Raw genomic sequence first — 57671 nt, 5'->3', positions numbered from 1 at the left:
CTGAGATCTTGCTGATGGACGAAGCGTTCTCGGCTCTTGATCCGCTGATCCGACGAGAAATGCAAGACGAATTACTGGACTTGCAAGCCAATGTTCAAAAAACGATTATTTTCATTACCCATGATTTGAATGAAGCTTTACGGATCGGGGACAGAATCGCGTTAATGAAAGACGGCGAAATCATGCAGATCGGAACAGGTGAAGAAATATTGACCAATCCAGCAAATGATTACGTACGTGAATTTGTGGAAGAAGTCGATCGTTCCAAAGTGCTTACTGCTCAAAACATCATGGTACCTGCATTGACGACGAATATCGAATCTGATGGACCAAATGTCGCATTGACAAGGATGCGTAATGAAGAAGTCAGCATGCTGATGGCTGTTGACCGAAAGAGACACCTGAAAGGAATCATTACTGCAGATCAGGCGTTAGAAGCTAGGAAGCAAAAACGTCCATTGATCGACTTCTTAGATGAAAATGTGACGGTGATCGGAAAAGACATGGTTGTAAGTGATATTTTCAATATTATTTATGATTCACCGACTCCGCTTGCAGTTGTAGAGGATGGAAAATTAAAAGGTGTCGTCATCCGAGGTAGTGTGATTGAAGCATTAGCAGAAACAAGCGAGGTGAGTGAACATGAATAATCTATTAAACTATCAATTACCAGTGGCAAACTGGGTAGAAAATATCACAGAATGGTTTACGACAACTTTTTCTGGCCTATTTTCATTTTTACAAACGATCGGACAGGCAGTGATGACGGGGATTACAAATTTACTGTTAGTGATTCCAGCGCCTTTGTTTATCTTGTTATTGACGATAGCAGCTTTCTTTATCTCTAAGAAACGTCCAGGACTTACGTTGTTCACGTTGATTGGTCTATGGTTTATTTATAACCAAGGTCTATGGAATGACTTGATGAATACTGTCACACTTGTTCTTTTATCTAGTGTGATCTCAATCATCATAGGTGTACCGTTAGGGATCTTGATGGCAAAAAGCAGTAAAGCTCAAAGCATCATCAAGCCGATCCTTGACTTTATGCAGACGATGCCAGGATTCGTTTATTTGATTCCAGCAGTTGCATTTTTCGGTATCGGGATGGTGCCAGGGGTATTTGCCTCAGTCATCTTTGCTTTGCCACCAACCGTTCGCTTTACGAATTTAGGGATTCGACAAGTACCGAAAGAGTTGGTAGAAGCTTCTGATTCATTCGGGAGCACAAGTCGTCAAAAACTATTCAAACTAGAATTGCCTTTAGCTAAAAGTACGATCATGGCAGGGATCAATCAAACAACGATGCTGTCACTTTCAATGGTCGTTATTGCCTCTATGATCGGTGCACCCGGCTTAGGACGAGGAGTATTGTCCGCTTTACAAAGAGCACAAGTCGGGAATGGATTTGTCAACGGGGTTGCATTAGTTATCTTAGCAATCATCATTGACCGTTTTACGCAGCATTTGAATCAGCCAAACAATAAGAAAGTTGCAGGAGCTGCAACACAAAAAAGTAAAAAACGTCAAGGATTGATCATTGGTGCTGTAGTAGTAGTGATCTTAGGTGCGATTGGTATAGGAAGTTTTTCTTCTGCCAAAGAAACAAAACGTATCAACTTGTCTTATGTCGAATGGGATACAGAAGTTGCTTCAACAAATGTAGTCGGTGAAGTATTGAAACAAATGGGCTATGATGTAACGATGACACCGCTAGATAATTCAATCATGTGGAAATCTGTTTCAAATGGCGAGTCAGATGCCATGGTTTCAGCTTGGCTACCTAAAACTCACGGTTCACAGTATGCACAATATAAAGATCAAGTCGAAGACCTAGGTGCCAATTTGACAGGAGCAAAAGTCGGTTTAGCAGTACCAGCCTACATGGATGTAAATTCGATCGATGAGTTAACCGATCAGGCAGGTAAGAAAATTATAGGAATTGAGCCAGGAGCTGGGGTAGTTACGGCTGCTGAAAACACAATCAAAAAATATGACAACTTGAAAGACTGGAAAGTCGAGACATCTTCTTCAGGAGCAATGACCGTTGCACTAGGACAAGCAATCAAAAAACACGAACCAATTGTAGTTACAGGATGGACACCTCATTGGATGTTTGCCAAATATGATCTGAAATACTTGGAAGATCCTGAAAACGGAATGGGAAGCGAAGAGCAGATCCATACGATGGTTCGAAAAGGATTGAAAGAAGACCAGCCAGAAGCTTATAAAGTATTAGACAATTTCCATTGGTCAGAAAAAGATATGGAAAAAGTCATGTTGGAAATCAACAATGGAAAAGATCCACAGCAAGCAGCAAAAGACTGGATCAAAGAGAACCAAGAATTAGTCGAAAGCTGGAAAAAATAAAAAAGGCGGAAACAAAATAAATGGAGCTTCCAAAATTGGATCAAAAATCCAGTTTTGGAAGCTCCATATTCGTCTGTCTCTTTTTTGTCTATAAAAAAAGAGAATGCGCAGTTCATCTTCGAAACGTCCGAAGACGCCGACAAACTACCATTCTCGTGGGTTTGGCACCCAATGGGCCGTGAGGGGCTCGAACCCGCGACCCGCTGATTAAGAGTCAGCTGCTCTACCAACTGAGCTAACGGCCCATACAAAAAGTACTTAATAATAGTAGCACTAAGAATTTTAAAATGCAAGACTACATTTAAAGAAAATCAGAAAAATCTTTACTTCCTTATAGGAAATCATTCATAGATTATTCACATTTGCTCGTTACTATATAAGCATACCAACAAACAAAGTTCTTGCAAGAGAACAAACCCTAACACTTTTTTCATTTTTTACTCCTTTCCCGCCGTCTCCCCGGCGGGTCTCCTGTTCTTAACGATAAAAGACAAGAAGGCTTGGCCTTCTTGTTTTTTTGCTTTTATAAAATTCCATTAATTAAATCATCTAGTTAAAACAACTAGATTGAATGTTTATTATAACTCTGGTATCATGTTAATGAAATGAAAAAGGAGCGGTTACGATGGAAAAAATGCGTCAGCAATTAATGGAGTGGGGAAAAGAACTGGAAACATTCCGTCTGCCTCACTGGGAAGAGCTCCCCGACCTAGAACTTTATATGGATCAAGTCAGAACGTTAGTTGATCGTTATCTTTCACCTGTGATACAAGGAGAAAAGCATCCATTGCTGACCTCCTCTATGGTAAACAACTACGTTAAACTGGGATTGATACCAGCACCAGTTAAAAAAAGATACAACAAAGAACATGTAGCATTTTTACTTGCAATCACTACATTGAAACAAGTATTGACTATTCCTGAAATCAAAGAAGGAATATTGTTCCAAGGAAAAACAGTGGGGATTCGTGAAGCTTATAATCTATTCTGTGATGAACAAGAAGCAGCTGTATGGATGGTCAGCCAATTAGCACAAGGCAAATCCCATCCCAAAAAATTCGACCAAGCGACCCCTGTAGAATATATTGCTGTAAGAGCAGCAACTTTATCGTTTGCAATGAAACTTCTTGCGGAAAAAACGATTGTTCTAGAATCCGAATACTTAAAAGAGGAGAAAACAAATGAAAAATGATAAAATCGCGATTTTAGTAGATTCTGGTACGGACGTGCCAGAAGAATTGATAAAAAAATATGAGATGTACATGATTCCTTTGAAAATTATTTATAAAGATCAGGTATATACAGATAAAATAGATATTACACCTGAAGAAATCTATCAACGCTTGCCAGAGAAAATTCCAGGTACATCTTTGCCTGACGGCGAGTCGATCGCAGAAATCTTTGAGCAAATCAAAAAAGATGGTTATGAAAAAGTACTTGCGGTAACGATTTCCAGCGGATTGAGCGGGACGTATAACGTAGTTCGTTTGATTGCAGAACAGCAAGAAGAATTGGAAGCGTATGTACTAGATACGAAAAATATCGGTATTGGTGCGGGTTTTTCTGCAATACAAGCAGCGAAATGGTTAGAAGACGGTGTCGAGTGGAATCAGCTGATCAGTAATTTGAATGAATTAGTCGAAAGAACAAAAGTTTTCTTTAATGTTGCGACATTGGAATATCTCCAAAAAGGTGGACGGATTGGTTTGGTTGCTTCTATTTTAGGAACCGCTTTAAAGCTTAACCCAATCATCTCCTGTAATGATGAAGGAATCTATTACACAGTAGGAAAAGCTAGAGGACGTAAAAAAAGTTTGGATAAGACGGTTGCTTACGTCAAAGAAAAAATCGGCAATGCCAAGGTTTTTAACTTAGCCGTTGCCCACGGTGATGCGAAAGAAGAAGCGATTGAAATGGAAGCGAGGCTCAAAAGAGAGTTCCCGCAAGCAAACCAAATCTACTTTGGTCAAATTTCTCCGGCATTAGTAGTCCATACTGGTCCGGGATTATTAGGTGTCGGCGTACAAGTTTTAGAAGGATAAATCAAAAAAGGAAAACAGTGAGGTGAAAATCAGTGTTTTCCTTTTTTTATTGAAGTTAGAACAAAAAAAGAAAGTATTTTGCACGCCCATGTTAATTTTCTCTTTTGTTTTATAGGCAAAGATGAAACAAAACCAGAAATACGGTATAATGAAAAGGTGTGACAATAATATATAAGAGGTGGCTCTTTATGAAAAAAGTTTTAGTTGTCGATGATGAGAAGCCGATTTCGGATATCGTCAAATTCAATTTAGCCAAAGAAGGCTATGATGTTTATACTGCATATGATGGGGAAGAAGCCTTGGAAAAAGTTGCTGAGGTAGAACCTGATTTGATTTTACTTGATTTGATGCTACCTAAAATGGACGGCTTAGAAGTGGCTCGTGAGGTACGCAAAACTTATGATATGCCGATCATTATGGTAACAGCCAAAGATTCTGAAATTGATAAAGTCCTAGGCTTAGAGTTAGGCGCCGATGATTACGTGACCAAGCCATTTTCCAACCGAGAATTAGTTGCACGTGTCAAAGCAAATCTTCGTCGTGGTGCCACGGCTGCGAAGGAACCAGAAGAGGCAGCACCTGCTGAATTGACGATTGGTGATTTGACGATCCATCCAGAAGCTTACATGGTGACGAAACGAGGAGAAACAATCGAGTTAACACATCGCGAATTCGAACTACTCTTTTACTTGGCGAAGCACCTTGGACAAGTGATGACAAGAGAACATTTATTACAAACGGTTTGGGGTTATGATTATTTTGGAGATGTACGAACAGTGGATGTAACTGTACGTCGTTTACGTGAAAAGATCGAAGATAATCCAAGCCATCCAAATTATTTAGTGACACGTCGTGGTGTCGGTTACTATTTGCGTAACCCAGAACAGGAGTAATTGGATGAAAAGAAAAGTCCGCTTTTTTCGATCAGTCAATTTTAAGATCGCTATTACCTTTATTCTGATTTTATTGATCTCGATCGAAATTATTGGTGCCTACTTTATACGTGGTTTAGAACGTTCCACGATCAATACATTTATTAAAGATATGAATCAAACGGTGGAATCATTAGCAACAACAATCAGTCCGGAATTGAATCGAAAAGATAATGCAGATGATGAAGAGGTAAATGCGAATATCAAGAGATTTATTGAAAACAGTGCGACTAGCGATATCATCGAAATACGGGTCGTTGACGAAAAAGGGATCATCCGAGGAACAACCGATGTCAATGAACAAAGCGCTGTGGGAAAGAAAAATGATTATGTCGATATCAATGATTTCACAACTAAACGGTATGTTGCTTTAGATAACGACGATAAACGGGTGAATATCAATGTTCAACCGATCCTGTCCCCGACCGGCGATGCCGTTATCGGGGCTCTTTACGTCAAAAGTAATATCGAACAAAAATATTCGGAAATCAATAATACAGCAGTCATTTTCTTTACTGCCTCACTGATTGCTGCGTTTATTTCAATGATCGTCTCCGTTTTAGTGGCTCGTTCGATTACTCAGCCAATCGGTGAAATGAGAGAACAAGCCATTCGAATCGCTAGAGGAGACTACAGCCGGAAAGTCAAAGTGCATGGACAAGATGAACTAGGGCAGTTGGCTGATACCTTCAATCAGTTAGCTGAACGTATCGAAGAAGCTCAAGATACAATGGAGGCTGAACGCAATCGGTTGGATAGTGTGCTGTCTCATATGACAGACGGCGTCATCGCGACAGATCGCAGGGGGAAAGTCATTACAATTAATGATATGGCTGTTTCCTTGCTAGATGTCAAAAATGAGGAAGCAATTGGACAATCGATTTTGACACTTTTGGATATCGAAGAAGAATATACCTTGCGTAAATTATTAGAAGATCCAAACGAAATGGTACTTGACCGTTCAACCAGTACATTGGAGAGCGATCAGATGATCTTACGAGTAGACTTTTCCATGATCCGTCGTGAATCAGGTTTTATCAGCGGATTAGTAGCTGTCTTGCATGATGTGACAGAACAAGAAAAAACAGAACGGGAACGCCGTGAATTCGTTTCTAATGTTTCCCATGAGCTTCGTACACCACTGACAAGCATGCGCAGTTATATCGAAGCATTGAGCGAAGGTGCATGGAAAGATGAAGAAGTAGCGCCAAATTTTTTGAAAGTAACATTGGATGAAACAGATCGGATGATTCGAATGATCAATGATCTCCTGAATCTATCTCGCATGGATACAGGAAATACCCAGCTTCAATTAGAGTATGTCAATTTTAACGAGTTAGTGAATTTTGTTCTTGACCGTTTTGATATGATGGTGGGAAACCAAGAAAAAAATTATAAGATCCGTCGTGAATTCACGCAAAGAGATCTTTGGGTCGAAGTAGATACAGATAAAATCATCCAAGTAGTCGATAATATCATGAATAACGCGATCAAGTATTCACCAGATGGGGGAACAATCACTTGTCGCTTATTAGAAACGCATAATAACGTGATTTTAAGTATTACCGACCAAGGATTGGGGATTCCTAAAAAAGATCTGAACCGTGTGTTCGAACGATTTTATCGAGTAGATAAAGCACGTGCAAGAGCACAAGGTGGGACAGGACTTGGATTAGCTATTTCTAGAGAAGTAATCAAGGCGCACCGAGGCGCTATTTGGGCAGAGAGCAAGGAAGGAAAAGGATCGACTTTTTATATCTCGCTGCCATACGAACCTTATGAGGAGGAATGGTGGGAATGAGAATTTCTGAAAAAGTCGTTCGCGTAGGACTTATTTTGATGGTTGCATTAAGTTTATATTTCTCTTATGCCATCTGGCTGAGTCCGGCAGGGAAAAGTTCAATCAGCGTCGATGAGACAAACACTCAAATGATCGAGTCTCAAAGCAATCGGAAAACTTCTGAAGTTTTTCTTCCGCTTCATGTCACATGGCACCATTCGGGAATGATTCAAGAAACCAACAGTGAAAATCTCGTGTACCGATTGCAATTGATCATCGATAAAGCAAGATTCGGGAAGCTTTCTGAAGTCGTTTCGGGAGATGAATCACAATTCGAACAAGTGAAAAATCTGTCATCTGGTTTCGAGTTGGCCTATAATGCGCCTTTTTTGCTAAGAGAATATAAGGAAGCATTTGATTTAGATGTAGACGTCTCGAATTTGGCAAAAGAAAGCGAAAATATGTATTTTACTAGAATACAATTCGATCAAGGAAACAAAAAAATCCGATTTTTGAATTATTCGAACCACCTTGTATATGAAGCGAATATTTCATTGAATTGGGAGGATATCAACAAAGAATTAACAGCAAACGACACGAAATGGACAGAAATGTCAACAGAACCGTCGACGATCGACACCCAATATGCTACGAAACATTCAATCAAGTTGAAAAAGTATAGCTATATCCTTTCGCAGCAACCCTATACACTTTTTAGAAATGCTTTTTTCCAGAAACCAGATAGCGTGAAGAATAATGATGAAAGCAATGAATTGATTTTTTACGGTGGGAATGAAACGATGTCTATCCATTCGGAAACGCAAGTAGTTGATTTTCGAGGAGAGCTGCCAGAGAAAAAAGAAAATGCTAGTGTATTTTCTGAAAGTTTTCCCTATATTAGCAAATTAGGCAGTTCTTTAGGGAATCTCAGATATTTTGACCGCAGTGACAATACCATCGATTACCGGATCTTCGTGGAAGGCTTCCCGGTTTTTGGGACGGATAGCAGAGGACAAATTGGTGTGGAAGTTGGCGGTGAAACGAACGGTTCGGTGCAAGTGAATATCCAAACCAGTTTGAATACGATTCAAGTACCGATACCTTCAGATGAAGAAGTAGAACTTGCAAGTACGAATGAAATCATCCAGCAGCTGGAAGCTAAGGGAGCAGATAGCAACAAGATTGGTTCAGTAATCGTTGGCTATACATGGCAAAATGTTAAAGAAACGAATCGCGTCGTTGATCTCTTACCTGAATGGTATGTGAAATATAAAGATAACTGGTATTCAGCTAACGACCTTCTGGAAAAATTACCTGGATTGGAGGCGAATTAATTGGATTTTAAAAAAATCGAATGGATATTTTTCGTCGCTTTTTTAGGGTTGAATGTGTTTTTATTCAGCAGTTATCATGATGCGGTATACCAAGAAAACAATGTTATTCGTTCTGATCAGACTGAATCAATCCAAAAACGTCTGGCTAGTGACGATATCACTTATACGGGGAAGATTTCTTCTGAGAGCAAGCAAGGCTATTATCTTAGCGCGGAACAGACCAATCTTAGCACTTCATTAGCAAATTATCGCAAGGCTGGTAAAAGCGGATTGTTGGAAAGTGGCGTGTTTTTAGACGGCGATGTTTTGACAAAATCCTTATCCAGCTCAGAAGCTGAAAAGAACGTGATTGATCCAGATAAGATCAGCAGTTCTTTGGAAGATTTTTTAGCTAACAAAGACAATATTTTGTTCGGTAATGAGTATGTGTATACGAAAAACTTTTCTCATTTAGAAGAAGAACCACTAGAAATCCAAGCAAGCCAAGAGTATGAAGGTATTCCGTTCAATGATGATACAGCAAAAATCGTTCTTTCTTTAGAAAAAAACGATAACGATTATAGTATCACGAAATACATGCAGACGCATTTATCTGATATCGAACAGCTGCGTGAAAAGACGGAACTCTATACAGAAGAGGAAGCAATCAATACATTGTACATCAATAACAAAATACCAAGAGGATCAAAAATCTTATGGCGTCAACTAGCTTATTCCTGTATTCTAAAAGTCCGGGAAAAAAATGTGTATGTTCCTGTTTGGCATGTAGCGATTGAAACAAGTGATAAAGTGGTTCAAATCGAGAGCGTCAACGCTTTCAGCAATACGATCGTGACAAACAACACTGTACCAAAAGTGGAAGATCAATAAAAAAGCGAGTATAATGAAAAAAGTTTACAAAGTAAGAAGGGAAGTAGGAGTCAAATGGCTGAAGAAAAACCAGCTTTTAAAATCAGTATCCTAGCAAGTGGAAGTTCGGGTAATTCACTTTATATCGAAAGTGAAAAAAAACGGCTTTTGGTCGATGCAGGACTTAGCGGTAAAAAAATCACTTCCTTGATGGCTCAAATTGATCGGACACCGGACCAATTAGATGGAATACTTGTGACGCATGAACATCGAGACCATATACATGGTGTAGGTGTCTTAGCTCGTAAGTATCATTTGGATGTTTTTGCCAATCAGCAGACTTGGGAAGCGATGGAGCCACTGATTGGGAATGTACCAGTGGAACAAAAACATCTATTTGAGATGGGAAAAGTAAGAACATTCGGCGATATCGATATTGAGAGTTTCGGCGTCTCCCATGACGCAGCAGCTCCGCAATTTTATCGTTTCCATAAAGAAAACCATTCATTCGTCATGTTGACGGATACCGGATACTGCAGTGATTACATGCGAGGTGTCATTGAAAATGCCGATGGTTATTTGATGGAAAGTAACCATGATCTTGAGATGTTACGCATGGGACCTTATCCGTGGAATCTAAAACAGCGTATTTTAGGAGATAGAGGGCATCTTTCCAACGAAGATGGTGCACTTGTCATGACTGATGTGATCGGTAATCGGACCAAACGAATCTATCTTGGTCATCTTAGCAAGGAAAACAATATGAAAGAACTTGCTCATTTAACGATGGAAAATGTTTTGAAAGAAAAAGATTTTGGTGTTGGACATGATTTTGAAATCTATGATACAGATCCAGATGAAGCAACTGAGCTATTTTCGATTTAAACAGTGTAGTCAATAAAAAATAAAAACAGAAGATAAAATCAATCAGTGTTGGTTTTATCTTCTGTTTTTATTTTTTCAGATCATTGACAAAACAATCGTATTATCGGCTGACTACACTGATGTGCTGTTTTTCATGTTGTTTATCCAGTATCTCATCTACTAATGCAATCGCGTAATCTGCCATGCTGATCGTACTGTCGCCAGCAGCGTTTCTTTTTAAATAATCATCACTTAATAAATAAGTGCCTGTACGCTTGCCGTGTGGATCAAATAAAGAAGCTGGACTGATATAAGTCCACTGTAGATTTTTAGATTGTTTCAATTTTAACAATCCTTCGTACATATTGAAAGCTGTTGGATAGAAGGGTGCATTTTTAGGTACTTGGTCAATCATACGAGTCGTCTTTTCTGTATCTAAGAATAACGAAGAGGCACCCCCAACGACAATTAAGCGTGTATCGGTTCCTTCAAGTATCTCAATCAAATGGGACAAAGAAGTTTGATGCATTTCTTCTTTTCCTTTAGGAGCGTTGAAAGCATCAACGACAACATCAAAAGATGCAAGGTCAGTAGCTGTCAACTCAAATAAATCCTTTTGTATAAACGGAACATCTGATGGTAATTTTTCTGGATGACGCACAATTGCCGTCACATCTAAATCTCTGGATAATGCTTCGTCTAAAATAAATGAACCTGCATGACCAGTAGCGCCAATGATTGCGATTTTCATAAAAAAACCTCCTTTTTTATTCCTGTCCATTGTAAGAGGTTACTGGATATTCGTCAAAGCGTCCGTTTTTTGAAAAGCTTAGTGCGCATTCCTTTCATGGTTCGTGATCATTGGGTATAGTTAAATTAAGAAAACTAGTTGATCAAATAGAAGATGAAGGAGATAAGAAATGAAAGAGTGGTTAGATCGTGCCTTTTTACCAATGGTAACATCTGTTGTGAATCTTAGACCCTTAACTGCTTTACGTAATGGAATGACTTATACGATCCCGATAATTATAGTTGGCTCACTGTTTTTCTTATTTGCTCATTTTCCTGTAGATTACATCGCTCGGTGGATAGATAAAACAGGATTTTCTATGTATTTTACACAAGTATACCAGGCTACATTTGACGTGATAGCCTTTTGGATCGTTTTTGCTATTGCGTATGCTTATGCAAAAGAAGAAAACATCGATCGCTTGCCAGTCGGGATGACAGCCTTGTCTGCTTACCTACTACTTATTCAGCCACTTAATGTTCAGGTAGAGATAGATAATATTTGGACAGGCGGTGAAGGGATACTAGGAGCAGTTGCTACTGGGCTCCTCATTGGATGGGGCTATGCACGTTTAGCAAGATTTGCGAAAGGGTGGAGGCAAAATGGGAAGATTCCTGAAAATGTTTGGCAGTCTTTTACTTCATTGATTCCAATACTTGCTATAGTCACTTTTACGCTTATAGGTTCAGCGGTTTTTCAACAGTTGTTCGGGATGACTGTCATTCAAGGAATATGGACGTACGTCCAACTTCCGATCCAATCGTTGATAGACACGTTAGTCGGTGTGCTTTTATTAGGTTTTTTTGTCCCGTTTTTATGGCTATTTGGTCTTCATGGATCTGCGATGGTCAATGGGTTGGTTAGTCCGATCTTACAAGCAAACTCATTAGCAAATGCAGAAATCTTAGCCTCTGGAAAAGAATTGACTGTGGCAAATGGCGGGCATATCGTTACTCAGCAATTTCTTGATCAATTCATGACTGTTACCGGAGCAGGTTTGACGTTAGGGGCTGTATTTTTTATGACGTTTTTTGCGAAATCCAGGAAATACCGAGAATTAGGAAAACTTTCACTTTTACCAGCCTTTTTCAATATCAATGAATCGATTATTTTTTCCACACCGATCGTGATGAACCCGATGATGGCTGCTCCTTTTATTTTCGCGCCGATCCTCTCAGGATTGATTACCTATTCCGCTTTATATTTTGGATTCGTTCCTTTATTTACAGCGGTCCAAGTTCCTTGGACAACACCGCCGATCCTCTCGGGTTTTTTAGTAGGCGGAGTGCCTGCAGCGATTTTACAAGGTATCGTGCTGGCAATTAGTTTTTTCATTTATTTCCCATTTTTGAAAAAAATAGATTCTGCAAACTTCAAAAAGGAAAGACAGACAAAAAATGATGGAACAGCAGAAAAGATTATCGACTAAAAAAACAAAAATACTCCTGTCGCTTTAGATTGGAAAAATCACCAATCTAGGATGACAGGAGTATTTCTAATCATGTTTATACCAGTCCTTTTTGGACAGCTAATTGAACAAGAACAACTAATGTGTTCATTCCTACGTGTGTGATCATCGATGTCCAGATCCGACCAGTCGCTTTGTACTCTAGGCTGAAGAAGAAACCTAAGAAAAAGTAAATTAGCAAATGACCGTCATTATGAGCAAACGCAAACAGCAAAGAGCTGACCACTGCCCCAACCCAAAAATTTGAATACCGACTGATGATCCCTAGTATGCTGCGGCGGAATACGAATTCTTCCATGATTGGTCCGGCAACAGTTGTCGCCAAAATAAAAGCAGGTGCTTCCATGATCATCTGGATGATATTTTGTGTATTCTCAGAAGGGGTTGCTTCGCCAAACAATATAGATTCCAACATTACAGCGATGCTTTGCAGAATCAATGCGACAAAGATTCCAACTAATCCATAAATAACGATCTTTGGAACAGAAGCTTTTTTTACTGCTGATTCGATTGCTAACGGTTCACGTTGCTTAAAATAAAAAATAGCTAGGATAACTGCGCCTAGTATATACATGACTGCAGTTGCTGTGATCAATTCAGACGTAGATTTTACAAGTCCTATCGAAGCTAAGATCAAGGGTGAGATAAAAATTAGACCATAGCAAAAAATGCTGAGGAAACTATATTTTTTTAAAGACATGTAATTCCTCCTTTAAGGGATAACAAGCATGCAAGGCAAGCTTTTATCGGTTGATTTTAATTATATCATAATTTCAATAAACAACTGTCAGAATAAAATTTCTTTTCTTTGATTTAAAAGCTTGCAAAAAAGAGGGAGAATGAGTATTATTAAAAATGTAGGTTAGCACTCGAAGGTTAAGAGTGCTAACGGATTAAAAAAAGAGTTATCGGAGGGATTTATCATGTTAAAACCATTAGGTGATCGCGTCATTATCGAAGTCGCAAAAGAAGAAGAAAAAACTGTCGGAGGAATCGTTTTAGCTTCTGCAGCTAAAGAGAAACCCCAAACTGGGACAGTTGTTGCAGTTGGTGAGGGCCGTTTGTTGGAAAACGGTGAAAAAGTTCCTGCCGCTGTGAAAGCAGGCGACCAAGTTATGTTCGAAAAATACGCCGGTACAGAAGTAAAATACGAAGGAAAAGAATATCTGATCGTCGCAGGAAAAGATATCATGGCGATTGTTGAGTAAATTTTGAAGATAGAAAAAATAATCAAAAATAATCGATGAGGTGAATCAATCATGGCAAAAGAATTGAAATTTGCAGAAGACGCACGCGCAGCTATGTTACGCGGGGTAGATAAATTAGCAGATACAGTGAAAGTAACATTAGGACCTAAAGGCCGAAATGTCGTACTAGAAAAATCTTACGGCTCTCCATTGATCACAAATGATGGTGTGACGATCGCAAAAGAAATCGAGTTAGAAGATCATTTTGAAAACATGGGTGCAAAACTTGTATCAGAAGTAGCATCAAAAACAAATGATATTGCCGGTGACGGAACAACGACAGCAACTGTTTTGACACAAGCAATCGTTCGCGAAGGTTTAAAAAATGTAACTGCAGGTGCTAATCCTCTAGGCATTCGCCGCGGGATCGAATTGGCAACAAAAGCCGCAGTGGAAGAGTTGCATAATATCTCAACTGTTGTTGATTCAAAAGAAGCCATTGCACAAGTAGCAGCTGTTTCTTCAGGTTCTGATAAAGTTGGACATTTGATTGCTGATGCAATGGAAAAAGTTGGAAACGACGGTGTCATCACAATTGAAGAATCAAAAGGAATCGAAACAGAACTAGATGTTGTAGAAGGTATGCAATTTGATCGTGGTTACTTATCACAATATATGGTAACAGATAACGACAAAATGGAAGCTGTTCTAGAAAACCCATATATCTTGATTACAGACAAAAAAATCTCTAACATCCAAGACATTCTGCCATTGTTAGAACAAATCTTGCAACAATCACGTCCATTATTGATCATTGCTGACGATGTAGATGGCGAAGCATTACCAACGCTTGTTTTGAACAAGATCCGCGGAACATTCAATGTAGTAGCTGTAAAAGCTCCTGGCTTCGGTGATCGTCGTAAAGCAATGCTTGAAGATATCGCTATTTTGACAGGTGGTACAGTAATTACTGACGATCTAGGTCTAGAATTAAAAGATGCAACAATCGAAAACTTAGGAAATGCGTCTAAAGTTGTTGTAGATAAAGACAATACAACGATCGTAGAAGGTTCAGGAGAAAAAGAAGCCATCGAAGCGCGTGTGCAATTAATCAAAAACCAAATTGCTGAAACAACTTCTGATTTTGATCGCGAAAAATTACAAGAACGCTTAGCTAAATTAGCAGGCGGTGTAGCTGTTGTTAAAGTCGGTGCAGCTACTGAAACAGAATTAAAAGAATTGAAATTACGTATTGAAGATGCATTGAATGCTACACGTGCCGCAGTAGAAGAAGGAATGGTCTCAGGCGGTGGTACAGCTCTAGTGAATGTTATCAGCAAAGTTTCTGCTGTAGAAGCAGAAGGAGACGTGGCAACAGGTATCAAGATTGTTGTTCGTGCCTTGGAAGAACCAATTCGTCAAATCGCTGAAAACGCTGGTTATGAAGGATCAGTGATTGTTGATAAATTGAAGAACGTAGAACTAGGTACTGGATTCAACGCTGCTACTGGAGAATGGGTAAACATGGTTGAAGCAGGTATCGTAGACCCAACTAAAGTAACACGTTCTGCCTTGCAAAATGCCGCTTCCGTTTCTGCCTTGTTATTAACAACAGAAGCAGTCGTTGCAGATAAACCAGAACCAGCAGCACCAGCAGCTCCTGCAATGGATCCATCAATGATGGGCGGTATGATGTAAGAAAAGCACCTTGCTTATCTAGCGTAGCCCATTATTTGAGGAAGATAGATAAAAAAGTAGAAAAGGAAGCAAAATATTTCCTTTTCTACTTTTTTTGTATATCCATTCATAATAATCGTTATGTAAAGGGTATCATTTGCTTTTGCGAGTAGTTGGAAACTATACTATTTATAAAGGATCATGCATATTTTTTGAATTTGCATAGTTATTTATTTTATCTGCTAAAAACAGATAGCCAGATAGGAATAACTATGCTATATTTATAATATCATTATAATGTATGCGTATTCAAAACGGGGCTTCGGTAACAATAAAAACAGGAGGAGAAAAAATGAATGGATTAATGAGTTGGATGGAGAAGTATATTTTGCCAGTTGCAACGAAAATCGGGTCGGAGAAACACTTGGTTGCATTGAGGGATGCTTTTATTGGTACGATGCCAGCTACGATGGCAGGAGCAATTGCTGTTTTACTGAACGCATTTATGCGGGATTTTCCGAATACGTATCTAGGTGAAGGGAATGCGATCACGACATTTTTTACCCCAGTCATTGGCGTAAATGGATTGATCTGGAATGGTACTTTAGCTATTATGGCAGTGGTCTTTGCCTTATCACTAGGAGCGAATCTAGCGAAAGCCTATGAGGTCGATCCTGTCTCAGGAAGTATTGTTTCTCTGGTTGCTTTTATTATTGGCTTACCCGATGCAGCAACAGCGGTGTTGACATTGCCCGAGAAGCTTTCGCAAGACGCAGCAGATTTGATTACTTCTGCAGGTGGTGTGATTGCTGGAACGCCAGACGGAGGACAAACGTTATCAGTAGGCGCATGGGGCTATTTTAATTTTGGTAAATATATGGGTGGGTCTGGTTTGTTCACTGCTATGATCTTTGGATTTATTTCTGTCATTATTTTTGCGATTCTGATCAAGAAAAAGATCATCATACGGATGCCGGATGCTGTGCCACCTGCTGTAGCAAGAGCTTTTGCGGCGATTATTCCTGCATTAGTTTCTTTATACGTCGTTGGTGTGATTAATTATATCTTTAGACAAACAGCTGGTGAGCCGCTGATTGACTGGATTTCTGAAGCCATACAATCTCCTTTGATGAACTTGTCACAAGGTTATGGAGCGGTCTTTATCATTGTTCTTCTTGTGCATGTTCTTTGGTTTTTTGGTCTTCACGGCACAAATATCATGTCACCTGTTTTGCAGACCTTATATGGTACCGCGATGGTCGAAAACACGAATGCCTTTCAAAATAATGAGCCCATCCCTTTCAAATGGGTGGCAGGTTCTTTTGAAGCTTTTGTCTGGCCGGGAGGAGCTGGAGTCACGCTGGTGTTGATAGTTATGATTTTATTTTTATCTAAACGGGCAGATTATAAAACGGTAGGAAAGTTAGGGATTGCACCAGGAATCTTCAATATCAATGAACCAGTGATGTTTGGTCTTCCTGTTGTGTTGAATCCGCTGTTGATGATTCCGTTCATCTTGGCACCTCTTGCGACTGCAACGATCGCCTATTTTGCCACGATGGCCGGGCTTGTTCGTCCGGTTGTAGTAAATGTGATTTGGGTCATGCCAACGATTATCAGTGGATTTTTAGCTACTGCGGGAGATTGGCGAGCCATCGTTTTAACAATCGTTAATTTAATAGTAGCTGCTTTAATCTGGGCACCATTTATTTTAGCAGCAAACCGCTTAGATCCAAATTTAGGTGAACCAGAGGAATAGAATTTTTCTATTGCAAAACAAACTCCTTGATATGAGACGCGTTTCATACACTATACTCAAAGTATCAAAAGGAGGGCTTGCAATGAATACCTATGTAGAGATAACAGATGGCACAACGAACAAATATTTTTATGCGTTTGTCGAGTTTAAGGGATCCATATTAACGTTGTACAGTTTTCAAGGGCTGAATAAGAATATAGTAAAAGAAATACCGATGAATGAAATCGAAACGTGGACAAAAGATATATATTGGGGTGGACAGCGGATCAGTTTTTCTCATGATGGAAAAATGTATCAGTTTTTTGAATGCGGTCCAGCTGTGGTAGACTATTTACAAGAAAATCTTTTTGTATAGGTGGTGAAGCAGCAGTGGCAAATATTCGAGATATCGCAAAGCTCACAGGTTATTCAGTTTCTACTATTTCACGTGTGATCAATGGACATCCATATGTAGATGAGGAAAAAAGGAAAGAAATACTTGCGGTCATGAAAGAAGTCGATTATATCCCTAATGCAAAAGCCAGACAGTTGAGTTATGGAAAAACGAAAAGTATCGGAGTAATCTTGCCTTATACCAACCATCCGTACTTTGATCAGCTGATCAGTGGGATCATTGAAGAGGCGTTTGACTATGATTACAAAGTGACGCTTTTACCGACGGGTTATCAGAAAGAAAAAGAGCGAAGCTATCTTGAAGAATTTGCAGCTAAAGCGTTTGATGGATTGATCATCACATCTCGTGCCAATACACTAGAAGATTTGCTAGATTATCAAAAATATGGTCCTCTAGTTTTTTGTGAAGAAATCAAGGAAAAACAGGCAAGTTGCGTCTTTATTGATCGAGAACAATCGATTACAGAAGGTCTTTCTTATTTGAAGCAGCAAGGGGTAAAACGATTGGGCATCACATTGGGGCGAAGTGGCAGGCTGAGTTATAATTCAAAGATTACTTTGCAACTATGTCGTCGACTTTTTCCGTTTTTTGATGAGTCACTTGTTTTTTGGGATTGCATAGATGCAGAGAAAGGAAAACAAGCAGGTATCTTTTTTAAAGACCATAGAGTTGATGGGGTCTTTACAAATTCGGATATGGTCGCAGCAGGCATCTTGCAAAGCTATCTGCAAGATAAGGTACCAGTGGTGATTGGACGCGATAATTTGCTGATCAGCGAGCTTCTTGGCTTTCCAACGATTGATCACCATCTGGAAGCTTGCGGAGAAATGGCTTTTCAATTGTTTCTTACAGAAAAAAAGGATAAAGTGAAAATACCTTACACGTTTATTCAGCGCTGAATTTTGGCAAAACACTTGTAAAAAATGAATCAGACACCAAATGTTAGTATAAAAAATCTAACTTTGGTGTCTGATGTTTTGTTGTTCGGTCGTTTTTGTCGGATCATGTAAACTGTTATGCCTTTTTTTGGATGATTTCATTTAATGCTTTTGCTGCACCATGACCACTTCGTTCGTCATAATATGCAGTGAATCGTTCATCGGCTTCGTACATCATCCCTAATCCTTTATGCGCTTCCGGCTGATATTCAGACCAGCTGTAAGATAACCACTTCTTATGAGCTTGAAAGATGCGATCTGCTAAGTTTTCATCTGTAGGAGCTTGTAAATAAAGAGTGAGATCAGCTAAAATCTGCTTTTCAACAGTTTGCATTTCTTCATACGTTTCTTTATCCATATTCATCCATTTTTCGTTGGATGCTGTAACCTTTTCTTCCCCGTATTTTTGTCGAATCTCTTGTCCATAAGTTTCTTCATTTTCTTTCAATTTTTGTTGTTTGAACCCTTCAAATTTTTCTTTATCACTCATTTTTCTTCCTCCTTCGTATCTATCAAGTGTTTGTTGGACAGTTGCCAAGAGGATGTCGATTTGTGCCCGTTTTTCTAGAAGCATCTGCTGATGTTCGATTAAAGCTTTCTGGTGGTCAAAATGCGGATTATCTAAGATTTCTTGAATATCCTCCAACTTGAATGCCAACATTCGATAAAATAAGATATGTTGCAGACGATCGACTTCTTTTTTGCCATAAATCCGATAACCTGAGGAATTGATCCTAGCTGGCTTTAGCAGTCCAATCTCATCATAAAAGCGCAAGGTTCTCGGACTGACTCCTGATATCTCTGACATTTTCTTTATCGTGTATTCCATTATTTTTCCTCCTGACAAATGTAAGCATAATCCTTTACGTAACGAGAAGGTCAAGAAAAAAGTGTATTTTTTTCTCATAAAATTATGTTATACTATTAAGTGATAAAAGGTAAATCCTTTTGTTTTTAAAGGTTTAATTGTAACCGATTCCTTAATGTTGGGAACAACGGGGAATATATGGGATTGAATCTAAATCGACTATATAGAAAAGAGGAATGAGATGAAGCTAATCGAAACACCTGTGAATAGTAATTTAAATATTAAGACATTTTATCCTAAAGTAGTAGAATTCTTTTTTGGGAATACGGCCATTAATTATTACAAATTATTTTCGTTAGATCGGACACAGTTGCTGCTAGTGGACACATATGACAAAAAGCAAGTTGTGATGATCAATACGAAGAAAAAATCACAAGGCAAGAAATCGACTATGCGATTCATCACGTTTTAAAAATGACACGGGAAGATGTCAAAGTCCATATAGGAGTGAAACAGGAGCTGGAACGTGCCGGAATACAATTCAAACGTCCAAATAAAGATATTGTAGTTGTTGAACAAAAAAATACGATGGATTGATGTCCTAACGACTAATCATCTTTATGCTAAATCGCTCCATCTTTATGATGTATACAGTAAAAAAGAGGTTGCGAAAAAGCTGTTCTGCATCAAGTAATAAGAACAGCCAAACAAAAATAGTTCGTCATATTTTTTGTTTGGTTGGGCTTATTACCGCAGATGCAAGCTTTTGAGCACCGTTTAAGGAAGAGGTTGTGAAAACAGCGTTTTGACCTGTGTATTAGAGAAACAAACGGAAAAATAGTTCCTCATATTGTGCCGTTTGTTGAGCTAATACCGAGGGCCAGCTAATGGAACACCGTTTATTCGGGAAAAGGGATTGTGACAGACTTTTGTCGCAGCCCTTTTTTGCAATCCAATTATACGAACAGTTGTGGTTTAATTGACGGCAGCTTTTTTCTTTCAGTTTTTTTTAAAAGCAAGTGAAACTTCTTATTTTCATGAGCTTTTTTCAATTCAAGGTACAACTTGACATAATCTGTCTTTCCTTCCAAAAAATTCACTACATAATAACTTCTATCCGTTTCTTTGGGCATAAGATGTATAGAAGAGACAATCAGAAAATCAATGGGTTGTATTTCTTCATAGGATAATTCCTTCAGTTCGATAAAGGACAAGTCTTTTAAAAAATTCTTGATATCTTGGGTAAAAAAATAATTCGTTTCCATCACTAAAGAAACTTGTAACTTAGTTGAATTTTCATTGTCCTCGCAACATTGCAAAGTCAGCCATGCAAATATTTCAGCTAAATCGTTGCAGCAAATAGAAAGCCATTGATAATTATGTCGCCGCCCCATCTTATTCAAGAAGAAGGTAAAATGCTCTTTTAAATAGTAATAACTTGAAGACTTCTTTTTATGAAAATAATTCATTAGAAAGAAGAGTGTCGGAATACGCTTTGGAAAAAGATAATAACAAAAAAGAATATTAAATAAATGAAGGTGAACAATTTGATTGTGTTGAAAAACACGGTCATCAGGAAAAATCTCAGTTTGCCAATAATTGTCAAGTTCTTTCAATAATGAAGAAAGCAACTGTCCTTTTTTGTCGAATATGTCTAAAGAATCATTAAGAGTAGGATTCTCATATTGAAAGGTCGGTGCATAAAACACCATAAATTGTGCAAAACGAAATTCACTATCTTGATGAGAGGAGGGAATAGAAAAATGTTCACCAAAAAGGTATTTTATTCGATGATCATTACTAAAAACTGCTTCGCTATAGCGAGGGTCATCCTCTACATAGTGACCTTGTGCAATCCGCTGAGTGGTAATCCCAGCAAAAAGACAAACTTCTTTTTTTCCTACGAAACTCCAATTTAAAGATGTATGCTTAGTAAGTTCAGCCAATTTTTTTAATAACTCAGATTTTGAGACGTAAAAAGCATAATCTTCATTTCCACGAGAAGCTGCCCAAAGAATATTGAATAATATCAAGCGAATCAAGCGTTCGTCTCCTTTGAAAGATAATTGGCTGCGATTAAAAATGACATCGAATTCCTGTACATAATCGGCTAATGACTGCAGATGCCGCATAGCAGAAGCACGACTAATGAAATTTTCTTGGCAGAATTCCATCAGATTTTTCTCTGGATAGAAAAGAGAAGATTTGATTGCGCGATAAGGGAGGCTCTGCTGGATAAGATAGGAATAATAATAATCATAGTTTAAATCAGTTGGCAGATTCTGGTTGATCTTGTTTTTTGACAATAATTTGAATCCAGAAAAGCAAAAGTCATCAAATTCATTCTCCATTTCATTCAATATATTTTTTACGACACTAGAAGATAAATCAAGTTTTTTACTGATTTCTTTGATAGTTAATTCATGTTGCTCCTCCAATAGATGAAAAATTGCTAACTTGCGGCGTTATTTCTGGGTAAACACAATATTGAAAAACATAGGACCTCCTTTTTGATTGCTTATTTCTTTAATTAATTAAAAATACAAATATTTTATAAACTATTATTCAACTCCAGATCATTTCTAGATACCTCTTCATTTTTCTTTATATCCGCTTAAATTATATTTTTCTCATTTTTTTGGTTTTATTTCCTTTTTATTGTCTCAAATTTGAACGATAAATACAATTTATTTGAGAAAACACTTCCATTGTTTATAGATTAATGTTTTTTTATTAAGTTGATTGCTACCTCTTATTATGCATTTAATGGATGTTTACGGTATTTTTTTTGTTATTATATTTTTTAGCATCCTCTTTCTAATGTGTTTGCAATCTTATTTTAATTAAGTTAAATTTTAGTTATCGGATAAAAGATGAGAACGACTATATCGGAGCTTTTTGAAAAAATCTCACTAATATTCAAGAAGGGGAAGAGAGGAAATGAAAAAAACGAAAACTGTCTCGCATTATGGCAGTGTAGTTTTTATGGTTGCTGTCCTATTTTTATCGCAACTTGCGGGACTGTCGCAGATCACTTTTGCCAAGACTGAGTCTGAAAAAGTAGTAGCTGATGAACATGCGAATATTGTGATCGATTACGAAATGGATGAGGAACTGAAACAGATACAATGGAGTATGACATATGAGAAGCATGCAAAAGATGAAGCTGAATATCAAATGCAATTTAAGCTGGAAATAGTTGAACACGAAGGATTATTACTTAGAGAAAGCATTCAGGAAATCGAACGTACCTTTGGAAAAGTAGGACCAGTTGATGAGGAATGGTACTACGCAGGTGATTTTTCTTCGGAGAATGAGAGAATTGAAATCGTTTTTAAAAGCCACATAGTAGAAGAGTATAATCAATATCATCTAAAAATCACGCCAAGGCTAATGAAACAAACAGAGGATGAATTAGTAGAAGTCTTGATCGGAGACCAAGAAGAATATACTGTCGTGGTAACTTTACCAGAAAATATCACAGCATCTGAAACACAAGAAACAAGTGAGCCTTCTCCAGAGATTTCTAAAGAAGTAGAATCAGCAGAAATCCCAATAGGCGATTCAATAGAAGAATCAAAAGCAGAAGCGGAAGAAGTCGGAGTCTATGCAGCTCCTAATATGTCAGATCCTACTCTAAATGGGGCCTACGATGATGCGATTCCGCTAAATAGTTTGTTTACGATCCCTGACTATTTAACGATTGTACGAAATGTTCCAAATTTTGTGGACAATAACAAAAGTATCCAGATGACGCCAAATCATATTTTAACTGCACTTTACAATCGAGGACATATGGTTTCAAAGAGTCAAAATACGATCAGATTTTCAAACTTGACAAGAGATATCCGGTTCACTAGCTATATGTATTTTGATACGGACACAGAAGGGATCTCCTTTTTCTTACATGATGGGAATCCTACGAGTTTGTTATACAGCCGACGAGGAATCCACAACAAATATGATCCCACTGTGGTTACGAACCATGACGCAAAAGCACTGGGTGCCTATAAACATAAAGATCCTATTGGTCTATTTGACATTGATCGGCACATGGCAAATGCAATGGTCCTTGAGTTCGATAATCAAGTATCTACAGGTCCATTAGGAAATCGAGATAAATTTGGAGATCAAGGTCTTTCTGGTGCACATATTGCAGTGGCTCCTTCCGATAGTCCTGCTACCAAAACTCTTATAAAAGATTTTGAAACAAATAATGCCTTTGTGACAGGTAGTTGGTGGCAATTGGATGTCAACATTACTCCAACAGGGATCCTTCGCTTTTTGATGACAGATTTACGAGACGGCGGATATGGAACAACAACAGGCGAGATCAATATCAATGACTATTTTTCCAATCTCCAATCAAAAAATCTTTATTGGGGATTTGCTGCGACGGCAACTTATACTAAAGATAATTACACGACATTGTTTATGACAGAGCCAAATTTTGATATTCAAGGTGAACTAGTCCATGAGATAACGATGCAAGGACAAGGGGGAGCAGAAAATGTGAGTGGTCAGACAGTTGCTGCGGATACAGAGTTGGAACATACGGTTACTTTTTACAACGAAGAGGGAGACGGTAGTATATTCCTTACTCCTAGTAATGATAATGGTCTCTCGATTTTAACTTCTGATCTGGAAGAAAGTAAATCGAACCCTTTCAAATTTACGGATATGGTCCCGATAAGTGAGTATCAGCCTTATTTTACTTATCAAACTATAAGTAATAATGACGAGATCATAGAGCATCGAGTAAATGCGATGTATGATGACTCTCTACAACGCTTTTATCCAATAGAAACTATCGAGATAGAAGTAGGTACAGTATTGAAGTTGAATTATAAAACAAAAGTAAAAGCAGAATTCCCTGGGTATGAGGATCATGATGTCTATGAACGAGTATCCTTCAGGGGAAGAAGTCTTTCTCCAACAGGCAGTTACTATGATACACAGGTGGAACAAGCCGTTCAATATGCGATCCAGCGTGAGCCCAATACCCCACCGGAATTAGCGAATCTAAGAACGGTAGATGGACAAATGGCTGAGAAAACTACGTTTACTGATTTCAAAGAGCGATTTCGTTTTGCTTTTGATTATGGTGACGGTGATTTGGACCGTTTGTATTATAGTGTGTGGATCAATGGAGAAGTTCTTACCGAAAATCAAATGCTCCTCAATGCACGAGAAGAACTTCAAACACTTAGATCAGCAGCATTCACGATCGACATAAAAGATCTAGAGGGGGTCTTTCAACGAGGTGAAAATACGATTACTGTAACGCTCACTGATAATCGTATTGATGAACCGCTTATTTTGGAAGAGAGTTTTCAGGTGGAAGGTTATCTGGGATTTGAATTCGTGACAGAAGAATACAGCTGGAAGTATGCTCGATCACAATTGCCAATGAACAGACAAGCACAAGCACGTGAAGAAAGGATGCGTGTTGTTACTAGAAACACATTGAATACATCGGATTCATATAAAGTAACCGTATCTGCTGAAGAACTAAATCATGTGGATATGCAACATGCGATTAGTGAAGGGTATCTTGTGTTCAAAAATGAAATGGGAGAAATCGCACTTTCTGCTTTAACACTGGAAATTGATAAGGTTTATGAATTTTCACAAGAAGAAGGCTTGTTACTGCGCCTAAACAGTCAAGATAGAACAGGAGTATATTCTGGAACGATCACGTGGAAAATTGAAGATGTGTTATAGCAAGAAGCTAGCTTTGAAAGGGGGGATCGTATGGCTGGCTAGATACTAGAAAAAAAGTGGAAAGGAGAAAACAATGAAATCAAAAAACCGATACTGGATGATTTCTGTTCTTCTTCTACTCCTGTTCTCGTTATCGATGCCAGTGGTGAATGCTGCTACCCAAGCTGGTGAAACGCATGCAGTCATAGAAATCAATGAACGGGAGATAGGAAAGCAGACTGAAAAGGGAGAAGAAAAACAGAAAAGCAGTTTTCCAGAGGCAAATGAAGCAAAGGCAGGATTGATTTCATTTGTTGGGACGCTGTTGATTATCGGCGTTATTTTAGTCTATCGTCATCAAATACGTGGAGGCGAAAAACATGAAAAATAGATTTTCGCTAGCGTTATGGAGTGCATTATTCATAGGAATGTTTAGCTGTTCTTCTGCTGTTCACGGACAGACCGAGGGTGCGACTTCTCTGAAAATCGTTCCTTTGAATGAACAATTTCCACGGATGTTATACATTGATGATTTACTGTTCGTATCACGCTATACAGATGAACACAATCAAATCCATCGAGAGAGCAACGATTTATCGATTACCTTTCTTGATTCTCGAAAAGAGAGCACAGAATGGCAACTACAACTGAAAACAGAAGACTTCCGTTGTAAAAAAGATGGACATCTTTTGACTGCCGATTATCAATTAGGCAGAGGAATGTTCAGCGGAAAGAACGAAGAAGCTGTCAAAGGATTGGAAGCTTTCGAATATGATCACCAAGATGCAGGAAAAGAGTATCGTACGATCATCCAGTCAACAGGAAACAAAGAACGTGGAATCGTTACATATACGATTCCTGGCGAGCAGTCAACACTCACTTTTCCTGAGGGGACATCTAGTGGTCATTACTACTCGAAACATTATTGGCGATTTGTGAATGCAGAATTTTGATGAGAAAAAAAGGAGGACAAAAAATGAAAAAATTAGTAGGGGTTTTAAGTACAAGTGCGATGTTATTTACATGTTTTGCACCAACAGTCATGGCAGCAGAATTTGGTGAACCAATGGATGGAACGACTAGAGTGGAGATTACTGACTTTTTAGTAGTGGATGATCTTCCAACTTACCCAGGGATTTTTACACTCGATGATGTTCCTGATATCGATTTTGGTGAACATACGGTGGCGCAAATCAGCGCAAATACAACTGTCAATGGTACTTTTGATGGCGCATTGCAAGCTTCCGATTTTCGTCCGCTAGAAGCCAGCAAAACAGAAGCTTTAGAATTGATCAGCGAATACACTGGTGTTGAAGATACAACAGAGCTGACAGCAGCTTGGGAGAATGCTGTAGTTGCGGGAGACTGGGTATTGACAGTCAGTGCAACAAACTTAACAGATGATATTGCTTCTGCTCTTACGATCAATGGAGAAAATGTATTAGAATCTGCAACAACTCTTCCGATATCTTATGTTTCCGGTACATTTGATCATATAAATGAGCTCACATCAGAAGCGCCAACACTAACAGTCAAAGCGAATACACCGGTTGGAGAGTATACTGGTACAGTTACTTACACAGCAGTGGATTCGATCTAACAGCAGTATTTCAAGTAAAATAATTTGTTTTACTTGTAAACAACCGCAAAAGGATGGAGCGGATAAGCTAACTCCATCCTTTTTACATAAAATGGAGGGATGAAAAGTGAGACGACATTTAGTATTGGTTTTGATAACTTTATTAATACAGATAGTTTTTCCTGGAATCGTCGTTTTTGCTGATGAAAATCATGGAGCAGACTATAGTGTCCATCCTATTTTACCGGACAATCAGCGAGAAGGACGTTCATTCTTTGATTTACGAGTAGAACCTGGAACAAAACAGACATTACAGATCCAGATCAATAATTTTTCTGATCAAGAGCAAACGTATTTTATCAATGTCAATACAGCTCAGACAAACGGAAACATAGTGATTGACTACGGACAAAATGAATTACCAGAGGAGTCAATCGTTCAGCAACCCATCTGCACATTGGTCGATTATCCAAAAGAAGCAGTGATCCCAGGGAATAAAGCAGGAGTCGTTACTTTAGAAGTACAAGCACCTGATACTTCCTTTGATGGAATCTTATTAGGCGGGATCCAAGTGAAAAAAGATTTTTCAGCTGAAAAAGAAGAAAGTAATCAGCCTTTTTTTAGCGAATACGCTTATGTGGTTGGGTTGATGATGAGCGCAAATGACAAGGAAGTTGTGCCGGATCTGAAGTTGAATGAGGTACGTTCCGAAGTGATCACCAACAATGCTGGTGTGGTTGCTGTGCTAGAAAATCCTCAACCAATCAATATCAAGGGAGTGACCGTTGAAGCAACTGTTCATTCAAAAGGACAGGAAGAACCGATAATGACACGAAAAATCGAAAATGGTGGTATTGCTCCTGAATCAGTTTTTGCTATGCCTATTTATCATGGGGAAGCTGGAAATACGAAACCTTTAGAATCGGGGGATTATCGACTTTTAGTCGAAGCACAAGATGAGACAGGGCAAAAGTGGTTGCTGACAAAAGACTTTACGATTACGAAAGAACAAGCAAACTCAGTCAATCATGAGGTTTTTACTGTAGAAAATAATACAAATTCTTTGTTGTATATCATTATCGGGGCCCTAGCAGCGGTTCTTTTAGTCGGTGGTTTCTATGTATATCGCAGAGGAAAGAAATTCCGCAGAAGGTGATTCATATCGAATATTAAGTGAAATCTGGTTTATAAGAAGTAGCAAAATTAAGAGTAGGGGCTGTGACAAAAGTCTTGTCGCAGCCCTTTTTTCCGGATAAACGGTGCTCAAAAGCTTGCATCTGCGGTAATAAGCCCAACCAAACGAAAAATAGGAGGAGCTATTTTTGTTTGGCTGTTCTTATTACTTGATGCAGGACAGCTTTTTCACAACCTCTTTTTCAGAAAATAATGAAGATTTCTTTTCCTATCAATTTTTTTGTTATAATGGGTAGGAAATGAAAACTTGCCAAGAGGAGTAATACAACATGAATAATACTTACCCAGACGACAGTTTGACGCTGCATACGGATCTATATCAAATCAATATGATGCAGACATACTGGGAATTAGGTCGAGCTGATTTACATGCTGTTTTTGAATGTTATTTTCGAGAAATGCCTTTTAGCCACGGGTACGCGGTTTTTGCAGGATTGGAACGGTTAGTCAATTATTTAGAGAATCTGACGTTTAGTGATTCCGATATTGCTTACTTACGTGGCTTAGAAGTCTATCCTGAGGGTTTTTTGGAGTATTTACAAAATTTTGAATTTAAAGCAACGGTTCGTTCTGCTCGTGAAGGTGAATTAGTTTTTGCAAATGAACCATTGATCCAAGTGGAAGGTCCTTTGGCACATTGTCAGTTAGTAGAAACAGCACTGTTGAATATGGTCAATTTCCAAACGTTGATCGCGACAAAAGCAGCTCGCATCAAATCTGTGATCGGAGAAGATCCGCTCTTGGAATTTGGGACTAGACGAGCGCAAGAATTGGATGCGGCAGTTTGGGGAACTAGAGCGGCATATATCGGCGGAGCAGATGCAACAAGCAATGTACGTGCTGGAAAGATATTTGGGATACCAGCTAGTGGGACTCATGCGCATTCGTTAGTCCAATCTTATGGAAATGATTATGAAGCATTTATGGCGTATGCTAAAACCCATAAAGACTGTGTGTTCTTAGTCGATACTTATGATACGTTGAAATCAGGTGTGCCAAGTGCAATCCGCGTAGCAAAAGAATTAGGTGATAAAATCAACTTCCAAGGCGTACGTATCGACAGTGGAGATATGGCCTATATATCTAAGCGTGTTCGGGAACAATTAGATGCAGCTGGATTTACGGAAGCAAAAATTTATGCTTCTAATGACTTAGATGAAGCAACGATTTTGAATTTAAAGATGCAAAAAGCTAAAATTGATGTATGGGGTGTCGGAACAAAACTGATCACCGCTTATGATCAGCCAGCCCTTGGTGCAGTATTCAAACTAGTATCAATCGAAGATAGCGAAGGAAATATGGTGGATACGATCAAGTTATCAAGCAATGCGGAAAAAGTGACAACTCCAGGAAAAAAACAAGTATGGCGTATTACTCGAAACTCTGATGGGAAATCTGAAGGAGACTATGTCACATTATGGGATGAGGATCCTCGAGAAGAAGAAGCTATCTTTATGTTTCATCCAGTGCATACGTTTATCAATAAAACTGTTCGGGATTTTACCGCTCGCCCCGTTTTACAAGATATCTTTATCGAAGGAAAAAGAGTATACGAACTACCCGTGCTAAACGAAATCAAAGAATATACAAAAGAAAATCTAGATTCACTGTGGGAAGAGTACAAACGAGACTTGAATCCGCAAAAATATCCGGTCGATCTATCTACTGAATGCTGGAACCATAAAATGGCTACGATGGAACGAATGAAAAAAAGTGTAGCAGAACTTCATACAGAAGCATAGGAGGAGAATAAATGAGCCTGCAAACAGAAATCATCCATGAATTAGGTGTCAAACCAACAATTGATCCAACAGAAGAAATTCGTAAAAGTATTGATTTTATGAAAGCTTATTTGAAAAAATATCCGTTTCTTAAAACCTTTGTATTAGGTATTAGCGGTGGTCAAGATTCTACTTTAGCAGGTCGTTTGGCGCAACTAACGATGGAAGAAATGCGTGAAGAAACGAAAGATGAAAGCTATCAATTTATCGCTGTTCGTCTTCCTTATGGTGAACAAGCAGATGAAGAAGATGCAAAAGCTGCTCTTGACTTTATCCAGCCCGATGTTAGTCTGCGAGTAAATATCAAACCTGCTGTTGATGCACAAGTACAAGTATTAAGTGAAGCAGGTGTGGAAATCAGCGATTTTAACAAAGGAAATATCAAAGCACGACAACGAATGATTACACAATATGCCGTAGCCGGAGAAAGAGCAGGAGCTGTATTAGGGACGGATCATGCTGCAGAAAACATCACTGGTTTTTTCACGAAATTTGGTGATGGAGGAGCCGATATCTTACCATTGTTCCGTTTGAACAAACGGCAAGGGAAACAATTGCTTCAAGCATTGAATGCACCGGAAAAGCTATACACAAAAATTCCGACTGCAGATCTTGAAGATGGAAAACCAATGATTGCGGATGAAGTCGCACTAGGTGTTACGTATAACGAAATCGATGATTATCTAGAAGGAAAAGAAGTTCCCGCTCAAGCACAAGAAAAAATCGAAGCGTGGTGGAACAAGACGCAGCATAAACGTCATTTGCCAATTTCTGTTTTGGATGATTTTTGGAAATAACAATAAAATAAAAAAACAGCCGTCCCTTCATAGGGATTGGCTGTTTTTGCTTTATAAAATAGAAAAGAAAACTATCAGCTGTAGTAAACTTTTAATTTGATATCTTGGTCGTAATTACCGAATCCTTTACCAAATAAAGTACAGCCACCTACATGTTCGGCATCTTCTTTCACTTCGATTCGCAAATGCCAAGTATCTTGATCTTTAGGGATGTCGTTGATCGTGATGTCTGACAAAGGTTCCCCATTCATATTTGTCAAATGTTTGGTAATTCGGATCGTCTTCAGTAAGCCGTATTGATTAAGATTATCTGGATACCAATCAGGCGTATATTTCCCGCGGATATCAGCAAAATCTCCAGGGCTCGTCCATGTTCCTAGCTCTACGCCATTTAGGCTGAAAGTGATATCGGAAGGCCAATTGTCATTTGAAAAAGGAAATTCAGAAGAAATTTCCACAGAAACTTCCAACATTTCTAATGTATCCTCTGCATTCAAAAAATTAGGTGACTGATACTCGACAAACCCGCTGGTAAACCAGAGGATACGAGCATCCATCCTTCGAGGATCCACAAAATAGCGTGGTTCATCCACTTTTCCGATAAAGTCATGGATCGTCGCTAAACCACATGTCGGTTCAATTGCATAATTCGTATAGTGACCAATAGGTATCGATGTTTCTTTCGTGTCAAAAGCATTGAATATTTTTTCTGGGAAACTGATATCTATTTTATCGACACGAAGGCTCGAAATTTTTTGTTGTCCTATTTTCTCTGTTTTGATGATGTTCGCTTCTTCTAACTTTTTCACGTGCATCGTCGTGATCGCGCTGCTTACTCCAAGTTCTTTTGCCAAATCTTTGACATTCATCTTCTTTTTGGAAAGCAACTGAATGATCCTGATTCTTGTCTTGCTAGCTAATGCTTCATATACCGGTAAGGATTCCTCGTTTATTTGTAGTTGCATATATATCACCGCTTAAAAGGTTTTTCTTCTATATTAACATATTTATTAATGAAAGCTATATTGAATTATTTGATTTAATCTTAATTAATATTTACATTAATTATAATGGGTAAAAATAAATAGATTTAACATTTTTATTATTGACAACGCTTTCAACGGGGTGTATTATTCATGTATAAATTAAAGGAGGTCAGTTATGGAAGCCACAATGTTGATTAGTAGTGTCAAGCGTGTAGGCAAAGTTGATCCGCGGTTGTATAGTTCATTTATTGAACATATGGGACGAGCGGTATATGAAGGGATTTATCAGCCAGATCATCCATCAGCTAATGAAAGTGGATTTCGCCAAGACGTCATTCACTTAGTAAAAGAATTGAACATTCCCATGATTAGATATCCTGGTGGAAATTTTGTGTCAGGATTTCGTTGGGAAGACAGTATTGGTCCCATAGCAAGTAGACCCAAAAGGTTGGATTTAGCTTGGCGGACAATTGAAACGAATGAAGTTGGGATTCATGAATTTTATAACTGGTGTCAGCATGTAGGGGCCGAAATCAATATGGCTGTCAATCTGGGTACTCGTGGGGTAGATGCAGCTCGTAATTTAGTCGAATATTGTAATTTTCCTAAAGGAACTTATTGGAGTGATTTAAGGTGTTCGAATGGTCAAGAGAGCCCTTTTGGAATTAAGACATGGTGTTTAGGGAATGAAATGGACGGTCCTTGGCAGATTGGTCATAAAACAGCAGAAGAATATGGACGGTTAGCAGCGGAAACGGCTAAGGCGATGAAACTCGTAGATGATTCAATTGAGGTGGTTTTATGCGGAAGTTCTAATCGGCAAATGCCTACATTTGGTGATTGGGAGTTAACAGTCCTTGATCAAGCATATGATCAAATAGATTATTTGTCTCTTCATCAATATTATGGCAACCAAAAAAATGATCTTTCTCATTATCTTGCACGTTCCTTGGACATGGATCGGTTCATTTCTGAAGTGACAGCGATGTGCGATACAATCAAGGCGAAGAAACATAGTAAGAAGCAGATCAACCTGTCCTTTGATGAATGGAATATTTGGTATCATTCAGCGGAACAAGATGAGCAAGCAGCGCCTTGGCAGATTGCTCCTCCTTTACTAGAAGATAACTATAATTTTGAAGATGCATTACTATTAGGCTGTCTATTAATCACTTTATTGAAACATGCAGACAGAGTAAAGATAGCTTGTCTTGCTCAATTGGTAAATGTTATTGCACCAATCAGGACAGAAACAAACGGAGAAGCTTGGAGACAGACGATTTATTATCCATTTATGCAAGCTGCTATGTATGGACAAGGAGAGGTGTTAAGCCCACAAATTCATTCAGCAAACTATGCGACGGAAGATTTTGAAGAAGTGCCGTATTTAGAAAGTGTAGCAGTAATAAATGACAAAGAACTTGTCATATTTGCAGTTAACCGTGGAGAAGAAGAAATGAATCTAACTGTTTGCTTGTCTGAATTATCAGTAGCAGGAGTGATTGATTTTTCTGAAATGAGTGGGTTTGATACGAAAGCAACCAATCTTCCTAAAAGTGAACAAGTAAAACCAAGTCATTCAACGAATGTAAAAGCTGAAGATGGGAAAATCAATTGTTTGTTGAAACCGCTATCTTGGAATGTAGTCAGATGTTATTTATCAGATGAAGGAGGAACAAAAAATGAAAGGTAAAAAATGGTTAATTGGCTCTTTATTGGTAGTTGCAACAGGTATTTTAGGTGCTTGTGGTGGCGGAAGTTCAGCAGAATCTGATTCTGATAAAGAAGTGACTTTGACTTTTTGGAATGGGTTTACTGCATCTGATGGGGAAATATTGCAAGAAATCGTTAATGAATTTAATAAAACAAATGATAAAAACATCAAAATTGAAATGGATATCATGACTTGGGCCAATTTGAATGAAAAACTTCCTACAGCGATTTCTTCTAAAAAGGCACCTGACTTTATTGCATTAAATTATCCAGATTTTGCACAGTATGTAGAAAACGGAGCGGTACAACCATTAGACGATTTCTGGGAATATGATGGAGTAGATAAATCTGATTTTAAAGAAACGGCTGTTGAATTAGGTCAAGTAGAAGGTAAACAGTATTTTGTCCCCATGCAGGTACAAGGAATGTATATGTATTGGAATAATGATTTGTTTAAACAAGCTGGTTTAGACACTGAACAACCACCTACTACTTGGGAAGAATTGACAGAAATGGCACCACAATTAACTGATAGTAGTAAAAATGTATCAGGTTTTGTCTTCAATAAGGATGGAACTGCACCATTATATAACTGGATGTTAGCAAATGGCGGTAAATTAGTGAACGATGATTATACTAAGTCTGAATTTGCCTCTCCTGAGAACCTTAAAACGTTAAAAGCGATCCAAAAAATGATTCATGTAGACAAGACTGGCCCAGAATCGATTTCTGGCGCCGAAATGGACAATTTAATGAATGCTGGTCAACTAGCCATTGAAATCAATGGGCCATGGTTAAATAACGGATTGAAAGCAAACGAGATTGATTATAATGTGACTACCTTACCACAAGGGAGTGACTCGGACAAAAAAACAGCTATTTTAGATGGCGTAGGATATGCCATTCCGGCAAGTACAGATAATAATAAAAAAGAAGCTATCTATGAGTTTTTGAAATATTGGAATACAACTGAAATTGGTAAAAAATGGAGTATCGAAAATGGGTTTCCTGCCTACTTGGATTCAGTAGCAAAAGATGAAGAAGTCAAAAATGATCCTATTGTTTCTGAATTATCGAAACAAATGGACTATGCAGAGCCATATTTACCAGGTTTTACCCAAATCTCTGCGATTAATAACGATATCATCAACCCATTGATTGAAAAATTATTAGCGGGAGAAGACCCTGAGAAACTCATGAACGATGCAGATGATGCCATCAATCAATTATTGCAAAAATAGTACAGACCTTTATATAGGATAGACTGTTAACAAGATACAGATATCTGAATGATCGACGTAGTGTTTGCAGATAGGTGTTATTGCAGAAATCACAGCGATCGTTCGGATATCTTATTCAGATTCGATTAAACCAAGCTCGTATATTTTATCAAAATGAAAGATGAGGTGGACTATATGAACGGATTCACCAAATATTGGAATCGCCCTGAACGTGCTGCGTATTTGTTTTTGACTCCATCTTTTTTAGTTTTATTATTATTTACTGTCATACCGCTTTTAGGAACATTTGCTATTAGTTTTACAGATTTGAATATTTTCTTTACATCAAGAAATTTTGTAAGTTTTGAAAATTTCACACGTATATTTAGTGATGAACGAGCAGTTAATTCGTTGATTCATTCTTTATATTTTACCGTACTTGAAACGCCAACACAAATTATTGTTGGTTTATTAGCAGCAGTAGCATTATCTAAAAATACCAGATTCAATCGGTTTTGTCGTTCAACGTTTTACATTCCAGTTATTTGTTCATTGACGTCAATTGCGATTATTTTTTCTATGTTACTTGATCCGAATGTAGGGGCGATTCCTTACTTGTTTTCACAAGTCGGCTTGCCGATTCCTCAATTTTTTCGCGATCCAACTCTTGCCATGCCAACTGTAGCCATCATGACTGTTTGGAAGAATTTTGGTGTTACTATGACGATTCTCTTGACTGCTATTCAGGGAATCTCTCCCTCTTTGTATGAATCTGCTCAAATGGATGGTGCAACAAATCGGCAGCAGTTTTTTAACATTACACTACCTCAGATCGTTCCCTCCTTAGGTTTTTGTGTTTTAACGAATCTGATTGGTTCGATGCAAGTGTTTGACCAAGTATATGTTGCAACCGCTGGTGGCCCACAATTTAAGACAGAAACAGCTGTTCAATATATTTACAGTCGAGGATTTACAGCACCTTATGAATTGGGCTATGCATCAGCATTGTCTTCGGTTTTGTTTATCATTGTTGCAACTATAGCTATCTCCACTAATGTGTACATGTCACGGAAAGAAAAACAAATGAAATAGGAGGGAACTCTGTATGGCACCAGAAAGCTCGATTACAGTTACTGTGAATAAGAGGAAAGCAGTTAGTGGTAAAAAAATCATTCGAACGATTAGTATGCTAATTATATTGTTTGTTATTGCTTTTCCTTTTTTGTGGCTGATTATTTCTTCTTTTAAACACGAAAAAGACATTATCTCATTTCCGCCTAGAATATTTGCAGACAGCTATACCCTAGATAACTATATTAAGGTTTGGACAACGATCCCTTTATTAGATTACATCAAAAATACAGTAATTTTTGCTGGAGGGACAGTGATTACTTCTGTATTCTTTGATTCTCTTGCGGGGTACGCATTTGCTCGTATGCGTTTCAAAGGGAAATCAGTTTTGTTCTATTTCGTTTTACTGACAATGATGATCCCATTCCAAGTCTTCATGATTCCTCTATTTATTGAAGTCAATTTGCTTGGCATGCTTGATACTTATGCAGGTTTAATCATTCCTCGTATGACAACTGCATTTGGTATCTTCATGATGCGCTCCTTTTTTATCACTTTACCAGATTCTTTGGAAGAGGCAGCACGCATTGATGGACTAAGTGAGTTTAATATTTTTTTGAAAATCATGTTGCCATTGAGCAAACCTACTCTTTTATCATTAGGGATTTTCACGCTGATGAATAGTTGGAATGACTTGCTTTATCCATTGATATTGACAAGTAGTTCAAAAATGAGAACTTTACCAGCAGGGCTAGCTTTATTTACGGGGCAGAACATTTCTTTCTATGGACCTGTAATGGCTGGAACGGTTATTTCAATGTTGCCATTACTAGTGGTTTATATTTTTGCACAGAAATATTTTGTTCAAGGAACAGCTATGTCTGGAATGAAAGAGTGAGGAAGATGAAAATAGTTGAGACAAAATTTTATGGACAGTTGATTGTGGTTTCTGATTACATCTTATTAGGAATTCTCTGGGTAATCGTGTGTTTGCCGGTTATTACTATCGTGCCTGCTACATGTGCTGTTTTTTATGTAATGGCGCAATGGAAAGGTAAGGAATCAGGACACATCATTTATTTTTTCTTTCAAGGAATGAAGCAACATTTTGGTAAGAACTTGTTCCTTAGTATGTTAACGACCGTTATTTATTTTCTTGTTAATCAATTATTAGAAGAACAGACAATCGGACTTTCAATTAGTGGATATGTAGTTTCACTTATTTATTCCATGTTTCTTTTATCCTGGGTATATGTGATTTCTGAAAATAAAGATACTTCGTTTCTACAAATTTTTGAACAAAGTACATGGAAAGTATTTTTTGATTTTTTGAGAAATATTCTTTGTTGCGCTTTGTTATTAGGTTTTGTACTACTCATATTTCTTTTTCCTCCGTTTATTTTTATCTTTGCTGGTGGCGTTTGGAAACTTGTATCTATTATCTTGACTATAGGAAATGAAAGGTAGGGAAAGCTGTTGGACGAAGAAATAAAAGTAAAAATCAGAGAGGATTTTACAGTAGGAGAGATCAGTTCTCGGCTGTTTGGCTCATTTGTTGAACATATGGGAAGTGTCGTCTATACAGGGATTTATGAACCGAGCCATGAAACAGCTGATGGTGACGGGTTTAGACAAGATGTCCTCTCTTATGTAAAGGAATTGGAATTAGGTGTCATTCGCTATCCTGGAGGGAACTTTACATCTGGTTATGATTGGTTGGATACTATAGGTAGGAAAGAACGGCGACCAAAAAAGATTGATTTAGCATGGCGAGGTATAGAACCAAATTCTTTTGGAATCCACGAATTTTTTAAATGGATCAGTCATGTACAAGCGGAACCGATATTCACAGTGAATTTAGGAACAAAAGGAATCGATGAAGCAAAAAATTTAGTAGAATATTGTAATTTTCCAAAAGGAACCTTCTGGAGTGATTTGAGAATAAAAAACGGGCAAAAAAAACCTTTTGGCGTTAAATTATGGTGTTTAGGGAATGAGCTAGATGGGCCATGGCAAGTGGGTGCTAAGAGTGCTTATGAATATGGTAGGTTAGCAAATGAAGCCTCGAAAGTCATGAAGTTAGTAGATGATTCAATTGAAACAATCTTAGTTGGAAGCTCTACGCCACGTTTACCATCGTACCCTGAATGGGATCGTATCGCATTAGAAGAAGCATATGAGAACGTAGATTATTTAGCTTTGCATAACTATATTGACAAGTATGATGAAGAAGACTTGACTAAACCTCCTAAAAATGAGCGTGATGATACAGCGACATACCTGGCAAAAGCTTATCGATTCGATCGTCAAATTGAAGAGATCGTTGCTACTTGTGATTATGTAAAAGGATATTTGAGAAGTGAGAAAACAATGTATCTAGCGTTCGATGAATGGAACGTACATGCCCAACCGGAAAAAAGACACAGGGATTTTGAAATCGGTAGTCCCATTGATTGGTGTTACTTTACTATGGAGGATACATTATTATTTGGTTCATTAGGATTGGCTATTTTACGACATGCAGATCGCGTAAAGATTAGTTGTCAATCATTGTTAGTAAACACAATACCTTTAATACTAACAGATGCTAAAGGCCAAGCATGGAAGAATCCAACTTACTATGTGATGCAACACTTATCGAAATATGCTAAAGGTCAAGTATTGGAACAACAAATCATTTGCCCTGTTTATGATTGTGAAAAGATAAAAAAAGTTCCTTATGTAGACAGTGTGGTCGTAGATAACGGCAATCAACTGACTATTTTCTTGATTAATCGCACTAATGAACAACAAAATGTAACGATTGAACATGATTTTAATTTGCTAGATCAAGGAGAGCACTACACATTGACCAGTAGTGATCTATTGGACAAAAATACACGTGAAGAACCAGAAAAGATAAAACCTGAAATAAACTATTTTTCAATAGAAAAACATGACGAGTTAAATGTAGGGATAGAAAAATACTCTTGGAATGTAATTAGAATAAAGAAAATGTGAGGAAATTTGTTATGATGAAGACACTTTATAATAATCCTATCGTTCAGCAACGGGCAGATCCTTGGGTATATAAACATACAGATGGTTATTATTATTTTACAGGATCGGTTCCCGGCTACCAAGTGATTGAATTAAGAAGGGCAAAGTCACTGAATGAATTAGAACATGCTGAAAGCCTGATTGTATGGCAGGCTCATGAAGAAGGACCGATGAGTGAATTGATCTGGGCACCTGAAGTCCATTATATCAATGGAAAATGGTACATTTACTTTGCTGCAAGCAATCATAAAACCATACGTGATGAATCCCATCATCACCGCATGTTCGTACTTGAAAATCAGCATATGGATCCAATGAATACAGATTGGATAGAAAAGGGACAAATAAAAACGAAAAGGGAAACTTTCAGTTTAGATGGAACAACTTTCTCTTCTCAGGGAAAGCTATATTACGTGTGGGCTCAACAAGATCCTGAAATTGCTGGGAATTCTAATCTTTATCTATCCGAAATGGCTAATCCTTGGACGTTAAAGGGAGAGCAACTCCTCCTTTCTATACCTGAGTATGAATGGGAAAAACGGGGTTTTTCAGTAAATGAAGGTCCAGCAGTCCTTACTCGTAATGGGAAAATATTCATTACGTATTCTGGTAGTGCAACGGATGAAAACTATGCCATGGGTCTGCTGTGGGCTGATGAGCACAAGAATCTTTTATTAAATGAATCATGGCATAAATTATCGGAGCCAGTATTCGTTTCTTCTGAAAAAAATAAGCAATTTGGGCCTGGTCACAACTCGTTTACGATTTCAGAAGATGGATGCTTTGATATTTTGATTTATCATGCTCGACCAGAGAAGAACCAAAAAGGGGATCCATTAGACAATCCCAATCGGCACGCGAACGCGCAATGCTTTACGTGGAATGAGCAAGGATTTCCAGAATTTGATGAACCTGTACCGTATGACTTATGAGAACAAGAAACCTTGATTTTTGCTTGAATAAACCTTGCAGACTCGTTATGATATATGTACGTACAAATAAAAAGGGGCAAGGTAAATGGCAAAATATCAAGACATTGCAGATGAGATAAAACAAAAGATCCTTCATGAGGAATACGAAGTAAATACAACCATTCCTTCAGAATTCAAGCTGCAAGAAATATATGCCGTCAGCAGACATACGATTCGGCAAGCAATCGCTGTGTTGGTAAATGAGGGCTATCTGCGTAAAGAAAAAGGATCGGGCACATATGTAGATGACAGCTATAAGAAAGAAAAAACACCATTGAACAGAACAAAAACGATCGGTGTCATCACCACATATCTCTCTGATTATATTTTTCCGTCGATTATCCGAGGAATCGAAAACGAATTACGAGAATCTGGGTATTCATTGCTTTTAGCCAGTACGAATAACGATCACGAATTGGAGAAAGAGTGTTTGAAGAAAATGATTGCTTATGGAGTAGATGGTTTAATCGTTGAGCCTACGAAAAGTAATCAGTATAACCCAAACTTAGCACTTTATGTTGCTTTGAGAGAAAAAGGCATTCCGATGGTGATGATCAATGCTGCTTATGAAGAGTTAAATGCCTCTTATATTTGTTTAGATGATGTGAAAGTCGGTTTTATGGCAGCAGAATATTTGATAAAAAAAGGACATCAACGTCTGTTGTTCATCACAAAAATCGACGATCTTCAAGGAAAATACAGGATGAAAGGTTTTATCAGCGCGTGTGAACAGTATAATGTGCGATTTTTGACAAAAGATATCATTACTTTCACCACGGAAACACGAGAAACAATTGCTGAAAAAACAGTACAACGGTTGAAAGAAGAACAAGCTTTAGATGGCATCATTTGCTATAACGATCAAATAGCTAGTTTATTGCTAGATAAGTTGACAGAAAATGGCTATCATATTCCAGATGACCTATCGATCGTAGGAACAGACGATTCTTCTTTAAGCCATTTAGGAAATAAAAAATTGACAACATTGACTCATCCAAAAGAAAAGTTGGGACAAGATGCCGCACGGTGGATCGTCACAACGATTGAAAAAGGACAGGTACAGCCGAATATTCTTTATGAGCCTGTACTAGTTGAACGGGAAACAGTAAAAGAAAACGAAAAATAAGAGACGGGTTTTTACCGCCTCTTATTTTTTATATCAATTTGGGGCTGTGACAAAAATCATCAAACATGAGAAACTGTTTTTTGAACTTGGTCCTTGTGACTCGAAACTAAGCGGTTCCTTCTTATTTCTTGAAGCTGACCACTTCTGTCACGACCACTTTAAGAATGATGGATAGAAATACGTTTAGGATAAGTTTTTTTAGATGCACTTTGTTCGATTCCCTCTAAAGATTTCCCACGAGTCTCCGGTACGATCTCTTGAATAAATAAAACTCCTAAAAAGCAGATGATCCCAAAAATACCAAAAACGATTTCTTGAGACATAGAAGCAGTCATCACAGGAAAAAGCAAGCCGACTAGGAAAGAACCAATCCAATTAAAAGAAGAGGTCAGGCCAGATGCTCGCCCGCGGACAGCTAATGGGAATATTTCGCCTACGATTACCCATGTCAGTGGAGCCCATGTGCAAGAATAAAATGCGACATAAATACATAAAAACAAGAGAATTAACAACGAATTTGTATGAGCATCCAGTACAGTTCCTAAAACAGCTGGTAGGATGAAAGAAAGTCCCATCACGCTACCGCCTATTTTCAATAAAGTTCGCCGATTGAACTTGTCTGCAATAACCAAAAAGAGCAAAGAACCAGCAACTAAAATGATTCCTTGGATGATCGGCCACATCAATGCATCGCTCGCTGCATGCCCAGTCGCTTTTTCTACGAACAGCGGAATATAGTAAAAAATAGCATTAGCTCCTTGAAATTGCTGGAATACTGCTACACCAATACCGGCAATAACTAACGAACGATACTTTTCTAAAAACAAAGTATGCCAAGAAGTTACGGTTGTCTTTTCTTGTTTGACATTCAGCTGGATTTGTTCGAATTCCTGTTCAGCTTCGTATTCTCTCCTTCTAGAATTTCGAGAAGGCGGCTGATCAGATTTTGTAAGCAATTTCATTCTATAACTTATGTACGTACAAAACAAGCGTTTTTTATTATATTCTTGAAAATAACCACTTGACATGTACGTACAAAAGTATACAATAATCATTGTAAGCGCTACTAAAAAAGACGGTTTGATCAGGTTTGACGAGAAGGAGGGAGTTAAATCATTATGAAGGAAGTAAATGCGCAAAGTATGTTAGATGTCATAGATGGTCGTACATCTTTAGGAATTGAGTTTGGATCAACTAGAATCAAAGCTGTATTGATTGATTCATCTTTTACTCCTATTGCCGCTGGTAGTTATGAGTGGGAAAACAAACTAGAAAATGGTATCTGGACCTATTCATTAGAAGATATTTGGAAAGGACTGCGCGTCAGTTACCGAAAAATGGCAGCAGAAGTATTCGAAATCTATGGCGAGAATCTTACAACGATCGGGTCGATTGGGTTCAGTGCAATGATGCACGGTTATCTAGCTTTTGATAGCAAGGAACAGTTACTAGTACCATTTCGTACTTGGCGGAATACAATCACTGAAGAAGCAGAACGAATATTAACGGAAAAATTCCAATACAATATTCCGCAGAGATGGAGTATCGCTCATTTGTATCAAGCTATCTTGAATAAAGAAGAACATGTGAGAGAAATTAATTTTTTGACAACGCTTGCAGGATATGTTCATTGGCAGCTTACTGGTGAGAAAGTACTAGGCGTAGGAGATGCATCAGGCATGTTTCCTATCGATCCTTCAACGAAAACCTATCATCAAGAAATGAAAAATATTTTTGGTCAGTTAGTCGAAAAAGAGCATGTAGCGATTGATTTGGATCACATTTTGCCTAAAGTTCTAGTAGCAGGAAAAGAAGCTGGCAAGTTAAGCGAATCAGGGGCTTATCTGATTGACCCTACGGGAAACCTGAAGCCAGGAATCCCGATTTGTCCGCCAGAAGGAGATGCAGGAACCGGTATGGTCGCTACGAATAGTGTAGCCAAACGCACAGGGAACATTTCGGCTGGTACTTCCGCCTTCGCTATGATCGTATTAGAAAAAGAACTAGAAAATGTCCATCCGGAAATCGACATGGTCACTACACCTTCAGGAGAACTAGTAGGCATGGTTCATACGAATAACTGCTCTTCGGATATCAATGCTTGGGTCAGTATTTTTGAAGAATTTACCAATTCTTTGGGTATGGAGATAAGCAGAGATAAATTATTCACGGTATTATTCAATAAAGCGCTAGAAGGCGATACGGATTGCGGGGATTACTTTCTTATGGTTATTTTTCCGGTGAAAACATTACAGGAGTAAATGAAGGAAGGCCATTATTTGTACGTACACCAGGTAGCCGTTTTGATTTAGCGAATTTCATGCGAATCCATTTAGCCAGTGCTTTTAGCGCAATGAGAATCGGAATGGATATATTGAAATCTGAGGATGTCCAAATTGATCGTTTAGTGGGGCATGGGGGATTTTTAAAACACCAGAAGCTGGACAGCGGATTCTAGCATCTGCTATGGAGGCACCAGTTACAGTGATGGACACAGCCGGAGAAGGTGGAGCGTGGGGGATCGCGTTATTAGCAGCCTATATGATAGATCAGCATGGGAAATCTTTAGAAAACTTCTTGGCAGAAGACGTGTTTGGACAAGACCAAGGAATCACCATCACACCTTCAGCAGAAGAAATAGCAGGCTATCAGATATTTATGAGTCGTTACCGTGAGGGGATCGACATTGAAAAAACAGCGATTCATCAATTGCAAGAAAAAGGAGTGATAGAAAATGCTGGAACAACTGAAAGAAGAAGTATACCAAGCAAATCTTGACTTGCCTAAACACGGACTTGTCAAATATACATGGGGAAATGTGAGCGCTTTTGATCCTGAAACACGATATTTCGTTATCAAACCTAGCGGGGTCAGTTATGAAGAGATGACAGCAGACGACATGGTCGTTGTGGACTTGGACAATCATATCATTGAAGGTAAACTCAATCCCTCTTCGGATACGCCTACTCATGCTGTTTTATATCGTTCATTTCCTCAAATCGGAGGAATCGTCCATACTCACTCGACATGGGCGACGATCTGGGCACAAGCAGGATTGGATGTTCCTGCGATGGGGACGACGCATGCAGATACTTTTTATGGATCGGTACCTTGTGCTCGATTTTTGACACAACAGGAAATCGACAGCGGGTACGAATATGAAACAGGAAAAGTTATCATAGAAACATTCAAAGAACGCAAAATTGATCCCTTAGCAATTCCAGGGGTACTTTTACACGGACACGGTCCATTTACTTGGGGGAAAGATGCGCAAAGTGCAGTAATGAACGCAGTCGTACTAGATGAAGTATGCAAGATGAATTTATTTACCAGACAGCTTAATTCATTTTCAGAAGAGCTGCCTCAACGGATTTTAGATAAACATTATTTACGAAAACACGGAAAAAATGCGTATTACGGACAACACAAATAAAAGGAGTGGCTAATTATGTTGAATATTGGAGAAAAAGAATTTTGGTTTGTTGTAGGATCACAGCATTTATATGGGGAAGAAGCACTGCGAGAAGTAAAGAAACATGCACAAGAAATGGTTGATGAATTGAATGAAAACGGCCAATTGCCTTATCCTATCCGCCTTCAAGAATTAGCAGTTACCGCTGACACGATCACAAAAATCATGAAAGAGGTCAATTATCGAGAAGAAGTAGCAGGTGTGATCACTTGGATGCATACTTTCTCACCAGCAAAAATGTGGATCCGTGGGACAAAGCTTCTACAAAAACCATTGCTTCATTTAGCTACGCAATATAACGAAAGCATTCCTTGGAAAACGATCGATATGGATTTCATGAATTTAAATCAATCCGCTCATGGTGACCGCGAATATGGGTTCATCAATGCTCGATTAAATAAACAAAATAAAATCGTCGTTGGCTACTGGAAACGACCTGAGATTCAAAAAGAGATTGCTGATTGGATGGATGTTGCAGTAGCCTATAATGAAAGTTTTGGAATAAAAGTGGCTCGTTTTGGTGACAACATGAGAAACGTGGGTGTCACAGAAGGAGACAAAGTGGAAGCACAGATTCAATTTGGTTGGACTGTTGATTATTTTGGTATCGGAGATCTTGTACAAGTAATCGATCGCGTATCAGACGAAGAAGTCGAACAATTATTTGAAGAGTACAAGGAATTGTATACCTTCGACTATGGTGATTATGAAGAAAAGACATGGGAAGAACATGTAAAAGTACAAGCTCAGCAGGAAATCGGTATTCGCCGTTTCTTAGAAGAAGGAGGCTATAACGCTTTTACGACTAATTTTGAAGACCTTTATGGAATGAAACAACTGCCTGGACTAGCTGTACAACGTTTGATGGCAGAAGGATACGGTTTTGCTGGGGAAGGCGACTGGAAAACTGCAGCGATTGATCGGTTGCTGAAAATCATGGCTCGAGGAAAAGATACAGGATTCATGGAAGATTATACTTACGAGCTAGCTAGTGGCCAAGAAGCAATCTTGGAATCCCATATGATGGAAGTAGATCCGACGCTTGCTGCGACGAAACCAAGAATCGTTGTTTCTCCTTTATCAATGGGAGATAGAGAAGATCCGGCGCGTCTTGTATTTGATGGGAAAGCAGGAGAAGGGGTAGTCGTATCGATGGCAGACTTCGGTACGCATTATAAACTGCTGATCAATGAAGTAGAAGCCTTTGAACCCACAACTGAAGCACCTAATTTGCCTGTTGCACGTGTGCTATGGAAAACTAAACCGAATTTCCATGAAGGTGTCCATTCATGGATTCAGGCAGGTGGCGGTCATCATACCGTTGTCTCGCTAAATCTAACAACAGATCAAATTGAAACATGGGCAAAATTAGTTGAGTTGGAAACCGTTGTTATTAGATAAAAAGAGGTTGTGAAAAAGCCGCTTAGTTTTAAGAAAAAAGAAGAGATTGACGAAATTTGCTTTTCAACTTTTTTGAAATTTTGTCTTATTATCAATGTTAGCTAACTGAACACCATTTATCAAGAAATCTCACCCACAATATTTTGCTCTCAAAAATAAGGCTTATGGCAGTAACTTGCCATGGCCTTATTTTTATCGCTAAGCCTACTCTGCTCTAGCTGCTATTTTTGCTTCTAGGAAGTCAAATGGTAAACAGTTGTCTAATTGCAGTAATTTCGAGATACTTGTTAGTAAGGAGGGGGTTTTATGTATCACGTTCATTTGATTGATGCTATTCCAGAACAAGAGATAGAAAAGTTACAAGGGGAATATTTCAAAATAATAGATGATTTGCCAGCCGAAGGAATAGTCATTCGTAGTACGAAAGTGAAAGATGAATGGCTTACACCAGATTTGCTAGCAATTTCAAGAGCTGGTGTTGGGGTGAACACGATCAACGTTGAAAAAGCTTCTGAAAACGGGACGATCGTCATGAATACACCAGGCGTAAATGCTAATGCAGTAAAAGAGCTTGTTTTGTGCTGTTTGCTCTTATCTTCCCGTCCGATAATCGAAGCAAGTCGTATGGTACAAACACTAACAGGTCCTAATATTTTAGAACAGGCAGAAAACAAAAGAAGTACTTATGTGGGACGAGAATTGCAAGGCAAAACCATCGGTCTTCTTGGTCTTGGCGCGATAGGCACAAAAGTAGCGCTAAGTTGCTATGGCTTAGGGATGGATGTCTTGGGTTATTCTATCCGCGATGCCCAGTTGGATTATGTTCGGCAAGCAGATTTAGAAACAGTTCTTTCTACCTCGGATTACATCGTAGTCATGCTGCCGTTGACAGAAGATACAAAAGGATTGATCAATCAGGCGAATATAGAAAAAATGAAAAAAGATGCTGTACTTATCAATGTAGGAAGAAGTGAAATCGTTGATAAATATGCTGTTATGCAAGCATTGGAAAAACAACATCTGGCCAAATACGTGACTGATTTCCCAGAAGAAGAGTTCTTAGAAAATGACCGTATACTTATGTTGCCTCATCTAGGGGGATCGACTCAGGAAGCTTTGGCAGACAGCGGACGTTTGGCAGTTGAAGCCTTAAAAGATTATCTTTTGTTCGGTACGGTTAGAGAAGCGGTCAATTATCCATCCGCACGAATGTTTTTCCAAGCGCCGTTTCGATTCACTATATTTTATCAAAAGAAAACCAATATATTAGCAGAGATATTTTCTCTGCTGAATAAGAACGAGCTAGTGATCGCAGATATATCGCGTAATCATAAGAATGAGCATGTCTACATATTGATTGACATAGACAGTACTGATTTTGAACAGCTCAATCAAGTGAAACAACAGCTAGAAAAAATTTCTGGAGTACGAAAAGTCCGCTTATTAAAGAAACCAGAAAGGTCATAAAGAAAGAGAATATTTGGATTTCATTAATTCTTCTTTTCGTTCTTTACTTTCGAATTTCGTACAACTAAAATAAGAGAAACAACATTCTTTTGTTGATAGAAATGAAGGAGCAAGCATTTGAAAAGATATATAAGCAGACTTTCAACCAAACAGAAAAAGATTTTAAAAGGAACAGTAGCGATCATCAGTATCTTTTTTCTTGTTGTTTTTAGTAATTTATTTTTGCAGTGGTGTCAAAATGATCTATCCGTAGACCTTGCGTTGAAATTTGCTTTTTCTTGGCATACGGAAAAATTCTTCTTAGCCTGTTTCGTCTTGCTGATTATTCTTATTTTTCTGATTGCACTAGCAGGATCTGTCCCTTTAGGTTCCCTTACGTATGTCGTAGCCATCGGTGTATTAGGTTTTGCAAATTATATGAAAATGAGTTATCGGCAAGAACCGATTTATCCAGACGATTTGAAGATGATCACTGAAATCGGATTGCTGAAAGATATGACCGGCACTATGCTGTTTACAGTGATCTTAGCTGCCGCAGGAACCGTGCTAGGATTGTTCTGCTGGTACATGTTTCGAAGCCTGAAAAAAGGAAGGCGATTCCAATTGATCCGATTAACGACACTGCTTGTGGCAATTGGACTGCTAGGGTATATCAGTAATTTCAACAATCCCGATAATTTGTTGCGAAAAGCATATAATAAAACGGCACTATGGATACCTTACAGCCAGAAAATGAACTACTATAACACTGGTTTTATCGGTGGGTTTTTGTACAATCTGAAGGTAGAACCAATGGATGAACCTGAAGGATATTCGAAAGCAAAGATCAAAGAAATCACTGAAAAATACCAGAAGATAGCCGATGAAAAAAATAAAGCTGTAGAGGAAGAGTCGCCGAACATCGTGTTCGTAATGAGTGAAAGTTTCTCAGATCCTAGTCGATTAAACGGCGTAGAAGTATCTGGTGAGCCATTGGCAGATTATTATGAAGTAGCTGATCAAACATATAGTGGCAATATGCTTTCTCAAAACTATGGCGGTGGAACAGCAAATATCGAATTCGAAGCATTGACTGGTTTTTCTATGGCGTTGTTTAATGCGCAACTCACCACTCCTTACACGATGCTAGTGCCAAAAATGGATCAGCTTCCTTCTATCGTTTCAGCGTTAAACGCACAATCATACCAGACGACAGCGATCCATCCATACAATACTTCGATGTATAAAAGAGAGGATGTTTATCAGACATTAGGATTTGACCAGTTCATCAGCGAGCGTACGATGACCTACACGGATACGATAGAGAATAATCCATATATTTCTGATGAGTCAGCTTACAAAGAAGTAATGACACTTCTCAAGGAAGAAAAAACACCTCAGTTCATTCATTTAGTCACGATGCAGACACATATGCCTTACAATGGAAAGTATGATAGACTGGGCTATTCTGCAGAGATTTCAGATGGAAGTGGGACGCTTGACTTAGAGAATTATCTGCAAGATATTTCCTATAGCAGCACGGCACTGAAGCAATTCACGGAAGAACTGAAGAATCTTTCTAGAAGGACTCTAGTTGTTTTTTGGGGGGATCATCTGCCAGGGATCTATTCAGATACCATCCAAGCCAAAAATGATAAACAAACATTGCATGAAACACAATTCTTGATGTTTGACAGTAAAGGAAAATTAGAAAAGAAAACGACTCAAGATGCAATAACCAGTCCTTTTTATTTTGTAGCGAATCTAATGGAACAGACGAATCAGACAACGAATGGTTTTTATCAGCTGCTTTTATCATTAGAACAAGAACTTCCGGCGTTTGAACGAGAACTGTACTATCAAAACGGACAGTGGTATAAAGAAGCGCAATTCAATCGCTCGCAACAAGAGATTTACGACGAATATCAATTGATCCAATATGACATTGTCGCAGGGAAACAATATAGTTTAGCAGATGGTTTCTTTGAGCACGAATAAGAATGGCGAGCTGTATAGAAACCATTAAATTTTTTCAAGTACTTGTCATTTGAGGATAAAAACAAGTAGAATAAATAATAACAACAATGGAGAAAGTAGGAAAACAAATATGTTACCGAATATTGGCTATTATGTGCAGTCCATCGATCAAATCGTCAAGGAAACCGAAGCAATCGGAGAAGGAATGCATCCGAAATATGAAGTGATCAGAAACGCAATCGATGAAGGAAAAACAAGTGAACTGGACAGATCGACTCTTGAAGAGACCGTCCAGTTATTTGAAGAAGGAACAAAAAAATATCGGGCAATGCTTAAGAAAGTCAGTACATTGCGCCCACCAGCAAAAGCAATGGGCATTCATAAAAATTTTGAAAAAGCTTATCTTTCATATGTAGCAGGCTGTGAAGAAATGATTCAAAGTATTGATCTTGAGTCAGGGGTAGATAAAGATTTATTCAATACATCTGAAGCAAAACAAGACCAAGCGACTGACCAATTGACAGCTGCCATCCAAAAAATGACTAATTTGTTATTGAAAAAATAAAAGAAAAATTTGATGACAATAAAAACTAGAGTTATCTAATATAAATGTAATATTGTCTTTATGATAGAGTGAACAAAATCCTTTATGATAAGAACATACCTATAACCAACAACCTTGTACTTACTCAAAATTGAGTAAATACTCCTTTTCCGCAGAGTCTAACCAACTCGGCGGTTTTTTTATTTATAGAAAAGGACATCAGAACAGACGAAAAAGTCTTGCGCTGATGTCCTTTTCAGATAGTATGGAAGGTTGATTAGTTTTCTACATTCCGTACATATTGTTCAAAGTAGTTCTGTAAATCGGCTTTGAGTTTCTGATATTCCTCTTCGCTATACTCTTTATCTTCGATTTTCCCATCAAAGAAAGGAATATTCAGTTCTTCCCGCAACCTGTCTAATACGTCTTGCTGATTCATTTTATTCTCCTTTTCTTGCTAACGATCAAAATAAACACAGACACATTCTGGTGCATAGACATCTTTTTGCAATAATTCCAGTAATCCTGTTTCAGGATGACGGCGGTATAATGTCAGATTATCGGTATTCTGATTAGCACATACGACAAAACCATTGCTTGGATCTAGTGCGAAATCGCGAGGGAAATCGCCTTCTGTTGAGATGATTTGTTTATTTTGGATGTGAGAACCATCTTCGGAAACTGCGAATACGGCAATCGAGTTGTGTCCCCGATTAGAAGCGTAAAGGAACTTGCCATCATTGGAAATGCGAATAGCAGCCCCTCCATTTTCACCGTCGAATTCTTCTGGCAAGGTCGATATTTTCTGTAATTCTTCAAAATCACCTGTTTCTTTATCATAAGAAAGCACTCGGACTGTGCTGTCTAATTCACCAAATAAATAGGCGAATTGTCCATTCGGATGAAAGACGAGATGGCGAGGGCCTGTTCCTGGCTCTGCAGTGAAGGTAGTTACAAGATTCAATTTGCCGTTTTCGGACACATCATAAGTATACACACGATCTGTACCAAGATCACACACGACTAATCGTTGGTCAGGAGTCAGATCCGTATAATGGACATGCGCATGATCTTGGTTTTTATGAGGGCCTGTCGCTTCTTGATGGAATACTGAATCCGCTGCTTTCAGCTCGCCATCTCCTAATAGGTGATAGACATTTACTTCGCCTTTATGGTAGTTGGCCCCATAGAGCAATTGCCGTGTTTCATCAACCGCTACATAACATAAAGGAGCCCCAGACTCTGTTACCGCATTCAAAAAATGAAAATCCTTGTCGTACGCACCGGCACCACCTAATCCGTCTACACTGGTAACCGTGTAAAGATTGCCAGCTTTGCTTTTTGCTAGGTAAGTAGGGCTGTTCTCTTCAACAGCCAATGAAAGACTGGATAATTCTTCTTTTTCTGTATCAAGATCGATCGTATAGATTCCTTTGCTTTCGCGGCGTGTATAGGTTCCTAAAATTATCTTTTCGATCATATGAGCTGATTCCTCCTAATGGTAATGAAATAGTTTTCGTTTTTATTCTATCACATAATTATTCCCCACGGCTAAAGAATGAGAATGTGTTATACTGTTTTTGAAAGCAAGTAAAGGAGAGAGTGCGATGATTCAGGCAACGATTACAGAAATTGGAACAGAAGCAATAAACAAGGAAGAACCGATGCTGATTTTGTTCGATAAAACAGCAACAGCTGCCTTGCGAAAATATTCGGTGATTCAAGAGGTGTCGAAAGACGAACCTTTTTCTTTGAAAGCAGGCGGAACGATTACTTTTGATGATCAGTCGTATACGATCGATTATGTCGGTCCGATGGCCAATGGAAATTTAGAGACGGTAGCTCACGTATCATTGATTTTTGATACCTGTCCAGAAGAAGGACAAATTGCAAACGGAATCTATCTCCATCCGCATGAACTGCCTGCTATTGGTTTGGGAAGCCAAATTATTTATAACTAACAGGAGGACTTATGGAAGGGAAAAATAAGAAGAACAGACCGGTGTCTTGGTTTTGGCGCTGGTTTTTAAATAATCAAGTGGTCACAGCTTTACTTGTTGTATTGTTAATATTGCTGATCGTCTTTTTATTTACAAAAGTTTCTTATTTGTTTGCACCGATCTGGCAATTTTTAGCAATCGTAGGACTACCTATTATTCTGGCAGGCATCTTGTATTACTTGATGAATCCGGTAGTTGATTACTTTGAGAAGCGAAAAGTACCAAGGCTCTATAGTATCATTGGGCTGTTTGTTTTGGTCGTTGCATTAATCGTATGGGGAAGCGTAGTGATCATACCTAAGATCCAGGAACAAACAGTCAGCTTTATCAGTAACTTTCCTCAATACGTTGATACGATCGATAACAAATTGACCGAGATCTTGAGAGACCCGCTGTTCAACCAATTTCGTGAACAGTTAGAAACAGCAGGTGATAAGTTCATGAATTCAGCAGGTGATATGATCCAAGACATATCTAAGAGTACAGTTCAGAGTCTTGGGAGTTTTGTTGGTGCGGTAGCGACTATTTTAGTAGCTTTGCTGACGATGCCGTTTATCTTATTTTATTTATTGAAAGATGGTAAGCGATTAGCCCCTTATTTCGTCAAGTTTTTACCAACGCGCATGCAAAAACCGACGTTGAATGTGCTGAGTGAAATGAATAGTCAAGTTTCTTCATATATAAGAGGGCAACTAACTGTGGCTTTTGCTGTGGCAATCATGTTTATGATTGGTTTTGCAATCATTGGTCTAGAATATGCTGTCACGTTGGGGATCATTGCAGGGTTCTTAAATCTGATCCCATACTTAGGTTCATTTTTAGCAATGATTCCAGCCATCTTTTTAGCTATTGTGGCAGGTCCATTCATGATCATCAAGGTACTAATCGTTTTTGCAGTAGAACAGACAATAGAAGGACGCTTGATCTCTCCGTTAGTATTGGGAAATCAGTTAGCAATCCATCCAGTAACGATCTTATTAGTTCTGCTGACGTCAGGGAAATTGTTTGGGATCGTTGGTGTGATCTTAGGGATTCCTGTTTATGCAGCAGCTAAAGTAGTGATTACTCATGTTTTTGAATGGTACACAACGATTTCTTCTCTTTATGAAGAAAATCCGTTGAAAAAGCAGAAAGAATAACAAAAAGAGACAGAGGAAAATTTCCAAAGCACAAATGTTGCTTTGAAGATTTTTCCCTCTGTCTCTTTTATATACATTTACCTCAATTTTAAAATGATTTACCTAAAGCAGCAGCTTTATCTAATGCATTTTGCATCAACTCATCTGCACGGTCAGGGTCATAATCGATTCCTTCGATGAATAGTTGATCTACTTGATTGATGCCTACAAAGTTCAAAATACCTTTTACATATTGAGAGGCAAAGTCTTGTCCGTTGTATACACCGCCGTTAGATTGGATGTGCAGCGCTTTTTTACCTGTCACTAATCCTTCTGGCCCGTTTTCTGTATAGCGGAACGTTTTTCCAGCTACATTGACAGTATCGAACCAAGCTTTTAATTTTGTTGGGATATTTAGATTCCATAAGGCGTTTGCGATAACGATTTTATCAGCAGCAAGGAACTGCTCTGTCAATTCATTGAAACGAGCGATTTTTTGTTGTTGACTTTCTGATAAGGAAGTGAATTCTGCACCAGCACGTAATGCTTCCCAACCTGATAATAATTCTTCATCGATTTCTGGAATATCATCGCGATAAAGTTCCAAAACAGTCACTTCATCATCTGGATGAGTTTCTTTATAACTTGTTAAAAAAGACGTCAACGCCTTAACTGTACGTGATTCTTCTGCAGTTAGGGGATGACCTTTGACTACTAAAACAGATGCCATATGCTTACCTTCTCCTTTTATTGCTATGATTGTTATAACTATGACTAACAAAATCAGTTTACTCGAAAAAGAAAAGGCTATCAAGTCATATTGATAAGGTTGAAGAATAAATAACTAAAAAAGACAGGATATAAAAGAGGTTGTGACACGATTTTTGTCACAGCCTCTTTTGAATCTAACAAGCAATGTTCAAGCAACGCTTGACTGAAGAGCTTCCATCCCACCAATGATATAAACAGCACGAAATCCGCTAGCAGTAAGTTGATCGGCTAATGCTTCTGATCGTCTGCCTGTATAGCTTAGAATATAATAAAGTTTTTTTGGATCTAGATTTTTTAATTGTCTTGGCAAGATAGCAGCGGGGATAGAAAGCGAGTGGCTTAAGTGTTTTTTTGTGTAATCTAAAGTATTTCTTGTATCTAAAACGATGCTGTCAGCATCGAGCGGCAATTTATTGAAGTCTTGGACACTAATTGATTGGGCCATTTATCTCATCCTTTGTTTAGTATGTGGCTATTTTAATGGGCAGCTCTCATTAATTCAAATGGAAGGATTCCTCTTATCACTTTTTTAATGTATCGGATAATAATGAAAAAAAACTATGCAAATGTCTTGCGAAACAGGTGGGAGGTGTTATAATGACATAGCGTCATATGACAATGTGTCATCTTAGAAGAAAGGAGGATCCATATGCCGACACAGACATTTTTCCATTTGCCGAAAGAAAAACAAAAAAGGTTAATTGAAGCGGCGAGAATCGAGTTTTCTAGAGTACCTTTGAAAGAAGCCTCGATTGCTAATATCGTCAAATTAGCGGATATCCCTAGAGGCAGTTTCTATCAGTATTTTGAAGATAAAGAGGATCTTTATTTTTATTACTTTGAGACAATGAGACGTGACAGCTCTAAAGATATGTTGCAACTAATGAAAGAATCCGATGGTGATCTATTCAAAGGATTCGAATCCTATTTTTCTAAAATGATTTATGAGATTTTGGAAGGTGAGAATGCTTCTTTTTATCGTAACTTGTTTATGAACATGGATTACCGTGCCTCAAGAAAAGTCGCTCCTCATACGAGTCGCCAAAAATCGCCTCACGATCCACATAAAGAACACAAACAAGATGCAAAAGAGTTGCTTGAATTGATTGATCGGACGAAGCTGAAAGTAAAAAATGATCATGAATTGGAATTACTGATCCAATTAGTGATGAATACTGTATTTACAACAATTGCGCATTCGTATCGCTTATTTTCAACATCTGAAGATTACTCAGTAGAGCAAGCAATCAGTGAATTCAATTTGAAACTTTCTTGGCTGAAAAACGGAGTATATAAATAGAAAGAAGGGAACTAGATGCTAAAAATCGTAAAACGGATCTCCTTGACTTCAGCAATTGCAGCTGCAGTTTTCATGGTGATCCAAGTACTGGCAGATTTATATTTGCCGACACTTACCTCCAATATCATTGATAAAGGGGTAGCGCAAGGAGATGTCGATTATATTTGGCATACAGGTTTTGTGATGATCGGTTTTTCTTTGATCAGTATCTTAGCTGCTATTGCAAATACATTTTTTGCTACTCGAGAATCACAGAAACTGGGTAAGCAATTGCGTACGGATGTCTATAAAAAATCAGAGAGCCTGACAAAAGATGCGTTTGACAAATATGGAACGGCCTCTTTGATCACAAGAACAACCAATGATGTGACTCAAATCCAAATGGTCACACAAATGTTTTTACGTATGATGATCAATGCACCAATCACGTTGATTGGCGCAAGCATACTTGCTTATCAAAAAGATCATCAGTTGACAAAAATCTTCTTAGTCGTCATCCCAGTAATGATTATTTTGATTGGTGGAATCATGTATTTTGCTGTTCCATTATTCAAAAGCATGCAAAAGAAAACTGACCGTTTGAACTTGGTATTTCGAGAAGGGTTGACAGGTGTCAGAGTCATCCGCGCATTCGATAAGACACGCTTTGAAGAAAATCGTTTTGATTTAGCGAATAAAGATTATACAAATACAGCAATCAAAGTTAATACGATTGTCGCATTGATGATGCCGATGATGACATTGATCATGAGCGGTACAAACGTAGCAATCACTTGGTTTGGTGGACACTACATAGCAGATATGACCTTGGAAGTCGGTAATCTGATTGCATTTATGACTTATGCGATGCAGATCTTGATCAGCTTTATGATGCTTTCCGCTATTTTTATCATGGTACCTCGTGCACAAGCTTCAGCTGATCGTATCAATGAGGTGTTGGATGAAAAAATCGGTATCCATGACCCTGAAAATCCTAAAACCGTTTCTTTTGCTGGAAAAGAAGCAACATTGGCCTTCAATCATGTCAATTATCGATATCATGGAGCAGAAAAACTTGCATTGGAAGATATTGATTTTCAAGCTAAGTCAGGCGAAATCGTCGCAATCATAGGAGGAACTGGTTCAGGTAAAACGACCTTAGTCAATTTGATCCCCCGATTATATGACATCGAATCTGGTTCGATCCAAATAAACGGAACGGACATCAGTGAAATGACTCAATATAATTTGCGGGAGCTAATGGGCTTTGTTCCTCAAAAAGCAGTTCTTTTCTCTGGAACGATCCGAGACAATATGCAGTATGGTAAGCCGGATGCAACAGATGAAATGATTTGGAAAGCGTTAGAAATCGCACAAGCTAAAGATTTTGTTTCAGAGATGGAAGATGGATTAGATAGCCATGTGGAACAAGGAGGAGGAAACTTCTCCGGCGGACAAAGACAGCGTCTAGCAATTGCACGAGCATTAGTCAAAACAGCAGACATTTATGTGTTTGATGATTCCTTCTCAGCATTGGATTTCAAAACGGATGCCAATCTTCGCCAAGCATTGAAAACGAATATGAAAGAAAGTATCACGGTTTTAGTTGCTCAACGAGTAAGTACAGTAATGGATGCAGATATGATCCTTGTGCTAGATGAAGGAAAACTAGTTGGCAAGGGAACACATGAAGAACTATTGGCAACAAATGAAACTTATCAAGAAATCGTTCATTCACAACTAAGAGAGGAGGACTTAGCATGAGTAAAACAAACACACGTCCCTCTCACGGACCAGCAGGCGGTCCAGGACACGGCGGACCTGGCAGGAATCTCGGTGTAAAAGGGGAAAAGCCTAAAAATTTCTGGGGAACAGTACGCCGATTGTTTGGCTATATGTCTAAACGTATGGTTGCAATCATCGCTGTATTTGTACTAGCAATAGCAGCCGTGATTTTCCAAATCCAAACACCAAAAGTTTTGGGGAAAGCAACTACAGAAATATTCAAAGGTGTAATGGCTGGCGCGCAACAGATGCAACAAGGGCAACAAGTAACAAAATTTCCGATAGATTTTGATAAAATTGCGCAAATCATTGCAACAGTAATCGTGATGTATTTGATCTCAGCTGTATTCAACTTTTTACAGCAGTTTATTATGACACGTGTTTCACAGCGGACAGTTTATGAGTTGCGTCATGACTTGGAAGCCAAAATGAATCGTGTACCGATTTCCTATTATGATACACATACAAATGGCGATATCATGTCTCGAGCAATCAATGATATGGATAACATCGCAAGCACGCTGCAACAAAATTTGACTCAATTTGTAACTAGTGCAGTCACATTGATCGGGGTCATCGTGATGATGCTTTCAATCAGCTGGCAATTAACGTTAGTCGCGTTATTGATGATCCCTTTAAGCTTGATCATCGTTATGGTCGTTGCGCCAAGATCACAAGTGTTTTTCGCAGATCAGCAAAAAAGTTTAGGTTTATTGAATAACCAAGTAGAAGAAACATATGGTGGTCATACGATCGTTAAAACATTCAATCATACTGAAAAAGATCAGGAAGTATTTGAAAAAGAAAATCAGAATCTGTATGCCGCTGGTTGGAAAGCTCAATTTATTTCGGCAATCATCATGCCGTTGATGAATTTCGTTAAAAATCTAGGCTATGTGTTCGTCGCTGTACTAGGCGGAGTAAAAGTTGCAAATGGGAACATGACATTAGGGGATGTTCAAGCATTCTTGCAATATACGACACAGTTCTCTCAACCAATCACTCAACTTGCAAGTTTGATGAACACTATCCAATCAACGGTTGCTTCAGCCGAACGGGTATTTGAAGTGTTGGATGAAGAAGAGATGTCCAATGAAAAATCTGGCCTTCCAGAAGAAAAAGATACACCATACAAAGTTCGTTTTGAAAATGTTCAATTCGGCTACACACCAGATAACTTGCTAATGACTGATTTCAACTTGGATGTCAAACCTGGTGAGATGGTCGCTATTGTAGGGCCAACCGGTGCAGGAAAGACGACACTGATCAACCTTCTTGAACGGTTCTACGATGTTTCTGGAGGCAGTATTCGTTACGATGGTGTAGATACCCGTGACCTTTCACGTGATGAATTGCGCGCACAGTTTTCAATGGTACTGCAAGATACGTGGCTGTTTACAGGAAGTATCTATGACAATATCAAATATGGGAACGACGATGCAACAGATGAACAAGTCATTGAAGCTGCTAAAGCCGCTCACGTAGATGATTTTGTTCGTAAATTGC

51 protein-coding genes, 1 tRNA gene and 3 pseudogenes (2 of these 55 cut by a window edge) are annotated in these 57671 nt (G+C 38.4%); 43 read left to right on the top strand and 12 right to left on the bottom strand.

The genetic code is table 11. From position 1 onward, the window contains the following. Together FTX43_RS02630 and FTX43_RS02625 are read left to right on the top strand one after the other, a co-directional pair. Positions 1 to 650 carry the 3' portion of a glycine betaine/L-proline ABC transporter ATP-binding protein gene (locus FTX43_RS02630; protein WP_002310029.1) on the top strand. It extends 544 nt beyond the left edge of the window, so 650 of the gene's 1194 nt are visible here — the last part of the coding sequence; its start codon lies beyond the left edge, outside the window; it ends in the stop codon at positions 648 to 650. Beyond that, positions 643 to 2370 carry an ABC transporter permease/substrate binding protein gene (locus tag FTX43_RS02625; protein WP_002310030.1) on the top strand — a complete coding sequence of 576 codons (1728 nt, stop codon included), beginning with the start codon at positions 643 to 645 and terminating at the stop codon, positions 2368 to 2370. The genes FTX43_RS02630 and FTX43_RS02625 overlap by 8 nt, the downstream gene beginning before the upstream one ends. 172 nt (positions 2371 to 2542) lie before the next feature. Here FTX43_RS02625 and FTX43_RS02620 read toward each other — a convergent pair. Continuing rightward, positions 2543 to 2615 (bottom strand) — tRNA-Lys (locus FTX43_RS02620). A 380-nt stretch (positions 2616 to 2995) separates the two neighbouring features. On the opposite strand from FTX43_RS02620, the gene FTX43_RS02615 reads away from it, so the two are divergent. From FTX43_RS02615 to FTX43_RS02585, 7 genes are all read left to right on the top strand, one after another. Further along, positions 2996 to 3562 (top strand): DUF1836 domain-containing protein, encoded by a 567-nt coding sequence (locus tag FTX43_RS02615; RefSeq protein ID WP_002310031.1) that lies wholly within the window; start codon positions 2996 to 2998, stop codon positions 3560 to 3562. Next, on the top strand, positions 3552 to 4412 hold the full coding sequence (locus FTX43_RS02610) for a DegV family protein (protein ID WP_073490564.1): 861 nt from the start codon (positions 3552 to 3554) through the stop codon (positions 4410 to 4412). Before FTX43_RS02615 ends, FTX43_RS02610 begins: the two co-directional genes overlap by 11 nt. A 188-nt stretch (positions 4413 to 4600) precedes the next feature. After that, complete coding sequence (gene yycF, locus FTX43_RS02605; protein WP_002288850.1) at positions 4601 to 5305, top strand: response regulator YycF; 705 nt, start codon at positions 4601 to 4603, stop codon at positions 5303 to 5305. Positions 5306 to 5309: 4 nt separating this feature from the next. Next, positions 5310 to 7145, top strand: a complete 1836-nt coding sequence (gene walK / locus FTX43_RS02600; RefSeq protein WP_002310033.1) for a cell wall metabolism sensor histidine kinase WalK — start codon at positions 5310 to 5312, stop codon at positions 7143 to 7145. Beyond that, positions 7142 to 8458, top strand: coding sequence for a YycH family regulatory protein (locus tag FTX43_RS02595; RefSeq protein WP_002310035.1), 1317 nt, complete (start codon positions 7142 to 7144; stop codon positions 8456 to 8458). The genes walK and FTX43_RS02595 overlap by 4 nt, the downstream gene beginning before the upstream one ends. Then, the gene (locus FTX43_RS02590) at positions 8459 to 9328 is read left to right on the top strand and encodes a two-component system regulatory protein YycI (RefSeq protein ID WP_065772687.1); all 870 of its coding nucleotides are present in this window, start codon (positions 8459 to 8461) and stop codon (positions 9326 to 9328) included. A gap of 54 nt (positions 9329 to 9382) precedes the next feature. Further along, on the top strand, positions 9383 to 10192 hold the full coding sequence (locus FTX43_RS02585; protein WP_073490565.1) for an MBL fold metallo-hydrolase: 810 nt from the start codon (positions 9383 to 9385) through the stop codon (positions 10190 to 10192). Between the two features lie 100 nt (positions 10193 to 10292). Here the strand turns inward: FTX43_RS02585 and FTX43_RS02580 are convergent, their stop codons facing one another. Further along, positions 10293 to 10922 (bottom strand): NAD(P)-dependent oxidoreductase, encoded by a 630-nt coding sequence (locus tag FTX43_RS02580; RefSeq protein ID WP_002310039.1) that lies wholly within the window; start codon positions 10920 to 10922, stop codon positions 10293 to 10295. A gap of 169 nt (positions 10923 to 11091) precedes the next feature. Between FTX43_RS02580 and FTX43_RS02575 the strand changes: the two genes are divergently transcribed. Then, positions 11092 to 12390 carry a PTS sugar transporter subunit IIC gene (locus FTX43_RS02575; RefSeq protein ID WP_002314120.1) on the top strand — a complete coding sequence of 433 codons (1299 nt, stop codon included), beginning with the start codon at positions 11092 to 11094 and terminating at the stop codon, positions 12388 to 12390. Between the two features lie 76 nt (positions 12391 to 12466). Here FTX43_RS02575 and FTX43_RS02570 read toward each other — a convergent pair whose 3' ends face one another. Further along, positions 12467 to 13129 carry a CPBP family intramembrane glutamic endopeptidase gene (locus FTX43_RS02570; RefSeq protein WP_002310041.1) on the bottom strand — a complete coding sequence of 221 codons (663 nt, stop codon included), beginning with the start codon at positions 13127 to 13129 and terminating at the stop codon, positions 12467 to 12469. Between the two features lie 223 nt (positions 13130 to 13352). On the opposite strand from FTX43_RS02570, the gene groES reads away from it, so the two are divergent. From groES to FTX43_RS02545, 5 genes are all read left to right on the top strand, one after another. Further along, positions 13353 to 13637 carry a co-chaperone GroES gene (gene groES / locus FTX43_RS02565; RefSeq protein ID WP_002288862.1) on the top strand — a complete coding sequence of 95 codons (285 nt, stop codon included), beginning with the start codon at positions 13353 to 13355 and terminating at the stop codon, positions 13635 to 13637. 51 nt (positions 13638 to 13688) lie between these two features. After that, positions 13689 to 15314 carry a chaperonin GroEL gene (groL, locus tag FTX43_RS02560; RefSeq protein WP_002290607.1) on the top strand — a complete coding sequence of 542 codons (1626 nt, stop codon included), beginning with the start codon at positions 13689 to 13691 and terminating at the stop codon, positions 15312 to 15314. Positions 15315 to 15645: 331 nt separating this feature from the next. Continuing rightward, the gene (locus tag FTX43_RS02555; RefSeq protein WP_002314119.1) at positions 15646 to 17052 is read left to right on the top strand and encodes a PTS sugar transporter subunit IIC; all 1407 of its coding nucleotides are present in this window, start codon (positions 15646 to 15648) and stop codon (positions 17050 to 17052) included. 82 nt (positions 17053 to 17134) lie between these two features. Then, a complete protein-coding gene (locus FTX43_RS02550; RefSeq protein WP_080491754.1) occupies positions 17135 to 17407 on the top strand; it encodes a hypothetical protein in 273 nt (90 codons plus the stop codon). Positions 17408 to 17421: 14 nt separating this feature from the next. After that, on the top strand, positions 17422 to 18345 hold the full coding sequence (locus tag FTX43_RS02545; protein WP_002316811.1) for a LacI family DNA-binding transcriptional regulator: 924 nt from the start codon (positions 17422 to 17424) through the stop codon (positions 18343 to 18345). A 115-nt stretch (positions 18346 to 18460) separates the two neighbouring features. On the opposite strand, the gene FTX43_RS02540 is transcribed toward FTX43_RS02545, so the two are convergent. Next, positions 18461 to 19213 (bottom strand): MerR family transcriptional regulator, encoded by a 753-nt coding sequence (locus FTX43_RS02540; protein ID WP_002345535.1) that lies wholly within the window; start codon positions 19211 to 19213, stop codon positions 18461 to 18463. A 220-nt stretch (positions 19214 to 19433) separates the two neighbouring features. Here FTX43_RS02540 and FTX43_RS02535 point away from each other — a divergent pair. After that, a pseudogene (locus tag FTX43_RS02535) lies at positions 19434 to 19789 on the top strand (DUF1827 family protein). A 359-nt stretch (positions 19790 to 20148) separates the two neighbouring features. Here FTX43_RS02535 and FTX43_RS02530 read toward each other — a convergent pair. Beyond that, positions 20149 to 21642 (bottom strand): helix-turn-helix domain-containing protein, encoded by a 1494-nt coding sequence (locus tag FTX43_RS02530; protein WP_396015387.1) that lies wholly within the window; start codon positions 21640 to 21642, stop codon positions 20149 to 20151. A 490-nt stretch (positions 21643 to 22132) separates the two neighbouring features. Here FTX43_RS02530 and FTX43_RS02525 point away from each other — a divergent pair, with 490 nt between their 5' ends. From FTX43_RS02525 to nadE, 7 genes are all read left to right on the top strand, one after another. Beyond that, positions 22133 to 24916, top strand: a complete 2784-nt coding sequence (locus tag FTX43_RS02525; protein WP_147606710.1) for a hypothetical protein — start codon at positions 22133 to 22135, stop codon at positions 24914 to 24916. Positions 24917 to 24989: 73 nt separating this feature from the next. Further along, the gene (locus tag FTX43_RS02520; RefSeq protein ID WP_002310050.1) at positions 24990 to 25286 is read left to right on the top strand and encodes a hypothetical protein; all 297 of its coding nucleotides are present in this window, start codon (positions 24990 to 24992) and stop codon (positions 25284 to 25286) included. Then, positions 25276 to 25848, top strand: a complete 573-nt coding sequence (locus tag FTX43_RS02515) for a hypothetical protein (RefSeq protein ID WP_002316807.1) — start codon at positions 25276 to 25278, stop codon at positions 25846 to 25848. Before FTX43_RS02520 ends, FTX43_RS02515 begins: the two co-directional genes overlap by 11 nt. Positions 25849 to 25871: 23 nt before the next feature. Further along, complete coding sequence (locus tag FTX43_RS02510) at positions 25872 to 26495, top strand: hypothetical protein (RefSeq protein ID WP_002320369.1); 624 nt, start codon at positions 25872 to 25874, stop codon at positions 26493 to 26495. Positions 26496 to 26601: 106 nt separating this feature from the next. Continuing rightward, positions 26602 to 27630, top strand: a complete 1029-nt coding sequence (locus FTX43_RS02505; protein ID WP_147606708.1) for a DUF916 and DUF3324 domain-containing protein — start codon at positions 26602 to 26604, stop codon at positions 27628 to 27630. Positions 27631 to 27937: 307 nt separating this feature from the next. Next, a complete protein-coding gene (locus FTX43_RS02500; protein ID WP_002314112.1) occupies positions 27938 to 29410 on the top strand; it encodes a nicotinate phosphoribosyltransferase in 1473 nt (490 codons plus the stop codon). Between the two features lie 11 nt (positions 29411 to 29421). Continuing rightward, on the top strand, positions 29422 to 30246 hold the full coding sequence (nadE, locus tag FTX43_RS02495) for an ammonia-dependent NAD(+) synthetase (protein WP_002310056.1): 825 nt from the start codon (positions 29422 to 29424) through the stop codon (positions 30244 to 30246). Positions 30247 to 30320: 74 nt separating this feature from the next. Here the strand turns inward: nadE and FTX43_RS02490 are convergent, their stop codons facing one another. Next, the gene (locus FTX43_RS02490) at positions 30321 to 31211 is read right to left on the bottom strand and encodes a transcriptional regulator (protein ID WP_002310057.1); all 891 of its coding nucleotides are present in this window, start codon (positions 31209 to 31211) and stop codon (positions 30321 to 30323) included. A gap of 196 nt (positions 31212 to 31407) precedes the next feature. Here FTX43_RS02490 and FTX43_RS02485 point away from each other — a divergent pair, with 196 nt between their 5' ends. The 8 genes from FTX43_RS02485 (at position 31408) to FTX43_RS02450 (ending at position 40372) form a co-directional block, all read left to right on the top strand. Next, positions 31408 to 32925 carry an alpha-N-arabinofuranosidase gene (locus tag FTX43_RS02485; protein ID WP_123838996.1) on the top strand — a complete coding sequence of 506 codons (1518 nt, stop codon included), beginning with the start codon at positions 31408 to 31410 and terminating at the stop codon, positions 32923 to 32925. Continuing rightward, positions 32897 to 34186: an ABC transporter substrate-binding protein gene (locus FTX43_RS02480; RefSeq protein ID WP_002310059.1), complete on the top strand. Its 1290-nt coding sequence runs from the start codon at positions 32897 to 32899 to the stop codon at positions 34184 to 34186. The genes FTX43_RS02485 and FTX43_RS02480 overlap by 29 nt, the downstream gene beginning before the upstream one ends. 174 nt (positions 34187 to 34360) lie before the next feature. Beyond that, positions 34361 to 35257, top strand: coding sequence for a carbohydrate ABC transporter permease (locus FTX43_RS02475; protein ID WP_002335207.1), 897 nt, complete (start codon positions 34361 to 34363; stop codon positions 35255 to 35257). Between the two features lie 13 nt (positions 35258 to 35270). Beyond that, the gene (locus tag FTX43_RS02470) at positions 35271 to 36134 is read left to right on the top strand and encodes a carbohydrate ABC transporter permease (protein WP_002310062.1); all 864 of its coding nucleotides are present in this window, start codon (positions 35271 to 35273) and stop codon (positions 36132 to 36134) included. Between the two features lie 5 nt (positions 36135 to 36139). Further along, positions 36140 to 36703, top strand: coding sequence for a YesL family protein (locus tag FTX43_RS02465; protein ID WP_002316806.1), 564 nt, complete (start codon positions 36140 to 36142; stop codon positions 36701 to 36703). A 21-nt stretch (positions 36704 to 36724) separates the two neighbouring features. Beyond that, on the top strand, positions 36725 to 38236 hold the full coding sequence (locus tag FTX43_RS02460) for an alpha-N-arabinofuranosidase (protein WP_171794410.1): 1512 nt from the start codon (positions 36725 to 36727) through the stop codon (positions 38234 to 38236). An 11-nt stretch (positions 38237 to 38247) separates the two neighbouring features. Further along, positions 38248 to 39207 (top strand): family 43 glycosylhydrolase, encoded by a 960-nt coding sequence (locus tag FTX43_RS02455; protein ID WP_147606706.1) that lies wholly within the window; start codon positions 38248 to 38250, stop codon positions 39205 to 39207. An 85-nt stretch (positions 39208 to 39292) separates the two neighbouring features. Then, the gene (locus FTX43_RS02450; RefSeq protein ID WP_002310067.1) at positions 39293 to 40372 is read left to right on the top strand and encodes a GntR family transcriptional regulator; all 1080 of its coding nucleotides are present in this window, start codon (positions 39293 to 39295) and stop codon (positions 40370 to 40372) included. Between the two features lie 158 nt (positions 40373 to 40530). Here the strand turns inward: FTX43_RS02450 and FTX43_RS02445 are convergent. Further along, a pseudogene (locus FTX43_RS02445) lies at positions 40531 to 41280 on the bottom strand (MFS transporter); the annotation flags it as partial. A gap of 210 nt (positions 41281 to 41490) precedes the next feature. Between FTX43_RS02445 and FTX43_RS02440 the strand changes: the two are divergent. The 5 genes and pseudogenes from FTX43_RS02440 to FTX43_RS02425 all read left to right on the top strand — a co-directional run. Then, positions 41491 to 42850, top strand: a pseudogene (locus FTX43_RS02440) (xylulokinase); the annotation flags it as partial. A 6-nt stretch (positions 42851 to 42856) separates the two neighbouring features. After that, a complete protein-coding gene (locus FTX43_RS15495; RefSeq protein WP_396015390.1) occupies positions 42857 to 43150 on the top strand; it encodes a hypothetical protein in 294 nt (97 codons plus the stop codon). Then, positions 43107 to 43805 (top strand): L-ribulose-5-phosphate 4-epimerase, encoded by a 699-nt coding sequence (locus FTX43_RS02435; RefSeq protein WP_002320379.1) that lies wholly within the window; start codon positions 43107 to 43109, stop codon positions 43803 to 43805. Before FTX43_RS15495 ends, FTX43_RS02435 begins: the two co-directional genes overlap by 44 nt. Positions 43806 to 43820: 15 nt before the next feature. After that, complete coding sequence (gene araA / locus FTX43_RS02430) at positions 43821 to 45245, top strand: L-arabinose isomerase (RefSeq protein ID WP_002291462.1); 1425 nt, start codon at positions 43821 to 43823, stop codon at positions 45243 to 45245. Positions 45246 to 45551: 306 nt separating this feature from the next. Next, positions 45552 to 46712 (top strand): NAD(P)-dependent oxidoreductase, encoded by a 1161-nt coding sequence (locus tag FTX43_RS02425; protein WP_002310075.1) that lies wholly within the window; start codon positions 45552 to 45554, stop codon positions 46710 to 46712. Here the strand turns inward: FTX43_RS02425 and FTX43_RS15080 are convergent. Next, the gene (locus FTX43_RS15080) at positions 46707 to 46829 is read right to left on the bottom strand and encodes a hypothetical protein (RefSeq protein WP_002316803.1); all 123 of its coding nucleotides are present in this window, start codon (positions 46827 to 46829) and stop codon (positions 46707 to 46709) included. The two genes, FTX43_RS02425 and FTX43_RS15080, sit on opposite strands and share 6 nt — an antisense overlap. Between FTX43_RS15080 and FTX43_RS02415 the strand changes: the two genes are divergently transcribed. Beyond that, positions 46830 to 48689 carry an LTA synthase family protein gene (locus FTX43_RS02415; RefSeq protein ID WP_002314105.1) on the top strand — a complete coding sequence of 620 codons (1860 nt, stop codon included), beginning with the start codon at positions 46830 to 46832 and terminating at the stop codon, positions 48687 to 48689. Between the two features lie 109 nt (positions 48690 to 48798). Beyond that, positions 48799 to 49233: a hypothetical protein gene (locus FTX43_RS02410; RefSeq protein WP_002310078.1), complete on the top strand. Its 435-nt coding sequence runs from the start codon at positions 48799 to 48801 to the stop codon at positions 49231 to 49233. A gap of 256 nt (positions 49234 to 49489) precedes the next feature. On the opposite strand, the gene FTX43_RS14860 is transcribed toward FTX43_RS02410, so the two are convergent. Both FTX43_RS14860 and FTX43_RS02405 read right to left on the bottom strand, forming a co-directional pair. Next, positions 49490 to 49651 carry a hypothetical protein gene (locus FTX43_RS14860; protein ID WP_002310079.1) on the bottom strand — a complete coding sequence of 54 codons (162 nt, stop codon included), beginning with the start codon at positions 49649 to 49651 and terminating at the stop codon, positions 49490 to 49492. Between the two features lie 18 nt (positions 49652 to 49669). Then, on the bottom strand, positions 49670 to 50692 hold the full coding sequence (locus FTX43_RS02405; RefSeq protein ID WP_002310080.1) for a lactonase family protein: 1023 nt from the start codon (positions 50690 to 50692) through the stop codon (positions 49670 to 49672). A 127-nt stretch (positions 50693 to 50819) separates the two neighbouring features. Between FTX43_RS02405 and FTX43_RS02400 the strand changes: the two genes are divergently transcribed. Then, on the top strand, positions 50820 to 51173 hold the full coding sequence (locus FTX43_RS02400) for a PTS glucitol/sorbitol transporter subunit IIA (protein WP_002291472.1): 354 nt from the start codon (positions 50820 to 50822) through the stop codon (positions 51171 to 51173). An 11-nt stretch (positions 51174 to 51184) separates the two neighbouring features. Then, positions 51185 to 52351 (top strand): AI-2E family transporter, encoded by a 1167-nt coding sequence (locus FTX43_RS02395; RefSeq protein WP_002291475.1) that lies wholly within the window; start codon positions 51185 to 51187, stop codon positions 52349 to 52351. 88 nt (positions 52352 to 52439) lie between these two features. Here the strand turns inward: FTX43_RS02395 and FTX43_RS02390 are convergent, their stop codons facing one another. Continuing rightward, positions 52440 to 53060, bottom strand: coding sequence for an NAD(P)H-dependent oxidoreductase (locus FTX43_RS02390; protein WP_002310081.1), 621 nt, complete (start codon positions 53058 to 53060; stop codon positions 52440 to 52442). Between the two features lie 189 nt (positions 53061 to 53249). Beyond that, entirely contained in the window at positions 53250 to 53546 is a 297-nt protein-coding gene (locus FTX43_RS02385) for a rhodanese-like domain-containing protein (protein ID WP_002291478.1), read from the bottom strand. Between the two features lie 204 nt (positions 53547 to 53750). On the opposite strand from FTX43_RS02385, the gene FTX43_RS02380 reads away from it, so the two are divergent. The 3 genes in view from FTX43_RS02380 to FTX43_RS02370 are tightly spaced (at most 15 nt apart) and all read left to right on the top strand, a layout consistent with a single transcriptional unit that may run on beyond the window. After that, on the top strand, positions 53751 to 54401 hold the full coding sequence (locus FTX43_RS02380; protein ID WP_002310082.1) for a TetR/AcrR family transcriptional regulator: 651 nt from the start codon (positions 53751 to 53753) through the stop codon (positions 54399 to 54401). Positions 54402 to 54416: 15 nt separating this feature from the next. Beyond that, the gene (locus tag FTX43_RS02375) at positions 54417 to 56144 is read left to right on the top strand and encodes an ABC transporter ATP-binding protein (RefSeq protein ID WP_002314103.1); all 1728 of its coding nucleotides are present in this window, start codon (positions 54417 to 54419) and stop codon (positions 56142 to 56144) included. Next, positions 56141 to 57671, top strand: partial view of an ABC transporter ATP-binding protein gene (locus tag FTX43_RS02370; RefSeq protein WP_002314102.1) — the 5' portion only. Its footprint extends 362 nt past the window's final position; the window shows 1531 of its 1893 coding nt (coding positions 1-1531); the start codon lies at positions 56141 to 56143; its stop codon lies off the right edge, out of view. The genes FTX43_RS02375 and FTX43_RS02370 overlap by 4 nt, the downstream gene beginning before the upstream one ends.

Origin of the sequence: Enterococcus sp. DA9 (assembly GCF_008000875.1) — a bacterium.
Classification (GTDB): domain Bacteria; phylum Bacillota; class Bacilli; order Lactobacillales; family Enterococcaceae; genus Enterococcus_B; species Enterococcus_B lactis.
This window is presented reverse-complemented; position numbering and strand designations above follow the sequence as displayed.

Excerpts from the sequence above, each read along its gene's own strand:
- FTX43_RS02625 (WP_002310030.1), top strand. The coding sequence starts at position 643 with ATGAATAATCTATTAAACTATCAATTACCAGTGGCAAACTGGGTAGAA.
- FTX43_RS02615 (WP_002310031.1), top strand. The coding sequence starts at position 2,996 with ATGGAAAAAATGCGTCAGCAATTAATGGAGTGGGGAAAAGAACTGGAA.
- FTX43_RS02610 (WP_073490564.1), top strand. The coding sequence starts at position 3,552 with ATGAAAAATGATAAAATCGCGATTTTAGTAGATTCTGGTACGGACGTG.
- yycF (WP_002288850.1), top strand. The coding sequence starts at position 4,601 with ATGAAAAAAGTTTTAGTTGTCGATGATGAGAAGCCGATTTCGGATATC.
- walK (WP_002310033.1), top strand. The coding sequence starts at position 5,310 with ATGAAAAGAAAAGTCCGCTTTTTTCGATCAGTCAATTTTAAGATCGCT.
- FTX43_RS02595 (WP_002310035.1), top strand. The coding sequence starts at position 7,142 with ATGAGAATTTCTGAAAAAGTCGTTCGCGTAGGACTTATTTTGATGGTT.
- FTX43_RS02585 (WP_073490565.1), top strand. The coding sequence starts at position 9,383 with ATGGCTGAAGAAAAACCAGCTTTTAAAATCAGTATCCTAGCAAGTGGA.
- FTX43_RS02580 (WP_002310039.1), bottom strand. The coding sequence starts at position 10,922 with ATGAAAATCGCAATCATTGGCGCTACTGGTCATGCAGGTTCATTTATT.
- FTX43_RS02575 (WP_002314120.1), top strand. The coding sequence starts at position 11,092 with ATGAAAGAGTGGTTAGATCGTGCCTTTTTACCAATGGTAACATCTGTT.
- FTX43_RS02570 (WP_002310041.1), bottom strand. The coding sequence starts at position 13,129 with ATGTCTTTAAAAAAATATAGTTTCCTCAGCATTTTTTGCTATGGTCTA.
- groES (WP_002288862.1), top strand. The coding sequence starts at position 13,353 with ATGTTAAAACCATTAGGTGATCGCGTCATTATCGAAGTCGCAAAAGAA.
- groL (WP_002290607.1), top strand. The coding sequence starts at position 13,689 with ATGGCAAAAGAATTGAAATTTGCAGAAGACGCACGCGCAGCTATGTTA.
- FTX43_RS02555 (WP_002314119.1), top strand. The coding sequence starts at position 15,646 with ATGAATGGATTAATGAGTTGGATGGAGAAGTATATTTTGCCAGTTGCA.
- FTX43_RS02550 (WP_080491754.1), top strand. The coding sequence starts at position 17,135 with ATGAATACCTATGTAGAGATAACAGATGGCACAACGAACAAATATTTT.
- FTX43_RS02540 (WP_002345535.1), bottom strand. The coding sequence starts at position 19,213 with ATGGAATACACGATAAAGAAAATGTCAGAGATATCAGGAGTCAGTCCG.
- FTX43_RS02525 (WP_147606710.1), top strand. The coding sequence starts at position 22,133 with ATGAAAAAAACGAAAACTGTCTCGCATTATGGCAGTGTAGTTTTTATG.
- FTX43_RS02520 (WP_002310050.1), top strand. The coding sequence starts at position 24,990 with ATGAAATCAAAAAACCGATACTGGATGATTTCTGTTCTTCTTCTACTC.
- FTX43_RS02515 (WP_002316807.1), top strand. The coding sequence starts at position 25,276 with ATGAAAAATAGATTTTCGCTAGCGTTATGGAGTGCATTATTCATAGGA.
- FTX43_RS02510 (WP_002320369.1), top strand. The coding sequence starts at position 25,872 with ATGAAAAAATTAGTAGGGGTTTTAAGTACAAGTGCGATGTTATTTACA.
- FTX43_RS02500 (WP_002314112.1), top strand. The coding sequence starts at position 27,938 with ATGAATAATACTTACCCAGACGACAGTTTGACGCTGCATACGGATCTA.
- nadE (WP_002310056.1), top strand. The coding sequence starts at position 29,422 with ATGAGCCTGCAAACAGAAATCATCCATGAATTAGGTGTCAAACCAACA.
- FTX43_RS02490 (WP_002310057.1), bottom strand. The coding sequence starts at position 31,211 with ATGCAACTACAAATAAACGAGGAATCCTTACCGGTATATGAAGCATTA.
- FTX43_RS02485 (WP_123838996.1), top strand. The coding sequence starts at position 31,408 with ATGGAAGCCACAATGTTGATTAGTAGTGTCAAGCGTGTAGGCAAAGTT.
- FTX43_RS02480 (WP_002310059.1), top strand. The coding sequence starts at position 32,897 with ATGAAGGAGGAACAAAAAATGAAAGGTAAAAAATGGTTAATTGGCTCT.
- FTX43_RS02475 (WP_002335207.1), top strand. The coding sequence starts at position 34,361 with ATGAACGGATTCACCAAATATTGGAATCGCCCTGAACGTGCTGCGTAT.
- FTX43_RS02470 (WP_002310062.1), top strand. The coding sequence starts at position 35,271 with ATGGCACCAGAAAGCTCGATTACAGTTACTGTGAATAAGAGGAAAGCA.
- FTX43_RS02465 (WP_002316806.1), top strand. The coding sequence starts at position 36,140 with ATGAAAATAGTTGAGACAAAATTTTATGGACAGTTGATTGTGGTTTCT.
- FTX43_RS02455 (WP_147606706.1), top strand. The coding sequence starts at position 38,248 with ATGATGAAGACACTTTATAATAATCCTATCGTTCAGCAACGGGCAGAT.
- FTX43_RS02450 (WP_002310067.1), top strand. The coding sequence starts at position 39,293 with ATGGCAAAATATCAAGACATTGCAGATGAGATAAAACAAAAGATCCTT.
- FTX43_RS02435 (WP_002320379.1), top strand. The coding sequence starts at position 43,107 with ATGCTGGAACAACTGAAAGAAGAAGTATACCAAGCAAATCTTGACTTG.
- araA (WP_002291462.1), top strand. The coding sequence starts at position 43,821 with ATGTTGAATATTGGAGAAAAAGAATTTTGGTTTGTTGTAGGATCACAG.
- FTX43_RS02425 (WP_002310075.1), top strand. The coding sequence starts at position 45,552 with ATGTATCACGTTCATTTGATTGATGCTATTCCAGAACAAGAGATAGAA.
- FTX43_RS15080 (WP_002316803.1), bottom strand. The coding sequence starts at position 46,829 with ATGCTTGCTCCTTCATTTCTATCAACAAAAGAATGTTGTTTCTCTTAT.
- FTX43_RS02410 (WP_002310078.1), top strand. The coding sequence starts at position 48,799 with ATGTTACCGAATATTGGCTATTATGTGCAGTCCATCGATCAAATCGTC.
- FTX43_RS14860 (WP_002310079.1), bottom strand. The coding sequence starts at position 49,651 with ATGAATCAGCAAGACGTATTAGACAGGTTGCGGGAAGAACTGAATATT.
- FTX43_RS02405 (WP_002310080.1), bottom strand. The coding sequence starts at position 50,692 with ATGATCGAAAAGATAATTTTAGGAACCTATACACGCCGCGAAAGCAAA.
- FTX43_RS02400 (WP_002291472.1), top strand. The coding sequence starts at position 50,820 with ATGATTCAGGCAACGATTACAGAAATTGGAACAGAAGCAATAAACAAG.
- FTX43_RS02395 (WP_002291475.1), top strand. The coding sequence starts at position 51,185 with ATGGAAGGGAAAAATAAGAAGAACAGACCGGTGTCTTGGTTTTGGCGC.
- FTX43_RS02390 (WP_002310081.1), bottom strand. The coding sequence starts at position 53,060 with ATGGCATCTGTTTTAGTAGTCAAAGGTCATCCCCTAACTGCAGAAGAA.
- FTX43_RS02385 (WP_002291478.1), bottom strand. The coding sequence starts at position 53,546 with ATGGCCCAATCAATTAGTGTCCAAGACTTCAATAAATTGCCGCTCGAT.
- FTX43_RS02380 (WP_002310082.1), top strand. The coding sequence starts at position 53,751 with ATGCCGACACAGACATTTTTCCATTTGCCGAAAGAAAAACAAAAAAGG.
- FTX43_RS02375 (WP_002314103.1), top strand. The coding sequence starts at position 54,417 with ATGCTAAAAATCGTAAAACGGATCTCCTTGACTTCAGCAATTGCAGCT.